54 protein-coding genes (2 of these 54 cut by a window edge) are annotated in these 55,883 nt (G+C 73.1%); 38 read left to right on the forward strand and 16 right to left on the reverse strand.

Annotation, left to right across the window (positions count from 1 at the left end; genetic code table 11):
• The 4 genes from ACLQ2R_RS32450 to ACLQ2R_RS32465 all read left to right on the forward strand — a co-directional run.
• Positions 1–346: the 3' end of a class I SAM-dependent RNA methyltransferase gene (locus tag ACLQ2R_RS32450; protein ID WP_425965086.1), read on the forward strand. 902 nt of this gene lie to the left of the window's left edge; 346 of the gene's 1,248 nt are visible here — the last part of the coding sequence; the start codon falls outside the window, past its left edge; the stop codon is at positions 344–346.
• A 73-nt stretch (positions 347–419) separates the two neighbouring features.
• Positions 420–827 (forward strand): ArsR/SmtB family transcription factor, encoded by a 408-nt coding sequence (locus ACLQ2R_RS32455; protein WP_425965088.1) that lies wholly within the window; start codon positions 420–422, stop codon positions 825–827.
• A gap of 1 nt (position 828) precedes the next feature.
• Positions 829–1,473: an SRPBCC family protein gene (locus tag ACLQ2R_RS32460; RefSeq protein WP_425965090.1), complete on the forward strand. Its 645-nt coding sequence runs from the start codon at positions 829–831 to the stop codon at positions 1,471–1,473.
• 91 nt (positions 1,474–1,564) lie between these two features.
• The gene (locus ACLQ2R_RS32465) at positions 1,565–2,056 is read left to right on the forward strand and encodes an SRPBCC family protein (RefSeq protein ID WP_425965092.1); all 492 of its coding nucleotides are present in this window, start codon (positions 1,565–1,567) and stop codon (positions 2,054–2,056) included.
• Positions 2,057–2,070: 14 nt separating this feature from the next.
• Here the strand turns inward: ACLQ2R_RS32465 and ACLQ2R_RS32470 are convergent, their stop codons facing one another.
• Complete coding sequence (locus tag ACLQ2R_RS32470) at positions 2,071–2,739, reverse strand: TetR/AcrR family transcriptional regulator (RefSeq protein WP_425965094.1); 669 nt, start codon at positions 2,737–2,739, stop codon at positions 2,071–2,073.
• A 36-nt stretch (positions 2,740–2,775) separates the two neighbouring features.
• Between ACLQ2R_RS32470 and ACLQ2R_RS32475 the strand changes: the two genes are divergently transcribed.
• From ACLQ2R_RS32475 to ACLQ2R_RS32490, 4 genes are all read left to right on the forward strand, one after another.
• Positions 2,776–3,183: a PPOX class F420-dependent oxidoreductase gene (locus tag ACLQ2R_RS32475; protein ID WP_386248142.1), complete on the forward strand. Its 408-nt coding sequence runs from the start codon at positions 2,776–2,778 to the stop codon at positions 3,181–3,183.
• Between the two features lie 365 nt (positions 3,184–3,548).
• Entirely contained in the window at positions 3,549–3,776 is a 228-nt protein-coding gene (locus ACLQ2R_RS32480) for an AbrB/MazE/SpoVT family DNA-binding domain-containing protein (protein ID WP_425965194.1), read from the forward strand.
• Complete coding sequence (locus tag ACLQ2R_RS32485; protein ID WP_425965096.1) at positions 3,773–4,702, forward strand: ABC transporter ATP-binding protein; 930 nt, start codon at positions 3,773–3,775, stop codon at positions 4,700–4,702. The genes ACLQ2R_RS32480 and ACLQ2R_RS32485 overlap by 4 nt, the downstream gene beginning before the upstream one ends.
• Positions 4,699–5,448: an ABC transporter permease gene (locus ACLQ2R_RS32490; protein ID WP_425965098.1), complete on the forward strand. Its 750-nt coding sequence runs from the start codon at positions 4,699–4,701 to the stop codon at positions 5,446–5,448. Before ACLQ2R_RS32485 ends, ACLQ2R_RS32490 begins: the two co-directional genes overlap by 4 nt.
• Before the next feature lie 282 nt (positions 5,449–5,730).
• Here the strand turns inward: ACLQ2R_RS32490 and ACLQ2R_RS32495 are convergent, their stop codons facing one another.
• From ACLQ2R_RS32495 to ACLQ2R_RS32525, 7 genes are all read right to left on the reverse strand, one after another.
• Positions 5,731–6,129, reverse strand: a complete 399-nt coding sequence (locus ACLQ2R_RS32495) for a type II toxin-antitoxin system VapC family toxin (protein ID WP_425965196.1) — start codon at positions 6,127–6,129, stop codon at positions 5,731–5,733.
• Positions 6,130–6,143: 14 nt separating this feature from the next.
• Entirely contained in the window at positions 6,144–6,395 is a 252-nt protein-coding gene (locus ACLQ2R_RS32500) for an AbrB/MazE/SpoVT family DNA-binding domain-containing protein (RefSeq protein ID WP_425965100.1), read from the reverse strand.
• Positions 6,396–6,783: 388 nt separating this feature from the next.
• Positions 6,784–7,215, reverse strand: coding sequence for a DNA-binding protein (locus tag ACLQ2R_RS32505; protein ID WP_425965102.1), 432 nt, complete (start codon positions 7,213–7,215; stop codon positions 6,784–6,786).
• A gap of 385 nt (positions 7,216–7,600) precedes the next feature.
• The gene (locus ACLQ2R_RS32510; RefSeq protein ID WP_425965104.1) at positions 7,601–7,873 is read right to left on the reverse strand and encodes a hypothetical protein; all 273 of its coding nucleotides are present in this window, start codon (positions 7,871–7,873) and stop codon (positions 7,601–7,603) included.
• Positions 7,874–7,905: 32 nt separating this feature from the next.
• Positions 7,906–8,103, reverse strand: coding sequence for a hypothetical protein (locus ACLQ2R_RS32515; protein WP_425965106.1), 198 nt, complete (start codon positions 8,101–8,103; stop codon positions 7,906–7,908).
• Positions 8,104–8,234: 131 nt separating this feature from the next.
• Positions 8,235–9,212 (reverse strand): Clp protease N-terminal domain-containing protein, encoded by a 978-nt coding sequence (locus tag ACLQ2R_RS32520; RefSeq protein ID WP_425965108.1) that lies wholly within the window; start codon positions 9,210–9,212, stop codon positions 8,235–8,237.
• A gap of 114 nt (positions 9,213–9,326) precedes the next feature.
• Positions 9,327–10,418 carry a hypothetical protein gene (locus tag ACLQ2R_RS32525; RefSeq protein ID WP_425965110.1) on the reverse strand — a complete coding sequence of 364 codons (1,092 nt, stop codon included), beginning with the start codon at positions 10,416–10,418 and terminating at the stop codon, positions 9,327–9,329.
• A 146-nt stretch (positions 10,419–10,564) separates the two neighbouring features.
• On the opposite strand from ACLQ2R_RS32525, the gene ACLQ2R_RS32530 reads away from it, so the two are divergent.
• The 5 genes from ACLQ2R_RS32530 to ACLQ2R_RS32550 all read left to right on the forward strand — a co-directional run bounded on the left by ACLQ2R_RS32530 (position 10,565) and on the right by ACLQ2R_RS32550 (position 18,332).
• The gene (locus ACLQ2R_RS32530; protein ID WP_425965112.1) at positions 10,565–11,488 is read left to right on the forward strand and encodes an LLM class F420-dependent oxidoreductase; all 924 of its coding nucleotides are present in this window, start codon (positions 10,565–10,567) and stop codon (positions 11,486–11,488) included.
• A gap of 64 nt (positions 11,489–11,552) precedes the next feature.
• The gene (locus tag ACLQ2R_RS32535) at positions 11,553–13,241 is read left to right on the forward strand and encodes a 3' terminal RNA ribose 2'-O-methyltransferase Hen1 (RefSeq protein ID WP_425965114.1); all 1,689 of its coding nucleotides are present in this window, start codon (positions 11,553–11,555) and stop codon (positions 13,239–13,241) included.
• Positions 13,234–15,732, forward strand: a complete 2,499-nt coding sequence (locus ACLQ2R_RS32540; RefSeq protein WP_425965116.1) for a polynucleotide kinase-phosphatase — start codon at positions 13,234–13,236, stop codon at positions 15,730–15,732. Before ACLQ2R_RS32535 ends, ACLQ2R_RS32540 begins: the two co-directional genes overlap by 8 nt.
• Before the next feature lie 203 nt (positions 15,733–15,935).
• Positions 15,936–17,345, forward strand: coding sequence for a sugar porter family MFS transporter (locus ACLQ2R_RS32545; protein WP_425965118.1), 1,410 nt, complete (start codon positions 15,936–15,938; stop codon positions 17,343–17,345).
• 60 nt (positions 17,346–17,405) lie between these two features.
• Positions 17,406–18,332 (forward strand): SMP-30/gluconolactonase/LRE family protein, encoded by a 927-nt coding sequence (locus ACLQ2R_RS32550; protein ID WP_425965120.1) that lies wholly within the window; start codon positions 17,406–17,408, stop codon positions 18,330–18,332.
• A gap of 3 nt (positions 18,333–18,335) precedes the next feature.
• Here the strand turns inward: ACLQ2R_RS32550 and ACLQ2R_RS32555 are convergent, their stop codons facing one another.
• The 3 genes from ACLQ2R_RS32555 to ACLQ2R_RS32565 all read right to left on the reverse strand — a co-directional run bounded on the left by ACLQ2R_RS32555 (position 18,336) and on the right by ACLQ2R_RS32565 (position 26,426).
• Entirely contained in the window at positions 18,336–21,542 is a 3,207-nt protein-coding gene (locus ACLQ2R_RS32555) for a GH92 family glycosyl hydrolase (RefSeq protein WP_425965122.1), read from the reverse strand.
• Positions 21,543–21,675: 133 nt separating this feature from the next.
• Positions 21,676–24,483: an AAA family ATPase gene (locus ACLQ2R_RS32560; RefSeq protein ID WP_425965124.1), complete on the reverse strand. Its 2,808-nt coding sequence runs from the start codon at positions 24,481–24,483 to the stop codon at positions 21,676–21,678.
• Between the two features lie 125 nt (positions 24,484–24,608).
• On the reverse strand, positions 24,609–26,426 hold the full coding sequence (locus tag ACLQ2R_RS32565) for a 2-isopropylmalate synthase (protein WP_425965126.1): 1,818 nt from the start codon (positions 26,424–26,426) through the stop codon (positions 24,609–24,611).
• Positions 26,427–26,709: 283 nt separating this feature from the next.
• Here ACLQ2R_RS32565 and ACLQ2R_RS32570 point away from each other — a divergent pair, with 283 nt between their 5' ends.
• The 3 genes from ACLQ2R_RS32570 to ACLQ2R_RS32580 all read left to right on the forward strand — a co-directional run bounded on the left by ACLQ2R_RS32570 (position 26,710) and on the right by ACLQ2R_RS32580 (position 29,449).
• Positions 26,710–27,645 (forward strand): UbiA family prenyltransferase, encoded by a 936-nt coding sequence (locus ACLQ2R_RS32570; protein ID WP_425965128.1) that lies wholly within the window; start codon positions 26,710–26,712, stop codon positions 27,643–27,645.
• A gap of 336 nt (positions 27,646–27,981) precedes the next feature.
• Entirely contained in the window at positions 27,982–28,818 is an 837-nt protein-coding gene (locus ACLQ2R_RS32575) for a sensor histidine kinase (protein ID WP_425965130.1), read from the forward strand.
• A complete protein-coding gene (locus ACLQ2R_RS32580; protein ID WP_425965132.1) occupies positions 28,808–29,449 on the forward strand; it encodes a response regulator in 642 nt (213 codons plus the stop codon). Before ACLQ2R_RS32575 ends, ACLQ2R_RS32580 begins: the two co-directional genes overlap by 11 nt.
• 45 nt (positions 29,450–29,494) lie before the next feature.
• On the opposite strand, the gene ACLQ2R_RS32585 is transcribed toward ACLQ2R_RS32580, so the two are convergent.
• The gene (locus tag ACLQ2R_RS32585) at positions 29,495–30,460 is read right to left on the reverse strand and encodes an aldo/keto reductase (protein WP_425965133.1); all 966 of its coding nucleotides are present in this window, start codon (positions 30,458–30,460) and stop codon (positions 29,495–29,497) included.
• A gap of 386 nt (positions 30,461–30,846) precedes the next feature.
• Here ACLQ2R_RS32585 and ACLQ2R_RS32590 point away from each other — a divergent pair, with 386 nt between their 5' ends.
• Entirely contained in the window at positions 30,847–31,686 is an 840-nt protein-coding gene (locus ACLQ2R_RS32590; RefSeq protein WP_425965135.1) for a TIGR03621 family F420-dependent LLM class oxidoreductase, read from the forward strand.
• A gap of 162 nt (positions 31,687–31,848) precedes the next feature.
• Here ACLQ2R_RS32590 and ACLQ2R_RS32595 read toward each other — a convergent pair whose 3' ends face one another.
• On the reverse strand, positions 31,849–33,306 hold the full coding sequence (locus tag ACLQ2R_RS32595; RefSeq protein ID WP_425965137.1) for an NDP-hexose 2,3-dehydratase family protein: 1,458 nt from the start codon (positions 33,304–33,306) through the stop codon (positions 31,849–31,851).
• Positions 33,307–33,421: 115 nt separating this feature from the next.
• Between ACLQ2R_RS32595 and ACLQ2R_RS32600 the strand changes: the two genes are divergently transcribed.
• From ACLQ2R_RS32600 to ACLQ2R_RS32610, 3 genes are read left to right on the forward strand one after another with little or no spacing between them, the layout of a single operon-like run.
• Positions 33,422–34,021 (forward strand): DUF1707 SHOCT-like domain-containing protein, encoded by a 600-nt coding sequence (locus ACLQ2R_RS32600; protein WP_425965138.1) that lies wholly within the window; start codon positions 33,422–33,424, stop codon positions 34,019–34,021.
• A 9-nt stretch (positions 34,022–34,030) separates the two neighbouring features.
• Complete coding sequence (locus ACLQ2R_RS32605) at positions 34,031–34,192, forward strand: hypothetical protein (protein ID WP_425965140.1); 162 nt, start codon at positions 34,031–34,033, stop codon at positions 34,190–34,192.
• Positions 34,193–34,196: 4 nt separating this feature from the next.
• Positions 34,197–34,793: a dTDP-4-dehydrorhamnose 3,5-epimerase family protein gene (locus ACLQ2R_RS32610; protein WP_425965141.1), complete on the forward strand. Its 597-nt coding sequence runs from the start codon at positions 34,197–34,199 to the stop codon at positions 34,791–34,793.
• A gap of 170 nt (positions 34,794–34,963) precedes the next feature.
• On the opposite strand, the gene ACLQ2R_RS32615 is transcribed toward ACLQ2R_RS32610, so the two are convergent.
• Complete coding sequence (locus ACLQ2R_RS32615; protein WP_425965142.1) at positions 34,964–36,064, reverse strand: DegT/DnrJ/EryC1/StrS family aminotransferase; 1,101 nt, start codon at positions 36,062–36,064, stop codon at positions 34,964–34,966.
• 189 nt (positions 36,065–36,253) lie between these two features.
• Between ACLQ2R_RS32615 and ACLQ2R_RS32620 the strand changes: the two genes are divergently transcribed.
• Together ACLQ2R_RS32620 and ACLQ2R_RS32625 are read left to right on the forward strand one after the other, a co-directional pair.
• On the forward strand, positions 36,254–37,417 hold the full coding sequence (locus ACLQ2R_RS32620; RefSeq protein WP_425965144.1) for a macrolide family glycosyltransferase: 1,164 nt from the start codon (positions 36,254–36,256) through the stop codon (positions 37,415–37,417).
• Entirely contained in the window at positions 37,417–38,853 is a 1,437-nt protein-coding gene (locus tag ACLQ2R_RS32625) for a BTAD domain-containing putative transcriptional regulator (protein WP_425965146.1), read from the forward strand. The genes ACLQ2R_RS32620 and ACLQ2R_RS32625 overlap by 1 nt, the downstream gene beginning before the upstream one ends.
• Before the next feature lie 116 nt (positions 38,854–38,969).
• On the opposite strand, the gene ACLQ2R_RS32630 is transcribed toward ACLQ2R_RS32625, so the two are convergent.
• Both ACLQ2R_RS32630 and ACLQ2R_RS32635 read right to left on the reverse strand, forming a co-directional pair.
• Positions 38,970–39,785 (reverse strand): phosphotransferase family protein, encoded by an 816-nt coding sequence (locus ACLQ2R_RS32630; protein WP_425965198.1) that lies wholly within the window; start codon positions 39,783–39,785, stop codon positions 38,970–38,972.
• Positions 39,786–40,151: 366 nt separating this feature from the next.
• Positions 40,152–41,963: an FAD-dependent oxidoreductase gene (locus ACLQ2R_RS32635; protein WP_425965148.1), complete on the reverse strand. Its 1,812-nt coding sequence runs from the start codon at positions 41,961–41,963 to the stop codon at positions 40,152–40,154.
• 137 nt (positions 41,964–42,100) lie between these two features.
• On the opposite strand from ACLQ2R_RS32635, the gene fabG reads away from it, so the two are divergent.
• The 16 genes in view from fabG to ACLQ2R_RS32715 are tightly spaced (at most 48 nt apart) and all read left to right on the forward strand, a layout consistent with a single transcriptional unit that may run on beyond the window.
• A complete protein-coding gene (gene fabG / locus ACLQ2R_RS32640) occupies positions 42,101–42,853 on the forward strand; it encodes a 3-oxoacyl-ACP reductase FabG (RefSeq protein ID WP_386248066.1) in 753 nt (250 codons plus the stop codon).
• A gap of 37 nt (positions 42,854–42,890) precedes the next feature.
• On the forward strand, positions 42,891–43,181 hold the full coding sequence (locus ACLQ2R_RS32645) for an acyl carrier protein (protein WP_386248064.1): 291 nt from the start codon (positions 42,891–42,893) through the stop codon (positions 43,179–43,181).
• Entirely contained in the window at positions 43,178–43,735 is a 558-nt protein-coding gene (gene fabZ, locus ACLQ2R_RS32650) for a 3-hydroxyacyl-ACP dehydratase FabZ (protein ID WP_425965150.1), read from the forward strand. The genes ACLQ2R_RS32645 and fabZ overlap by 4 nt, the downstream gene beginning before the upstream one ends.
• Positions 43,736–43,738: 3 nt before the next feature.
• The gene (locus tag ACLQ2R_RS32655) at positions 43,739–44,803 is read left to right on the forward strand and encodes an aminomethyltransferase family protein (protein WP_425965152.1); all 1,065 of its coding nucleotides are present in this window, start codon (positions 43,739–43,741) and stop codon (positions 44,801–44,803) included.
• A 31-nt stretch (positions 44,804–44,834) separates the two neighbouring features.
• Positions 44,835–47,219 (forward strand): beta-ketoacyl synthase N-terminal-like domain-containing protein, encoded by a 2,385-nt coding sequence (locus ACLQ2R_RS32660; RefSeq protein ID WP_425965154.1) that lies wholly within the window; start codon positions 44,835–44,837, stop codon positions 47,217–47,219.
• Positions 47,216–48,004: a nitroreductase family protein gene (locus tag ACLQ2R_RS32665; RefSeq protein ID WP_425965156.1), complete on the forward strand. Its 789-nt coding sequence runs from the start codon at positions 47,216–47,218 to the stop codon at positions 48,002–48,004. Before ACLQ2R_RS32660 ends, ACLQ2R_RS32665 begins: the two co-directional genes overlap by 4 nt.
• Positions 48,001–49,245 carry an FAD-dependent oxidoreductase gene (locus ACLQ2R_RS32670; RefSeq protein ID WP_425965157.1) on the forward strand — a complete coding sequence of 415 codons (1,245 nt, stop codon included), beginning with the start codon at positions 48,001–48,003 and terminating at the stop codon, positions 49,243–49,245. The genes ACLQ2R_RS32665 and ACLQ2R_RS32670 overlap by 4 nt, the downstream gene beginning before the upstream one ends.
• Positions 49,246–49,293: 48 nt before the next feature.
• Positions 49,294–50,163: an alpha/beta fold hydrolase gene (locus ACLQ2R_RS32675; protein ID WP_425965159.1), complete on the forward strand. Its 870-nt coding sequence runs from the start codon at positions 49,294–49,296 to the stop codon at positions 50,161–50,163.
• Positions 50,164–50,186: 23 nt separating this feature from the next.
• Positions 50,187–51,206 (forward strand): ACP S-malonyltransferase, encoded by a 1,020-nt coding sequence (locus ACLQ2R_RS32680; protein WP_425965160.1) that lies wholly within the window; start codon positions 50,187–50,189, stop codon positions 51,204–51,206.
• Positions 51,203–51,682 (forward strand): phosphopantetheinyl transferase, encoded by a 480-nt coding sequence (locus ACLQ2R_RS32685; protein WP_425965162.1) that lies wholly within the window; start codon positions 51,203–51,205, stop codon positions 51,680–51,682. The genes ACLQ2R_RS32680 and ACLQ2R_RS32685 overlap by 4 nt, the downstream gene beginning before the upstream one ends.
• Positions 51,682–52,530, forward strand: coding sequence for an ester cyclase (locus tag ACLQ2R_RS32690; protein WP_425965164.1), 849 nt, complete (start codon positions 51,682–51,684; stop codon positions 52,528–52,530). Before ACLQ2R_RS32685 ends, ACLQ2R_RS32690 begins: the two co-directional genes overlap by 1 nt.
• Positions 52,531–52,552: 22 nt before the next feature.
• The gene (locus ACLQ2R_RS32695; RefSeq protein WP_425965165.1) at positions 52,553–53,332 is read left to right on the forward strand and encodes an alpha/beta fold hydrolase; all 780 of its coding nucleotides are present in this window, start codon (positions 52,553–52,555) and stop codon (positions 53,330–53,332) included.
• Positions 53,329–53,856 (forward strand): 4'-phosphopantetheinyl transferase superfamily protein, encoded by a 528-nt coding sequence (locus ACLQ2R_RS32700; protein ID WP_425965167.1) that lies wholly within the window; start codon positions 53,329–53,331, stop codon positions 53,854–53,856. Before ACLQ2R_RS32695 ends, ACLQ2R_RS32700 begins: the two co-directional genes overlap by 4 nt.
• Positions 53,856–54,872, forward strand: coding sequence for a right-handed parallel beta-helix repeat-containing protein (locus ACLQ2R_RS32705; RefSeq protein WP_425965169.1), 1,017 nt, complete (start codon positions 53,856–53,858; stop codon positions 54,870–54,872). The genes ACLQ2R_RS32700 and ACLQ2R_RS32705 overlap by 1 nt, the downstream gene beginning before the upstream one ends.
• A complete protein-coding gene (locus tag ACLQ2R_RS32710; RefSeq protein WP_425965171.1) occupies positions 54,869–55,828 on the forward strand; it encodes an ABC transporter ATP-binding protein in 960 nt (319 codons plus the stop codon). The genes ACLQ2R_RS32705 and ACLQ2R_RS32710 overlap by 4 nt, the downstream gene beginning before the upstream one ends.
• A 14-nt stretch (positions 55,829–55,842) precedes the next feature.
• On the forward strand, positions 55,843–55,883 hold the 5' portion of the coding sequence (locus ACLQ2R_RS32715; RefSeq protein WP_425965173.1) for an ABC transporter permease. 1,126 nt of this gene lie beyond the right edge of the window; the window shows 41 of its 1,167 coding nt (coding positions 1–41); the start codon lies at positions 55,843–55,845; its stop codon lies off the right edge, out of view.

The following is a 55,883-nucleotide window of genomic DNA, read 5'->3' on the forward strand; positions in this document are numbered from 1 at the left end:
GTCGGTCGCCGTCCGCGACGCCGAGCGCAACCTGCGCGACCTGCCCCAGGCCCGCTTCGCCAGGGGCCGGGTGGAGAACGCCCTGGAGCGGTTCGGGATCGAGCGCGCCGACCTGGTCGTGGTCGACCCGCCCCGCGCGGGCCTCGGCCGCGACGTCGTCGCCGGCCTGGCCGGCCTGCGGGCCACCCGGATCGTGTACGTCTCCTGCGACCCGGCGACCCTCGCCAGGGACCTGGCCTGGTTCGCCGAGCGCGGCTACCCCCTCGCCGACCTGCGCGCCTTCGACGCCTTCCCGATGACCCACCACGTGGAGTGCGTGGCCCTGCTGACCGGAGAGCCGACCTAGGCCCGTCGCCGCCGGCGCGACGCCAAGATATCAGCCTTTACTTATATAAGTGCAGGCCGGTACGATCTCCGTCGTGCACGCGTTCGACATCCTCGGCGATCCCGTGCGCCGGCGCGTTCTGGAACTGCTCGCCGACGGCGAGCGGACCTCCGGGGCGATCACGGACGTCATCCGGGCCGAGTTCGCCGTCTCCCAACCGGCCGTCTCCCGGCATCTGCGCGTGCTGCGTGACAGCGGGTTCGCATCGGTGCGGGCCGAGGGCCCTCGACGGTTCTACGCCGTCGAGCCCGCGCCGCTGAGCGAGGTCGACGCGTGGCTGGACCGGTTCCGCCGGTCCTGGGAACAACGCCTCGACGCCCTGGGGACGGATCTGGCCCGGGGCGGGCGTGCACGCCCGCCCCGGGCCGGTGGGGAACCCACCCGGCAGGCCGGCTCCGGCACCGGTACGGGCAGAACCGAACCACCACCGAAGGAGGCATGACATGAGAGACGTACTGGACGAGCTGGCCGCCGTGCGCCGGGCGATGGGCAGCGGTACGGTGCCCGCCGGCGAGGCGTACACCGTGGAGCTGCGGCGTCGGTACGACGCGGAGATCGACGACGTCTGGGACGCCGTCACCGACCCCGAGCGGCTGAGCCGCTGGTTGAAGCCGGTCACCGGGGACCTTCGGCCCGGCGGGAAGTTCGAGCTGGACGGCGGTGAGCACGGCGACATCCTCCGGTGCGAGCCGCCGCGCCTGCTCAAGGTGTCCTGGCTCTACGGACCGGACGCCGACGCCTGGCCCGGCACGAGCGAGGTGGAGGTGCGCCTGGCCCCGGGCCCCGCCGGCGACACGGAGCTCGAACTGATCCACGCGGCGGTCGTCGGGGAGCCCTCCTTCCCCACCTTCGGCCCGGGCGCCGGCGGCGTCGGCTGGGACCTGGCTCTGCTCACCCTGGCCCGGTTCCTGGCCGACGGTGAGATCGCCGGCCACGAGGAGTTCGAGAAGTCACCCGAAGGACGCGAGTTCAGCCGGCGCAGCGCCGCGGCCTGGGGCCGGGCTCACGCGGCCGCCGGCGGCGAACCGGAGCACGTCGCGGCCGCGGTCGAGGCCACCACCAGGTTCTACGCACCCGACCCGGCCTGATGTCCCCGCCGCGGCGGGCCGACCGGCGCCCTCGGCGCTCGCGCCCACGACTCGCGCCCACGACGAGAACGAGGAAAGGAACGACGCGACCGTGAAGTACACCGTCTCCGTCGAGATCGCCCTGCCGCGGGAGAAGACGGTCCGGCTGCTCGCCGACCCGGAACACCTGCCGAAATGGCTGCGGGGCCTGGTGCTGCACGAGCCGCTGAGCGGCGAGCACGGGCGGCTCGGCACCACGTCGCGGGTCGTGATGCGGGCGGGTGGGCGGGAGATCGAGTGCGTCGAGACCATCACACGCCGGGAACCGGCAGACCCGCGCGAGATCCCGAGGACGAGCGTCGTCCGCTTCGACCGCGAGATCGTCGGCGAGGGCATGTGGAGCGCCGTGCGCGACCGGTTCACCGAGGCCGGCCCGGAAAGGACGCTCTGGGAGGTCGAGAACGAATACCGGTTCAGCGGTTTTGCGATGAAACTGGTGGGACTTCTGATGCCCGGCGCCTTCCGCAAGCAGTCGCGACAGCACCTGCAGGACTTCAAGGCGTTCGCCGAGCGGGGGAGGGACGTCCGCGAGGCGACGGATTGATCCGCCGCAACCGGTCAGGCCTCTGACGGTGTGACGTGTTGATCTTCCCCTCGTTCGTGGATGACCGCCGGTCCGTACGCGGCGAGGAAGACCCGTACCGCGCCCTCGACGTGGTGGTCCAGCTCCGGGGCGGTGGGAGCGCGGTCGTCACCGAGCAGCATCGCCTGGTTGACCGGCGCGGACATGACGAGCCAGTTGAACTGGGTCGCGGCGGTGACCGGGTCGGCGACCCGCAGCGCGCCCCGGGCGTCGAGGCCGGCGAACGCCTCGGCCAGCGCCGCGATCGTCCGCCCGGGACCGCGTTCGTGGAAGGCGCGGCCCAGCTCGGGGAAGCGGGAGGTCTCACCGATCACCAACCGGCGAAGCCGGACGACGCGCGGGCGCAGCACGAGCGCGAGCTGCCGCCGGGCCAGCTCGCGCAGCTCCGCCTCGACGTCTCGCGTGCCCTCCAGGCCGGACACCGCGTCCTGGACGGCCTGGCAGGCCTCGTCGACGACGGCGGCGACGATCTCCAGGAACAGCCGCCGCTTGTCGGTGAAGTGCTTGTAGACGGTCGGCTTCGACACCCCGGCGACCGCGGCCACCTCCTCCACGGTGGTGCCCAGGTAGCCGTTGCGCAGGAACACCTCCGTCGCGGCGTCGAGGATGGCGCGATGCTTGCGGTCGGAGCGGTTCTCACCCATCGCGCAAGACTAAACTGAACGGTGTAGTTTGTCGCAATGGCTTTCACCGACGAAGAGATCGCGTACCTGCGCTCGCAGCCGCTCGGACGGCTGGCGACCCTCGGCGAGGGCGGGCAGCCCGACGTCGTACCCGTGGCCGTCGAGTTCGACGGGACCTTCCTGTGGGTCGGCGGTGCCGGCACCGTGCGCGGCACCCGCAAGTTCCGCAACATCGCCTCCGGAAACCACAGGGTGGCACTGGTCTTCGACGACCTCGTGTCGCTCGAACCGTTCGTCGCCCGCGGCATCCGCGTGTACGGCGACGCCGAGCAGCCCTTCGAGCGGGTCGGCATGGTCGGCCCCGGCACCTACCTGCGCATCACGCCGACCGTGTCGTGGAGCTGGAACCTCGCGGGTGAGCCCGCCGGCGAGGAGTGGTACCCGTCGAACAGGACCGTGCACTGACCGCGCCCGCGGATCCCGTGGGGGAGGACGTCCACGACGACCGCTCGGCGCGTACGTGACGGCGGTGGTCCGGATCCGGTTCGGCGCGGTCGCGACGGATGTCCGGTGCGCCAGGTCACCGCCTGGCCGGAGAACCTCCTCGCGAGGTCGCGGGCCCCTTTCCGTCGCCTCCGTCTCCCGGCGACCCCGCCCACGTCGTGCGGTCGCGATCGTGCGGGCCGTTCTCGTTCCGCGGCGTGCCGAAGCCTGCCGCCGTGGTGGACTGGAAGGGATACTGGTTATACTTGTGGGAAAAGTATGATTGGTTGGAGTAGGCTGTGAGCCCAGAGGAGTTGCCGCCCGCCCCGGGGAAGTTCGCCGCCACGGTGAGAGTCGGGGAGAAGGGGCAAATCGTGATCCCCAAGGGAGCGCGGGACCTGTTCGGGATCCGGCCCGGGGACACGCTGCTGCTGCTCGCCGACGCTGAACAGGGGATCGCGATCGTGCGTCAGGACGTCTTCGACCGCTTCGTCGACCAGGCGATGCCTCAGGCCGCCGGGGCGCCGCCCGCCCCGAAGGAGGAGGACACCGAACGAGGAGGCCGGCAGTCATGAGCGTCGTCGAATGCGAGGACGTGGTGCGCCGGTTCGGCGACGTCACCGCCCTCGACGGTGTGTCGTTCCAGGTGGCCGAGGGCGAGGTCTTCGGCCTCATAGGACCCAACGGGGCGGGCAAGACCACGCTGCTGAACTGCGTCGAAGGACTGGACCGGCCGACGTCCGGGCGCATCAGCGTGCTCGGCCGTCACCCGATCGCCGACCGGCACGAGCTGACCCGGCTCACCGGTGCGCAACTGCAGAGCGCGGCGCTGCCCCCGCGCATCACCGTGGAGGAGGCGATGCGCCTGTTCTCGGCCCTCTACGACGACCCGGTCCCGTGGCGGGAGCTCCTGGCGACGCTGGGGATCGACGGCAAGCGGCGGACCAGGGTCGATCGCCTCTCCGGAGGTGAGCGCCAGCGGGTCTTCATCGCCCTGGCCCTGCTTCACGGGCCCAGGGTGGTGTTCCTCGACGAGCTGACCACCGCGCTGGACCCGCAGGCGCGCCTGGCGATGTGGGAGGTCGTCGAGGCGGTCAGGGATCGGGGGACCACCGTGGTGCTCACCACGCACTACATGGAGGAGGCCGAGCACCTGTGCGACCGGGTGGGCATCATCGACCACGGCCGGCTCATCGCGCTGGACACCGTGCCCGCGCTCATCCGTGAGCACGCGGGAGACGCCACGGCGCGCCTGGTCCTCACCCGGCAGGCCCCCGCGGGGCTGGAGCTGGAGCTGGAACGGATCGACACGGTCACCGCCGCGCAGCCGGACCGGAAGTATCTGACGGTGCAGGGCACCGGCGGCTTCCTGCAGGACGTCCTCGGCGATCTGACCGCCCGCGACATCCGGATAGCCGACCTGCGTGCCACCTCCCCGGGACTGGAGGACGTGTTCCTCAACCTCACGGGCCGCCACATGCGTACCGGGGCGCGGTCGTGAAGGGCTACGGGGCGCTCTCCGCCACCCTGCTCCGCTCGCTGCTGCGGGAACCGGTCGGCCTGTTCTTCGCCGTCGTCTTCGCCCCCGCCCTCGTGCTCATCCTCGGCTTCGTCTTCGACGACGGCCCCGACCCCGCCTTCGGCGGGCGCAGCTTCATCGAGGCCACCCTCCCGGCGTTCCCCTCCCTGGTGCTGGCGATCACCGGCGTGCTGCTGGTCCCGGTGAACCACCTGACCCTGCGCGAAAGCGGTGCCCTGCGCCGGCTGCGACTCACCCCACTGCGGCCGGTCACCTTCATCGCCGCGGACCTGACCGTGAACTTCGTGATCGGCATGATCAGCATGATCGCGGCGCTCGCCGTGGGATGGCTCGCCTTCGGTGTCGCCCCGTCCGACAACCTCGCCGCGGTGCTGACGGCCGCGGCCCTGGGACTGATCGCCTTCCTCGCGCTCGGCTACGCGCTCGCCGGAATCTATCCGTCCGCCGGAGCGGCCACCGGGATCGGCAACCTGCTCATGCTCGTGCTCATGATCTCCTCGGGGGCCTTCGTCCCCCTCGCGACCATGCCCGACGGCGTACAAAAGATCATGAACTTCTCCCCGGTCCGGCACTTCGCCGATCTCGTGAAGGGCCTGTGGGAGGGAGACGCGTGGTCGACCCTGCTGCTCCCGACCGGGGTGCTCGGCGCCATGATCGTCGTGTTCGGCGCCCTGGCGACGGTCTTCTTCCGCTGGGAACGAAACTGACCACCGCGACGGGGAGACCCGGCAGGCCCGGCCACCCACCCTCCGCCCCCCGTCGGCCACGTCCTCGCCGATCGGCCTGGATTCGGGAACCGGCGAGTCTGTCGTAGACCTTGGTCGTCCGCCTGGCTGAGCAGGTACGCCGTACGGCGCAATCGCTCATGGCTGTGACGCCGGGGTTGTGGAACGCCTCGAGCGCGAGCCGGTGGAGCATCCCGAGGCCGGACGTCCAGCCTCGGGTCCGGGACGCCTTCCCTGACCGGATCGACTCGGTCATCGGGGGTGTCAACTCGGTCGTAGCAGTTCGACGAGCTCTGGGGCGATTCCCGGGAATTTCCGGTCCGCGGTGAGCAGCGCGTCGGCCCTCATCTCGCGGGCGGTCGCGATGATGAGGGCGTCCGGCACGCGAATCGTCAGATCCGTGGCCCTGAGCAGGGCCGCGCTCTCGGCCGTCGCCTCGTCCACTCCGACGATCCGATCGATGACGGCGACCCGGAACGTTTCGAGCGTCCTCTCGGCCGCGACACCTTTGCGAACCACACCTACTCGCAGTTCACCCCAAGTGATCACGGAGATGGCGAACGAGGCCGCTTTGTCGTCCCAGCGACGGACGGCCTCACAGGCGCGGCCGTGCAGCACGTCATCGGGATCGAGCAGGCCGACGATGACATTGGTGTCGAGCATCACGGTCGGCACCGTCACCCCCAGCTCTCGCGACTCGCCTCGACGTCCACGTCCTGGCTGAAGCCCGGGATGGTGCCGATCACGTCGTCGAGACGGCTGCGGTGTCGCCGGATGATGATCTGGCCGCCCTCCTCGGCGATGTCGACCGGGTCTCCCGCGTGGAGACCGAGCTTGCGCAGCACCGCAGCCGGCAGGGTGACCTGGTTCTTGCTGGAGATGCGCGCCGGTCCTGCACGCCTGGCACGCGTCCTCCTACCGTGCTCCATGACCTTTACTTTGACCATCACGGGTAAAGGTTAAACGCGGTCACACATGGTGTGCGGGTGATTTCAGAAAGTTATCGCATGTCGTCGGTGCCGGTCGACCAGGATGGCCGGAGACGGCCGCGCCGGGACCGTTCCCGCGGGCGCGAGACCGGTATCGGCAACGATCGACATCGTTCTTGCCGCTGGGGCGGCCCCGTGCCCTCGGAAATACTCCGGTGTTCATGAGGTGCGTTCGGAGTGGCTGTCCGAACGGGTGGTCGGGTCCTTCGCGACCCCGGGCGAGACCGGCGGTCACGCGAATCCCTCATGGGCTTCGCATGCGCGGAGCAGAAAATCTACATTGTAAAGGACGGGGTTTCGGTTCAGACCGTGGAAGAAGGTTCAGGATCTAGGACGTGGCGGGGTCGGGTACGGAGCGCGTCTCCAGGCGTTCGTACCGCTGCCGGGCGGCCTGAGGTGTGCTCAGTCCCAGGCTGAACGCGATGTCCTGCCATGTCATCCCGCGGCCACGCGCGATCTTCAGCAGGGCGAGTTCCGTCGCGTCGAGCTCCGCCCGTGCCTGCGGCACGAGGGTCAGCGCGGCCGTCAGGTCGGTGGTGTCGATCTCCGGCTCGCCGGGCTCGGCGGGGGCCGCGCCGCCCGCCATGGCGGCGACCAGCCGCACCACCTCGTGGGGGGACGGCACCGCCGGGTGAACCTGCCGGGCCCGGCGTTCGGGGGTGTCCGCGTGCCGGTCGGCGAGGCGCATCAGGGCGGCGTAGGTGCGCTTCGAACGCTGTGCCGCCGGGTCGGGAGGGGTGAAGAGGTTCTCGTCGGACATGAATGCATCATTGCGGGAAAACAGTTTGTTTTCAACTTTTTGTTCAAACGCGTGTGGGCGTCCCGCGTGTGAGTGCTCGGGGTGGACTCCCGGAAGGGCCTGGGGAGGCCGCGAGGGCTCCGGATCTCTACGGCTCCAGGGCTCCGGGGCCTCGGGGCCTCGGGGCTTCGGGACCTGAGGGGGCGGGCTTCGGAGGGTCCAAGGGGTCGCGAGCCCGGGGAATCGGAGGGCCGGGGGTCCAAGGGCTCCGGGGGCTCCGGGCTTCGGGGTGAAGTGCTGGTGGCGGCTCACCGAGTGGTTGTGGTGCTGGGGCGGGGATGTCGGCCACGCGTGCACCGGTCGCCGACGCGAAGAGTGCGTACCGCCCGCGAGAGCCGCCGCATCGTCAGTCCTTGTGGCCGAGGAACCGGGCGCCCAGTCGGACGGAGTGCCCTTTTCCATTACAGGTACGGCATTTGCCGAACGCCCCCTTGAAGGTCGTAGAATTCGACTCTTTTGATTTGTTGCAGGCCTTGCAGCGCATATACGGGTGAAACTTGCAGGAGATGAGATAAAGGATCGTCAGGATGACGGCGATGGCCAGGACGGGGTTGACCGCCAGGTCGGTCGCCCCCTGCTGCGCCAGGGGGGCGACAGGGAGAGGTGAGATGGAATGCACGCGACCAGATTTACACGGGAGAGAATGGGGCGTCAGATGTTTTCCCGTGCTGCCTTTTTGATATGGCGCGTTCTGCGCTGATATGTCGATATGCAGACGCCCGCGCCGACGCCCACGGCCATCCCGGCCAGCAGGCCCGCCGGTGCTCCCGAGCCCATGCCGACCAGGATTCCCCCGGCCAGGCCCGCCGCCAGGCGCGCGAGCACGCCCGTGACCGGATGCGCCGTCACGTGTGTACGGGAGCCGTGGATCCGCGCACCGCCCGGAGCGGCGACGGGTAGAGGGACGTCGCGCTCCGGGCTGGGGACCTCTCGCCGAGGCGGGACCTGTCCGGCCGGCGTGGCCCGGGGAGAGGTCCCGTTCACGGGCGGTCCTCCTCCTGCACGCCGAGGCGCTCCTCCAGTCGCTCGAGCCTTACCAGGACGGGGCGGAGCTCCTCGCGGATGGCCGCCGACATGGCGCTCGCCGCACCGGCGGGCAGGACGGGAGCCGTGGGAGGCGTCCCCGGGGACTGCGCGCGCAGGTGGACGTACCCGGCGAGGGCGGCCGAGACCGCGTGCCGGGTCAGGCGGTGCTCGGCACCCAGTTCCCGGAGCGCCTGTCCTGCGGCTCCGTCGGGCTCGGCGATCAGCCCGAGCAGCAGGTGCTCGCAGCCGACGTAGTTGTGGCCGAGAGAGGTGGCCTCGGTGACGGTCATCTCCAGCGCGGCCGCCGCCGCCGCGCTGAAGGCCAGCCCTGCTCCTGCGGAACCTGCGGAACCTGCGAAGCCGGAGAACTCGGCGGAGCCGGGGGAGCCGGGAGAACCTGCGGAACCGGAGGACTCGGGGGATCGGGGGCCTCCCGTGGCGTCCGGGACGGCCCCGGTGTCCGGAACCCCGACCGCGTCCGGGGCCGCGCCGGTCTCGGAGGCCGGGGTGGGCCCGGAAGAGGCGGGGCTCCCGGACGGGGAGGACGCGCCCCGGGGGGAGGAGGTCAGCCGGTCGAGTCTGCGCCGTACCTCCACCGGGTCGATCTCCAGGGCGCCGAGAACGTGGAGGGCCAGGTTGCTCCCCTCGGAGAGCATTCCGCCCAGCAGGTGCTCGGTGCCGACCTCGGTCACGCCCAGCGCCCGTGCCTGGTCCACCGCCAGTTTGATCACGGTCCTGGTGCGGGGGGTGAAGTTGGGCAGCCGCGCCGCCAGGTCGTCGAGGTCGGGGCCGCTGAGCGTGGTCTCCCGGATGGCGGTCACCCGCCGTACCGCCTGCTCCAGGGCGCGCTGGCAGACGGCCGAGACCGGCACGCCCGCCTTCTTCACGGCCTCGGCGAGCTCGTCGGGAAGGTAGACGTTGATCTTCGGCATAGTGCCCCCTATAGGGTTAGGGAAGGGTTATACCCCATTCATAACCCCATAGGGGGGTGAGTGTCCAGCACTCCCAGAGAATGAAGGGAAGGAGCTTCGGGGTGAGGGACCCGGCTAGCGCGTCGCGCCGGTGAGGAGGCGGGTGACCTCGGGGGTGAGCGCGACACCCCGGGTGGAGAGCCAGGCCAGCCGGTTGCGGCTGGTGAAGGCGGCGAGCCTGCGCGCGTCGAGCCTCGTGAGGCCGCCGGAACCGGTCAGGACCGGGGTCAGCGCGATCCGGCTCCAGGCCGTGCTCCGGCCGAGGGAGCGGGCCACCTGCGGGTGCGCGGCGCGGACGGCCGAGGCGACCGGACGCAGACGGGCCCCGGCCGCCGGGGCGCCGACGGGGGCGAGGAGGTTGACGGTGGCGATCTCCACCCCTTCCGCCCGGGTGACACGGAGCATCTCCTGGTCGTCGCGGGACAGGCCCGCCCCGGTGACCGGCACGGTGAAGCTCACCGTGAGGGGACGGTCCCCGCGGACGGCCTCCCGCTGCAGGACGGCGATCGCCCGCGCGCGCCGCCGCACGGCCCCCGGCTCCGAGGACGCGGCCGGGCCGTGGATCTCGAAGTCGACGTACGCGGCGCCGAAGGCGGTGATCGCCCGGCGGTAGGCGGCGGCGAGCCGGTCCGGATCGGTGCAGGCCGACGCGAGCTCACGCCCGGAGGGCCCGCCGAAGGCCAGGCCCGCGTTCCCGCCGGCGGCGCGCAGGCGGCCGAGCCGGTCGGCCACCGGGTCGCCGCCGCGTTCCCGGAACCCGTCCCAGACGGGGACGCAACTCTGCCGCCCGGCGGTGAGGTGGCCCAGGGTGAACCAGCGCACGTGGTCCCTCCGGACCGCCCTGGACAGGTTGAAGCGCGGATCGCGCGCGGTGTCCACGAACGTCACGAAGCCCGACGGGCGGGGGACGACCGGCTCGCCACCCCGGCCGGGCCTCGTGCCGGGGGTATCCGGTGACCGCGTTCCCGAGGGCGTGGCAGCGGCTCCCGGGCGGTCGCCGCGGGGTGCCCACTCGCCCGTCGCGCCGGAGGGCAGCAGCCAGATCGCGGTGCCGGTGCCCGCGGCGAGCACGATCGAGGCCAGCACCACCAGGGGGCGGGGCGGCGTGCCGGGCTCGCGGGCCCGGAGGGTGTCGCGGCGATCGGGGTGACTGGTCGCCACGGGCATGTGATCCCCTCCTCGACGGCGGGGGTGATCGCTGTCTGTGTCCGATCCGCTACCCGAAGGTGCGGAGGGCAGAACGTTAGCAAGTACGCACGCCACGGCGCGGGCTTTCTGCGGATGCCGTCCGGAGTGCCCGGATAATGGTCCGCATGAAGTTGAGAATCTTCACTGAACCGCAGCAGGGCGCCACCTACGACGAGCTGCTCGCGGTCGCGCTGACCGCGGAGCGGCTGGGGTTCGACGCGTTCTTCCGCTCCGACCACTACATGCGGATCGGGAAGGGGGACCCCGGTCCGGGTCCCACCGATTCCTGGATAACCCTTGCCGGCCTGGCCCGGGAGACCACCACGATCCGTCTCGGCACGCTGGTCACCCCGGCCACCTTCCGGCTTCCCGGGCCGCTGGCGATCAGCGTCGCCCAGGTCGACCGGATGAGCGGGGGGCGGGTCGAGCTGGGGCTGGGAACCGGCTGGTTCGACGCCGAGCACACCGCGTACGGCATCCCGTTCCCGCCGATCGGCGAGCGTTTCGGCAGGTTCGAGGAGCAGCTGGAGATCCTGGTCGGGCTCTGGACCACGCCGGTGGGGGAGACGTTCTCCTTCGAGGGGGCCCACTACCGGCTGGCCGACTCCCCGGCGCTGCCCAAGCCCGCGCAGAGCCCCAAGCCGCCCATCATCATCGGCGGTGTCGGCGCCAACCGGACCCCGCGCCTGGTCGCGAAGTTCGCCGACGAGTACAACGTGCCGTTCCGCACCCTGGAGGACAGCGCCGAGGCCTTCGGCCGGATCAGGAGGGCCTGCGAGGCCGAGGGCCGGGAGCCGGTCACGCTCTCCGTCGCGCAGACCGTCTGCGTCGGCTCCAACGACGCCGAGGTCGCGCGGCGGGTCGAGGCCGCCGGGCAGGATCTCGCCGCGCTGCGGGCCGTCGGGCTGGCGGGCACCCCGGCCGAGGTGAGCGAGAAGATCGGCCGCTTCGCCGAGCTGGGCGTCGAGCGCGTCTACCTGCAGATCCTGGACCTGGTCGACCTCGACCACCTGGAGCTCATCGCGGAGGAGATCATGACCGACGCGTGATCCGGGCGACGGCGGGCCGGTTAAACCGTGGCCGTCCCGCCGGTCGTGCGGCACACTGAACCGGGTGTTGTTGACGATCTCCACCACCGTACGGCCCGCCACGGACCTGGGTTTCCTGCTGCACAAGCACCCCGGCCGCGTCCAGGAGTTCGACCGTTCCTACGGGGTGGCCCGCGTCCTGTATCCCGAGGCGGGCGAGGAACGCTGCACGGCCGCGCTGATGCTCGACGTGGACCCGGTCCGCCTGGTGCGCTCGCGGGACCGCGCCACGCCGGACCACACGCTGGGCCAGTACGTCAACGACCGGCCGTACGTGGCCTCGTCGCTGCTGGCCGTGGCGCTGGCCGACGTGTTCCGTACGGCGCGCACCGGGCGCTGTGCCGCCCGTCCCGACCTGGCGGCCGGGCCGATCCCGCTGGAGATCGTGTTGCCGGTGCTGCCCTGCAGGGGCGGGCCCGAGCTCGCGCACAGGCTCTTCGAGCCGCTGGGCTGGAGGGTCGAGGCGCGGGCCCTGCCGCTGGACGAGGCGTTCCCCGAGTGGGGTGACTCCCGTTATGTCCGGTTAGTGCTGCGCGGGGAGGTCCGCCTGGCCGACGCGCTCAACCAGCTCTACGTCCTGCTCCCGGTGCTCGACGACGCCAAGCACTACTGGGTCGCCCCCGACGAGGTGGACAAGCTGATCAGGGCGGGCGAGTCGTGGCTGGCCGCCCACCCGGAGCGCGGTCTGATCACCCGGCGCTATCTCGGCCGCCGCCTGGCACTGACCCGTGCGGCCTTCGCCCGGCTGGCCGAGATCGGCGACGACGTCGAGGAGGAGCTCGACCCGCCGATCCAGCCGACCCAGGAGGAGCTCGCCGCCCCGCCCCCGGATTCCGGCGCATCACCCGCGGACTCCGCCGTCCCGTGCCCGGATTCCGCCGCGTCGCCCGCGGACTCCGTCGCCCCCGCTCCGGGGCCCGGTGCGGGGCGGCCGTTGAACGTGCTGCGGCTGGAGGCCGTGCTCGCGACGCTGGAGCGGCTGGGCGCGAGCAGCGTCATCGACCTCGGGTGCGGTTCCGGCCGCCTGGTCGGAGCGCTGCTGGAGCGGCCCCGCTTCGCGCGGGTGGCCGGGACCGACGTGTCCTCGCAGGCCCTGGCGATCGCCGCCAGGCGCCTGCGTCTCGATCGGATGCCCGAACGGCGCAGGGAGCGGCTGGAGCTGTTCCAGGGCGCGCTGACCTACACCGACGACAGGTTCGCCGGGTACGACGCCGCGGTGCTGATGGAGGTCGTCGAGCACGTCGACCTGGCGCGCCTGGGGGCTCTGGAGCGGGTCGTCTTCGGAACCGCCCGGCCGGGACACGTGATCGTCACGACCCCGAACGTCGAGTACAACGTCCGCTACGCGTTCCTGCGGGGCGAGCGTCACCCCGACCACCGCTTCGAGTGGACCCGCGCCGAGTTCCGGGCGTGGGCGGGGAGGGTGTGCGACGAGTACGGCTACCGCGCCGGGTTCCTGCCGGTGGGGGACGACGATCCGCAGGTGGGCCCGCCCACCCAGATGGCCGTGTTCGGCCTGGCGGGAGCGGGCGGTGCCGGGAACGGCGCCAAGGACGGCGCCAGGGACGGCGCCAGGGACGGCGCCGAGGACGGCGTGCAGGATCGCGCCAGGGGTGCGGAAGGCGCCGGGAGCGCTGTCGCGGGTTCGGGCGTCGGCGTGCGCGAAGGCGCTGCCGCGGGCGTGGAGGGTGTCGCGGGAGGTGGAGATGTCTGAGATCGTCGTACCGGAGATGTCGCTGGTCGTGCTCGTGGGGGTGTCGGGGAGCGGGAAGTCGACCTTCGCGCGCACGCACTTCGGGCCGACCCAGGTGATCTCCTCCGACTTCTGCCGCGGACTGGTCTCCGACGACGAGAACGACCAGACCGCCACGGCCGACGCCTTCGACGTGCTGAACTACATCGTCGGCACCCGCCTGCGGCGCGGGCTGCTGACGGTCGTGGACGCCACGAACGTGCAGCAGGAGGCCCGCGGGAAGCTGGTCGAGCTCGCCAAGGCGCACGACGTGCTGGTCGACGCGATCGTCCTGGAGGTGCCCGAGGAGCTCGCGGTCGCGCGCAACGAGAGCCGGCCCGACCGGGACTTCGGTGCGCGCGTGATCACCCGCCAGCGCAAGGACCTGCGCCGTTCCATGACCAGGATGTCGCGCGAGGGGTTCCGCCGGGTCCACGTGCTGCGCGGGCCCGAGGAGATCGAGGCCGCCACGGTCGTCACGGAGAGGGCGTGGAACGACCGGCGCGAGCTGACCGGCCCGTTCGACGTCATCGGCGACGTGCACGGCTGCCGCTCCGAGCTGGAGACGCTGCTGCGCGAGCTGGGCTGGGAGATCGAGCCCGGCGCCGCCGGCGCGGTCCACCCGGACGGCAGGACCGCGGTGTTCGTCGGCGACCTGGTGGACCGCGGGCCCGACTCGCCGGGCGTGCTGCGGCTGGTCATGGGCATGGTCGCGGCGGGGACCGCCCTGTGCGTGTCGGGCAACCACGAGCAGAAGCTGGCCCGCGCGCTGGGCGGCCGCAAGGTCAGGGTGGCCCACGGCCTGAAGGAGTCGCTGGAGCAGCTCGACGCCGAGCCCGAGGAGTTCCGGCGGGACGCGCTGGCCTTCATGGACGGGCTGGTCAGCCACTACCGGCTCGACGGCGGCGCGCTCGTCGTCGCCCACGCCGGGCTCAAGGAGTCCTACCACGGCCGCGCCTCGGGCCGGGTGCGCGCCTTCGCGCTGTACGGCGACACCACCGGCGAGACCGACGAGTACGGCCTGCCGGTGCGCTACCCGTGGGCCAGGGAGTACCGGGGCCGGGCCATGGTCGTCTACGGCCACACCCCGGTCCCGGAGCCCGAGTGGATCAACAACACGATCTGCCTGGACACCGGCGCCGTCTTCGGCGGGAGGCTCACCGCGCTGCGCTACCCCGAGCGGGAGCTCGTCTCGGTCCCGGCCGAGCGCACGTGGTACGAGCCGGTGCGGCCGCTGACCGCCCCCGGCCACCGCGAGCCCGGCGTGCTCTCGGTCGAGGACGTGCGGGGCACCCGGCACGTCGAGGTGCGCCACGGCGGCGGCGCCATCAAGGTCCGCGAGGAGAACACGGCCGCCGCCCTGGAGATCATGAGCCGGTTCGCGGTCGACCCGCGCTGGCTGGTGTACCTGCCGCCGACGATGGCGCCCGCGGAGACCTCGCGCCTGGAGGGCTACCTGGAGCACCCGGCCGAGGCGTTCGCCGAGTTCGCCGCCGCCGGGGTGAGCCGGGTGGTGTGCGAGGAGAAGCACATGGGCTCGCGGGCGGTGGCGGTGCTGGCGGCCGGCCCCGAGGCGGCGGAGGCGCGGTTCGGCGTCACCGACGGCACCTGCGGGGCGGTCTACACCCGCACCGGCAGGCCGTTCCTCGCCGACACCGGCGCGCTGGTCGACCGGCTCAGGCGGGTGTGCGCGCCGCTGATGGAGGAGCTGGGGACGGACTGGCTGGTGCTCGACTGCGAGCTGCTGCCCTGGTCGGCCAAGGCCGAGGGGCTGATCCGCGAGCAGTACGCGTCGGTGGGGGCCGCGGCCCGCACGGCGCTGCCCGAGGCGATCGCCGTGCTGGAAGCGGCGGCCGGGCGCGGATTGGATGTGGGCGATCTGTTGGACCGCACCCGCCGCCGCTCCGACAACGCTGCCCGTTTCAGCCGGGCATATGCGCGTTACTGCTGGCCTGTCTCCGGGCTGGACGGCATCCGGCTGGCCCCGTTCCAGATCCTCGCCTGCGAGGGGCGGGCGACCGCGGCCACCGAGCCGCACACCTGGCACCTGGAGACGCTGTCGCGGCTCGACGACCCGCTGATCACGCCGACCCGGCACGTGTTCGCCGACCCGTCCTCGCCGGAGTCGGTCCAGGCGGCCACCGCCTGGTGGGAGGCGCTGACCGCCGAGGGTGGCGAGGGCATGGTGGTCAAACCGGTCGAGACGCAGGACGGGCGCAGCCGGGTGCAGCCGGGCGTCAAGGTGCGCGGCCGGGAGTACCTGCGGATCGTCTACGGGCCCGACTACACCGAGAGCCTGGACGTGCTGCGCCGCAGGTTCCTGGGACGCAAGCGCTCCCTGGCGCTGCGCGAGCACGCGCTGGGCCTGGAGGCGCTCTTCCGGCTGGCCGGGAACGAGCCGCTGTGGCGGGTGCACGAGGCGGTCTTCGCCGTCCTGGCGCTGGAGTCCGAGCCGGTCGACCCCCGGCTGTGACGTCCGGCCCCCGTCCGTGATTTTTTGACAGAGCCGGATGAAGAAGGAGACATCTCCCGTGGTGTGACGATCGTCGTGTCCGCCCTGGTCCCTAGGCTTCCGAACACGCCGGCGGGGCCGGGGCGGGGCGCCGGTGGGCGGGCGGCCGCCCACGGGGGCCGGAGTTCGATGTCTCAAGCCCTTTTCCCGGGGAAAGGACTCTCATGGCCGGCACTGCCCCTGCGGGGAACTCCAGTGAGAACATCGGGCACGTCGTCTTCATCACCGCCGCCGCGGCGATCGGCGGCTTCCTCTTCGGGTACGACAGCGCCGTCATCAACGGCGCCGTCACCGGGATCGAGAAGTACTTCAAGGTCGACGCGGTGCAGACCGGCTTCGTCGTGGCGATCGCGCTGCTGGGGTCGGCCCTGGGCGCGTGGGTCGCCGGGGGACTGGCCGACCGCTGGGGCAGGACCAGGACGATGCAGGTGGCCGCGATCCTGTTCGCGATCAGCTCCGTCGGCCAGGCGCTGCCCTTCGCCGTGTGGGACCTGGCCCTGTGGCGGGTGCTGGCCGGCGTGGGCATCGGCATGGCCTCGGTGATCGGCCCCGCCTACATCGCGGAGGTCGCCCCGCCCGCCTACCGGGGGCGCCTGGGCTCCTTCCAGCAGCTCGCCATCGTGCTGGGCATCGCCGTCTCCCAGCTCGTCAACTACGCCATCGCGGAGCGGGCCGGCGGCGACGTCAACAACGAGCTGCTCGGGCTGCAGGCCTGGCAGTGGATGCTGGGCGCCTGCCTGGTCCCCGCGCTGCTCTACCTGATCTTCGCGACGATCATCCCGGAGTCGCCGCGCTTCCTGGTCGCGGCCGGCAGGTCGGCCGAGGCGCGCAAGGTGCTCGGCGAGGTCGAGGGCGAGGACAGCGACCTGGACGCCCGGGTCACCGAGATCGAGAACTCGCTGCGCAGCGAGCACCGGCCCCGCCTGCGCGACCTGCGCGGCTCCCGGCTGGGCCTGCTGCCGATCGTCTGGATCGGCATCCTGCTGTCGGTGTTCCAGCAGTTCGTCGGTATCAACGTCATCTTCTACTACTCGGCGTCGCTGTGGCAGTCGGTGGGCATCAACCAGTCGGACTCGCTGCTGATCAGCTTCTCCACCTCGATCATCAACATCGTCGGCACGTTCATCGCCATCGCCCTGGTCGACCGGATCGGCCGCAGGCCGCTGCTGCTGATCGGCTCGGCGGGCATGGCGGTGGCGCTCGCCGTGGCCGCGTGGGCGTTCAGCGCCGGCATCCCCAGCGGTGAGCAGGTCAGGCTGCCCGAGACGCAGGGCACGGTCGCGCTGGTCGCAGCCCACGTGTTCGTGCTGTTCTTCGCCCTGTCGTGGGGGGTGGTCGTCTGGGTGCTGCTGGGCGAGATGTTCCCCAACCGGATCAGGGCCGCCGCGCTGTCGGTGGCGGCCGCCGCCCAGTGGGTGGCCAACTGGCTCATCACCGTCTCGTTCCCGTCGCTGTCGGAGTGGAGCCTGGCGGGCGCCTACGTGGGGTACACGGCCTTCGCGGTGCTCTCGTTCTTCTTCGTGATGTTCAAGGTGAAGGAGACGAAGGGGCGGAAGCTGGAGGACATGGGATGACCCCGCCCTTGGCGGGGCGGGGTGGATGCTGGTAGAAGGTTGGCACCGAGGAGGTGCCCGGTGGATCTCATTCCCCTGGAGTTCGAAGCGTACGACCGCCGCATCGCGGGGGTCTCCGGCGACCGTAACGTCGAGCGGCTCCACCGGGGCACGCGCTGGGCCGAGGGGCCCGTCTACGTCCCCGCGGGCCGCTACCTGGTCTGGAGCGACATCCCGAACGACCGCATGCTGCGCTGGGACGAGCTGACCGGCCGGGTGGGGCCGTTCCGGCAGCCCGCCGGGTACGTCAACGGCAACACCCTCGACCGCGAGGGCAGGATCGTCTCCTGCGAGCACGGCGCGCGCCGGGTGACCCGGACCGAGCACGACGGCTCGGTCACCGTACTGGCCGACCGCTGGCGCGGCAGGCGGCTCAACAGCCCCAACGACGTGGTGGTGCGCTCCGACGGGTCGGTGTGGTTCACCGACCCGCCGTACGGCATCCTCAGCGACTACGAGGGGCACCGGGCCGAGCAGGAGATCGACGGCTGCAACGTCTACCGCGTCGACCCGGGCAGCGGCGAGGTGAGCGTGGTGGCGGACGACTTCGCCCGCCCCAACGGCCTGGCCTTCTCCCTCGACGAGCGCCTGCTCTACGTCGCCGACACCGAGCGCCGCCACGTGCGGGTCTTCGAGGTCGGCGACGACGGCGCCCTCGCGGGCGGCGAGGTGTTCGCCGCCCACGAGGGCGAGGGGAGCTACGACGGCATGCGCCTGGACGAGACCGGCCGCCTGTGGGCCGCCGTCGGCCCGGCGGTGCACGCCTACCACCCGGACGGGACGCTCCTCGGCAGGCTGTGCCTGCCGGAGAGCGCCTCCAACCTCGTCTTCGGCGGCCCCAAGCGCAACCGCGTCTTCATCACCGCCACGACGTCCCTGTACTCGATGATGCTGAGCGTCAGGGGCGCCGAGCCGGTGTGGGCGCGCAAGGGGGGCGCGCCCGGGTGACACCTACGAGAACGCCCAGGTGAACAGGTGCAGCCGCCCGTCCTCCGGGGTGGAGAACGTCAGGCTCCGCACCCTCTTGCCCGGGTCCAGGGCGATGGGCTGCGAGGCGTAGACGTGGGCCGGTACGGGCTGGAGCGCCCATGAGCCCCAGAACAGCCGGTGCGGGGTGCGGGCCACGACCTCGTTGCCGAAGCGGGGCTCGCCCGAGCCGAAGTCCAGGATCCAGTCGCTGAGGCCGAGCCGTCCCGTGCCGGTCGTGCCGTCGGTGTAGGTGACGGTGACGTCCGACTCGGGCCAGCCGTTCACGCCCGTGCCCAGGAAGGAGATTCCGGTGGCGCCGGCCGGCGCGGCCACCTCCAGCGGTCCCGTGCCGGTGCGGACGTTGTCCCACTCGCCGCGCTTCCTGTCCGGCCAGGTGAAGGTGAAGTCGCGCCACGTCACCCGCTTGCCCGGGGTGAGGCCGGCCTCGGCCAGGTCGTGCGACGAGAGGCTGAAGCCGGGCCCGTCGATGTTGGCCTCGCCCGGGGCGGTGATGTCGCCGATGCCGGCGTTGTTGTGGTGCCACTCCGGGGTGCCGCGACCGGCCACGTTGAGCCGTACCGAGGCGGTGAGGTCGCCCACGGCGACCGGCACCGTCAGCATGCCGCGCGCCGTGCCGCCGGACACCGAGATCCTGACCTCCTGACGGGCCTGCCCGCCGGCGGTCAGGGTGAGCGTGCCGCGCGCGGGCGACACGGTGACGCCGGCCGGGGGCCTGGCCTCCCAGGTGAGCGTGGTGGCCCGGCCCAGCGACCGGACCGCGAGCTCGGTGGTGAGCGTGCCGCCCGGCTCGACCGGGCCGCTGCCGCGGCTGAAGCCCGCGAGGTAGGGCCTCGTCCCGGTGCCGAACGACGGGGGCGCGTCCTCGGGGGCGGCGCCGAAGGTCCGGTTCGGGGACGTGCCGCGGACGAACTCCAGCCGCCCGCCGCCGGTCGCGAACGACTCCGGCAGCCACGCCCGGTTCGTCGCGGTGCCGTTCACCGCGAGCGAGCGGACGTAGGGCCCGGCGCCGCGGGCGTCCACCACGATGTCGCCGCCCGGCCGGTCGATCGTGACCCGCTCGAACAGCGGGGTGTTGACGATCAGCTCGGCGCGGCCGGGGACGGCGGGGAAGATCCCCATGGCCGACCAGACGTACCACGAGCCCATCGCGCCCAGGTCGTCGTTGCCGACCAGGCCGTCCGGTCCCGACCTGTACAGCTCCTGCTGCACGCGCCGCACCAGCGCCTGCGTCTTGTAGGGCTGGCCGGCCCACGCGTACAGCCACGGCGACGTCATCGCCACCTCGTTGCCCAGGTAGGCGTACGGCTCGGCGGGGCCGGCGTTGAGCTTGGTGAAGTAGGTGTCGAGCCGGGGGACGACCTCGCGGGGGCCGCCCATCGCGGTGAACAGGCCGCCCGGGTTGTGCGGCACCAGCCAGTGGTACTGCGCGCCGTTGCCCTCCATGTAGACGTCCGGGTGGGCCGGGTCGAACGGCGCGGTGAACGCCCCGTCGCCCTGGCGCGGCTGGACCCAGCCGTTGCCCGGGTTGTAGAGGTGCTGCCAGGCCTGCGAGCGTCCCATGAACTCCGTGGCCGTGGCCCGGTCGCCGAGCCGGGAGGCGAGCTGGGCGATGCCGAAGTCGGCCACGCCGTACTCCAGGGTCGCCGACGGGTCGTTGGGGACGTACCCCTGGCGCATGAACGCGGCGTTGCCCGGCCGCTCGTCGTACTGCAGCAGCGGGTGCCCGATGTCGCGGGGGCCGGTGCGCCTGGCCGCCTCGGCCATCGCCCGCAGCGCCTCCCGCGCGTCGAAGTCGCGCGCGCCGAACGCGTACACGCTGGCCAGGATCGAGTGGTACGGGTCGCCGACCATGACGCCGGTGACCGCGGTCTGGTGCGACCAGCGGTCCCACACGTTGCCGAGGGTGCGGGCGTTGTCGTACATCGACTGCGCGATGTCGGCGGCCACGTCCGGCGCCAGCAGCGCCAGGAGCTGCACCTGGCTGCGGTAGATGTCCCAGCCGGAGAAGGTCGCGTAGTGGTGGTGGCCCGGTTTCACCTGGTGCGGCTCGTAGTCGCTCCCGGCGTAGGTGCCGTCCACGTCGTCGGAGACGTGCGGTTGCAGCAGCGTGTGGTAGAGGTTGCTGTAGAAGGTGCGCTGCTGGTCCTCGGTGCCGCCGGCGACCCGTACCTTGCTCAGGCGCTCACGCCACACGCCGGCCGCCTCGCGGGCCACCTGGTCCACGCCCTTGGCGGCGATCTCGGTCTGCAGGTTGCGCCGCGCGCCCTCGAGGCCGACGTAGGACAGCCCGACCCGCATCTGCACCGGCTGCTCCGGGGCGAACTGCAGGTACGCCCCCGAACCCGGTCCGTTGACGATCACGTCCTCGCGGGTGACCAGGTCCCCCTTGACCCTGGCGGGGCCCGCGTTGGCGACCGTGCTCCCGCCGGGGCGCACCTCGCCGTCCTTCCAGGTGCCGAACGCGGTGACCGGCCGGTCGAACGTGGCGTGGAAGTAGATCTTGTAGCGGGTCGGCGGGCCGCAGAACCCTCCGGTCTGCACCCAGCCCTCGACGGTGTTGCCGCTGATCCTGGTCTCGCCGTCGTCGACGCCGTTGACCGAGCCGCTGGTGTTCAGCAGCACCGTGCCCGGCTTGCCCCTGGGGAAGGTGAAGCGGGCCACGCCCGTCCGCATGCCGGTGGTGAGCTCGGCCTTGACCCCGCTGTCGAGGGTGGTGCCGTAGAAGCCGGGCGAGGCCCGCTCGTTGTCGTGCGAGAACGTCTGCACGTAGTCGTCGCCGTGGGTGGCGGGCGAGCGGCCGATCGCCCCCGAGAACGGGATCACCGGGAAGTCCTGCGCGCCGGTGCAGCCGGGCCCGGAGATGTGCGTCATGGAGAAGCCGCGCAGCCGGTCGTCCTCCCAGCGGTAGCCGCCGCCGGCGTCGGACACCGTGTCGGGGCTCCACTGCATCATCCCGAACGGCAGGACGGCGCCGGGGAAGGTCATGCCCCCGCCCCCGCCGTGGTCGAAGTCGGGTGCCGCCTCCTTGGTCCCGTGGAAGACGTTGACCAGGGACACGGGGTCGCGTTCGCCGGGCGCGCCCGGCGGGGCGCCGAGTGGCAGGGCGGTGGCCGCGAGCAGGGCGGTGACGACCGGCACGGACCAGTGGGGCAGGGACCAGAAAGACACGTCAGTCCTCCAGAGGTGGGGTCCGCCGTATCGAACCCCGGTCCCGATCGGCCGGTCAACGGACGGTAACGACGGCCACAACCGGCCACGGCACACCCGCGAACAGGGGTTGACGTCCTCGCGGGCCGGACCGTCACAGTCGCTGCCCGACCAGGGTCTCGGGAAGGTCGGCGCGTCGCGTCACGCTGAGCTTGCGGTAGACGCGCGTCAGGTGCTGCTCCACCGTGCTCACCGTGATGAACAGCTTGGCGGCGACCTCACGGTTGGAGTAGCCGTCGGCCGCCAGCGCCGCCACCCGCCGCTCGGCGTCGCTGAGCACCGGCCGCGCGCCGGGCTCCTCACCGCCCCACGCGCCGTCCCCGTCGCCGGGCAGCGCCCGGCTCAGGGCGCCGGCCCGGCACTCCTGGGCCAGGGTACGGGCCCGGCGGGCCAGCACCGCGGCCCGGCGGAACTCGCCGACCGCGTGGTAGGCCTCGGTGAGGCCGGTCAGCGACCTGGCGAGCTCGTACCTGTCGCCGCCGTCCTGCAGCAGCTCGGCCGACTGGCGCAGCAGCATCACGCGGTGGCGCCGCTCGGCGGTGGCGGCCAGCACGCGCAGCGCCATGCCCCGGACGCGCCTGGAGCCGCCGGAGCGCGTGAGCTGCTCCTCCGCGAGGAGGCGGGCCTCCTGCGTCTCGCCGAGGGCGATCAGGGCCTGCGCCGCGTCCAGCCGCCAGGCGATGAACTCGGCGCTGTCGAGCCCCCACCGGCCCATGAGCTCGCCGCACAGCCGCAGGTCGCGCAGCGCCCGCCGGGCCTGGCCCGCCGCCAGGTGGAAGCGGCCCTTGCCGTGGAGGTACTGCAGCCCGAACCGGGTCTCCAGCATGGCCTCGGGCACCGGCCGGGTGACGACCGGCAGGAACTCCTCCTGCCGGCCCATCGCCGCGCCGGCCAGCAGCAGGCTGCCCAGGGGCCCGCCGACGGCGACCCCCCAGCTGTCCGGCGGGATGAGCTCCAGGGCGCGCTGGGCATGGGCCGCCGCAGAGGCCGCCTCGCCCCGGCGCAGGCCGATCTCGGCGCGGATGGCCGACAGGCGGGCCTGCCGGCTCGGGGCCCGGCGCGAGGCCGCCTCGGCGATGAAGGAGTCGCACCAGGGCGCCGCCAGGTCGGCCCTGCCGGTGTACGTCAGGGCCAGCAGCGCGCTCTCCACCGTGTCCATCGACATCTCGTCCAGCCGCGAGCCGCGCAGGATGCGCTCCGCCGTCACCGCCGTCTCCGGGAGCGGGCCCCCCGTCAGCGCGCGTACCAGCGCGTCCGCCGACTCGGTCCTGCGGTCCGCGCTGAGGGAGTGGGCGGCGCCGCCCGCCTGCTCGTCGGTCAGCTCGGGCAGGTGCGGCAGGAACGAGGGGAAGCTGCTGCGGAACCAGGCGTGCGCCGCGGCCAGCTCCGCCACCGCGTCCCGGTCCAGCCCGTCCAGCCTCCTCAGGTGCGCCAGGACGTCCCTGGCGTCCTCGGCGTGGCCGTGCCACAGCAGCGCCTTGGCCAGCACCACTGCGTCGCCGCCGGTCAGGTGGCCGCGGCGCAGCGCCTCGGTCAGCTCGGCCAGGTGCCCGGCCGGGGTGCCGGGGTCGATCCGCCACTTGGCCCGTACCAGGACGGTGGCGATCCTGGCGCGCCGGCGATCGTCGGAGCAGGACCGCAGGGCCAGCAGGAGGTACTCGATCGCGGCCTCCACGCCGTCGTGGCGCAGCGCCCGCGCCGCCGCCTCCTCCAGGATCGCCGGCGCCCACGGCTGGCTCGCGTGACCGGCCCGCAGCAGGTGCCCGGCCACCACCGCCACCGGCGCGCCGTCGTGGTAGGTCAGCTCGGCGGCCCCGCGGTACAGGTCGACGCGCTCGTGGTCGTCCAGCCCGGCCAGTACGGCGGACCTGGCGGCCTCGTCGCGGAACCGGCCGCCCTCCAGCAGCCCGGCGCCGGTCAGCTCGCGCACCGCCCTGACGGTGGCCGTATCGTTCTCGCCGAGCAGCCGGGGGACGGGCCCGGCCTCGCCGAGCACGGCCAGCGCCCGCGCCACCCGGGGGGTGCCGTCCCCGGCGCGGTGCAGGCAGGCGAGCACGGCCTCGGCGTACCGCTCGCCCCGGCCGTCGCCGGCTCGGTGGTCCTCCAGCAGGGCGTCCACCAGCAGCCGGTTCCCGCCGGTCAGCGCGTGCCAGCGCGCCGGCGCGGCAGCGGCACCGGCATCGGCGCCGGGGGCTCCGGCGGCTCGGGCGTCGGCGGGTGTGAGGCGCGTCACCTCCGCCGGGGACAGGTGCCCGAGACGGATCGCGCGGCAGTGCGGCTGTCGCCGCATCTCCGTGTGCAGGCTGCCCAGGGTGTGCGCGTCCGGCACGCTGAAGACCAGCATGACCCTGGCGTAGGCGATCCTGCGGGCCAGGTGCGACAGGCAGAGCCGCGAGGCGGGGTCGGCGTGGTGCAGGTCGTCCACGACGACGATCAGCGGGCGCCGCTCCGACAGCTTCAGCAGCACGGCGCAGAGCGCGTCCACGACCAGCAGGTCCACCTGCTCGCCGGTCCGCTCCGCGGGGTCCTTCCCGTTCTGTTCCCCCTTCCGCCCACCGTTCTGTTCGCCGTCCCGTCCGGCCGCGGGGGCGCCCGCCGGGTGCGGGCGGGCGCCCCCGCGGAGCAGGGCGGTGGCGACGGCGCGGTCCGCCTCGGTCATCGACGCGCCGAGCACGAGCTGCGAGAGCACGCCGAGCGGGAGCGCGCTCTCGGCGGGCGAGCCGGTGGCGGCCAGCAGGAGGGCGTCATGGGCGAAGGCGTGCTCGCCGAGGCCGTACAGGAGCGCGCTCTTGCCGGTGGCGATCGCGCCGGTCACCATCGCGACGCGGCCCCTGCCGGACACCGCCTCGTCCAGGAGCTCCCGCAAGGTGGCCATCTCGTGCCGTTGGACGTCCTCGGCCATGACGGCCCTCCGTTCGATGAGAAGCAATCAACCGGCCGTCACAGGACGGCGCGGGCCTGTGGTCGATGAGAAGCGATCAACCGGCCGTCACAGGACGGCGCGGGCCTGTGGTCGATGAGAAGCGATCAACCGGCCGTCGCCAGGGGGCGCGGCTCGCGCAGGGGGTGGACCGGCAGCGGCCGGGGACGGCCCGCCAGACGGGTGGCCGCCGCGCGTACGGCGGAGAACGCGGCCGTGGCCACGTCGGTGCCGACGCCCACGCCCCACACCACCTTCGCCGCCCCGGCCCCGCCGGACGCGGCGCCGACAGGGGTGCCAGGGGTGCCGGGGGTGCCGGTCGCGGGGGCGGCCAGGGGGTCGCAGGGGGCGCACTCCGCGTAGACCACGATGTCGCGCGGGGAGCGGCGGGTGAGGGCGGGGCGCTCCGGCGCCATCCGGTGCTCCTCCAGCGCCGGGGCGGTCCTGTGCACGGCGCGCACGTCGATGCCCCAGGGGCCGAGTTCCGCGCGCAGGTCGCACGGCTCGCCGGGGGTGCGGCTGCCGTCGATCCAGAGCGTGACGCCGACCGGCCGGTCCCCGGGCACGCGGGGTTCGCTCCGCGTGTCGTGGTCCAGGTACTCGGCGCGGAACAGCTCGCCGATCCGGCTCGGGGACAGCTCGCCGCCCTCGGCGTCGGCCTGCGCCTGCACCCGGGCCGACAGGTCGGCCTGCAGGCCGCGGGGCAGGTCGAGCCCGTGCCAGGCGCTCATCACGTACGCGACGCCGCCCTTGCCGGACTGGCTGTTGACCCGCACGACCGCCTCGTAGGTGCGCCCCACGTCCCTGGGGTCCACCGGCAGGTACGGGGTCCGCCACGGCAGCTCGCCCGCGGGCACCCCGGCCTCGGCCGCGAGCCGCTCGTGCTCGTCGAACCCCTTCTTGATGGCGTCCTGGTGCGACCCCGAGAAGGCGGTGTAGACCAGCTCGCCCGCGTAGGGGTGGCGCGGGTGGACGGGCATCTGGTTGCACTCCTCCACGACGCTCCGCACGGCGTTGATGTCGGACAGGTCGACGCCCGGGTCGACGCCGTGCACGAAGAGGTTCATGCAGAGGGTGACCAGGCAGACGTTGCCGGCCCGCTCGCCGTTGCCGAACAGGCAGCCCTCGATCCGCTCGGCCCCGGCCAGCAGGGCCAGCTCGGCCGCGGCGACCCCGGTCCCGCGGTCGTTGTGCGGGTGGACGGACAGGCACACGTGCTCGCGGCGCGACAGGTTGCGGTCGAGCCACTCGATCTGGTCGGCGAAGACGTTGGGCAGCGACCGCTCCACCGTGGTCGGGAAGTTGAGGATGATCCCCCGGCCCGCCTCCGGCTGCCAGGCGTCCATGACCGCCTCGCACACCTCCAGGGCGAAGTCCGGCTCGGTCTCGTTGAACAGCTCGGGGGAGTACTGGTAGGACAGGTCGCAGTCGCCGAGCACGCGCCCGGCCTGGTCCATCATGACCCGCGTGGCCCGTACCGCCATGTCGCGGCAGCCGGCGCGGTCGACGCCGAGCACCATCTCCCGGAACAGCGGCGACGTGGCGTTGTAGATGTGCACCATCGCGCGGGGCGCGCCGCGCAGGCAGTCCACGGTGGCCCTGACGAGCTCCTCGCGGGCCTGGGTGAGCACGGTGATGCGCACGTCGTCGGGGATGAGGTCGCCCTCGATGAGCAGCCGCACGAAGTCGTGGTCGTCGCGGCTGGCGACGGGGAAGCCGACCTCGATCTCGGTGAAGCCCATGTTCACCAGCAGGTCGAACATCATGAGCTTGCGCTCGGGGGACATCGGGCGGGCCAGCGACTGGTTGCCGTCCCGCAGGTCGGTGGAGAGCCACCGGGGGGCCGCGTCGATGCGCCTGCCCGGCCAGGTGCGGTCGGTCAGCTCGAGGGGAGTGAATCCGGTGTAGCGTCCGGCACCCTGCATGGTGGGTTTTCCTTTCGTGAACGGCCCTCGTTCTCCTGCAACGCTCGAAACAGGGGTTGGAAATCCGCGGCGCCGTTTTTAAGGTGAGGAACATCCATCCCGCGTTCGTCCACCGCTGTTATGGCCGGACGCTATAGGGGCTCCGGCGGCCGGGCAACAAGGGGATCGCGAGTTCTGCGGGAATGACCCCGGAAGGCTCACCCCGTATCGAAAGGAGTACCGCCCACTACAACTTTCGTATCACCCCCTACCGGTGGCGCCGCCCGCGATCACAATGCGAGTCATGGCAGCCTTCACCTCCCAGGCCCTCTCCTCCCGCGCCTTCTCCCTCCGCGCCTTCTCCCCCCGCGTCATCGTCCTCTGCGTCGCCGAGGCCCGTCCCGTGGTGCTGGCCGTCTCGGCCATGCGCTACCTGACCGGTGCCGCGCTCGCGCTGCCGGCCGTCACGGTCGCCGTCTCCCTCCCGCGGATCGCCCAGGGGGCGGCCGCCTGGGTGTTGTCGATTCTCGCGATCTACCTCTACAACGGCGTCACCGACGTTACGGAGGACCGGATAAACGGTTCCGGGCGGCCTATCGCCAGGGGTGATCTGCGGACGCGGACGGCCTCCGCCGTCGCCGTCGGCGCGGGCTGCCTGGCACTCCTGGCGACCTGGGGGCTGCCGGCGCCGATGTTCTGGATCGTCGCCGCCAACCTGGTGCTGGGCTACCTGTACTCGGGGCCGCCGGTGCCGCTGAAGGACAGCTCCGGCGGTACGGTCGCGGTGCTGTGCCTGTCCGGCCTGCTGTCCTACCTGGCGGGTTTCACCGTCGCGACGGGGGGCGGGGGCGCGGCCCTGCCTGCCGCGCTCGTGTTGTTCGCGGGCGTCGCCATCGGCTGGATGGTGTTCGTCGGCATGCCCGCCAAGGACCTCTCCGACATCGCCGGGGACGCGGCGGCGGGCCGGCGCACCCTGGGCGTGATGCTCGGCGAGCGCGCGTCGCGCCAGGTCATGGTGGGGGCCGCGGTCGTGCTCCTGGCGGGGTTCGCCGCGGCGGTCTCGCTGACGCAGGTGCGGCTCCCGGGCGTCGTGCCGGCACTGGCCGCCGGGGTCGTCGCGGTGGCGGTCGCGGCGTCGTGCTCCGGCGGCGACGGCCGCCGCGGCACCCGACGTCCGTACGGGGCGTTCATGGGGACGCAACATCTCCTTCACCTGACCGCATTTTTGTCCTGGATCTGACCGAAACATTGCATGTGTCTCCTGGCCGCGCGATAGTTTGGGGAACGCTTGTCGCGCGGCGGAGGGGAGACGCGGGAGGTGACTCACGGGGCCACGGGGGACCCGGCGGAATTAGTCGAATCGTGTCGTGAAGAAATCCTCGACGAATTCGAATCGGCCCTGTGCTCCGCCGGAAACGCCGTCTTCGCGGAACGAGGCGCTCGTGAGCAGGCGCTGCGTACCGCCCATCACGTACTCGACGACGTCACGGCCACGCTACGCGCCGGAAAGGTACAGGTAGGCGAGCTGTACCAATTCCAGGCCCGGGAGCTGGGAAGCGCGCGCGCGGCCGGGGGAGTGCACCCCAAGGCCTCCCTGGAGGCGGGCTCGCTGTTCTTCCGCGCGGCGCTGCGCCACCTGACGTGCCGGATCACGGAGGCGTACGAGTACCCGGCCGACGTCATCGTGCTGGCCATCGGCGGCATGGAGGAGAGCCTGTCCCAGCGCGTCCGGGAGTCCGCCGACGGCTACCACAGCTTCCTGCTCAACCAGGTCCAGGAGAAGCAGGAGGAGGAGCGCCGCCGCATCGCCCGTGATCTGCACGACCGCATCGGGCACGGCGTCAGCGTCGCCCACCAGCAGCTCGCGCTGTCGGAGGTCTACCGGCCCGTCGACGCGGCCCGCGCCGGCGCCAAGATCGGCCTCGCCCAGCAGGCCGTCAGGGAGACCATGGAGAACCTCCGGCAGATCACCTCCGAGCTGCACCCGCAGATCCCGGTCAGGAGCCTGGAGAAGTCCCTGCTGGGCTTCCTGGAGACCGTCGAGGACGAGGTGGTCTCCGTCAGGCTGGACGTGAACGGCGACGAGTCGTGGGCCCGGCCGCGCGTGCTCGACGAGGCGTTCCTCATCGTCCGCGAGGCCGTGCGCAACGCGCTCGGCCACGGCAGGCCGAAGGCCGTCCTCGTGCGGGTGAACATCGCGCCGCACGAGCTGTCGGCGTCGGTGCAGGACAACGGGCGCGGCTTCGACCCCGGCCGGCCGCGCGAGCACGGCGGCGTGGGCCTGACGTCCATGCGCGAGCGGGCCGAGCTGCTCGGCGGCCGGGTGCTCATCTCCAGCGGCCCCGGGAACGGGTGCCTGGTCGAGCTCTTCCTGCCCCTGCAGAGACGGGCCGGTGCCGAGCGTGGGGACTGAGGACGTGATCTCGGTGGTCCTGGTCGACGACCACGCCCTGTTCAGGGAGGGCCTGCGGGAGATCCTGGAGACCGCCGGAGGCATCGGCGTCGCGGGCGAGGCCGGCGACTCCGCCACCGCCGTGAAGGTGGTGGCCGAGACCCTGCCGGACGTGGTGCTGCTCGACGTGGAGATTCCCGGCGACGAGGTGACCGAGACCGTCGGCCGTATCCGCGAGCTCTCGCCGGAGAGCGGCATCATCATCCTCAGCATGTACGACGGGCCCCACCTGCTCGCCCGGCTGCTGTCGGCGGGCATCAGCGGCTACCTGCTCAAGAGTGTGCACCGCCACGAGCTGGTCTCGGCGGTGCGCAGCGTCCACGAGGAGCCCTCCCGCCTGGTGCTGGCCGTCTCCCGCAGCAGCCTGGCCCGGGTGGAGACCCCCTCGGCCGGGGTGCTGTCGGACAAGGAGCTGGAGGTGTTGCAGCTCGCGGCGCAGGCGCTGAGCAACAACCAGATCGCCCGTCGCCTCGGGCTGGCGGAGGCGACGGTCAAGCGCCACATGCGCAACATCTTCGTCAAGCTCAACGCCGCCTCCCGGATCGACGCGGTCAACAAGGCCCAGGCCGCCTCGCTGATCCCGCCTCGCTGATCCCGCCCCGCCGTCCCGTCTCACCGTCCCGCCTCGTCGTCCGCCTCAGAGCAGGGGCGGCGGGGGCCGGTCCGCGACCCGGGGGGTGAAGAGTCCCGACAGCGCCTCGCGGGTGCCGTCCGGCAGCTCGACCGACGAGGCGGAGAGGTTCATCTCCAGGTGGACCGGGTCACGCGTGCTCGGGACGGGCACGACGTGGCCGTCCTGGGCCAGGAGCCAGCTCAGCGCGAGCCGCCCGGCGCCCACGTCGAGCCGCGCCGCCATGGCCTCCAGCGCCTTGAACCGGGACGCCTCCGCGTGCCGCGCCGCCGGGTCGAAACGGGGGTCGGCGCGCCGCCAGTCGCCGGGTTCGAGGTCCGCGTGCGGCCCGATCCGGCCGGTGAGGAAGCCCCGGCCCAGCGGGCGGGCGGCGACCACGGCGATGCCCAGCTCGCGCGCGGTGGCCAGCAGGCCGGGCGCGGGCCGGCGGCCCCACAGGGAGTACTCCACGGCCAGCGCCGTGATCGGGTGCACGGCGTGCGCCCGGCGCACCTGCCGGGGGGTGCCGCCGGTCAGCCCCAGGCGGCCGATCTTCCCCGCCGCCACCAGCTCCGACAGCCGTGCCACGCTCGGCTCGACGGCCGCGTGCTCGTCCTGGCAGTCCAGGTAGAACAGGTCGATGCGGCCGGTGCCCAGGCGTCGCAGCGAGGCGTCGCAGTCCCGGTCCAGTGATTCGGGCCGCCCGTCGGGCTCCTCGGTCCCCCGGGGGCCGTGGCGGCGTACCCCGCCGCGGGTGGTCACCGTCACCTCCTGGCGCCGCCCGGCGACGGCCCTGCCGATCAGGCTCTCCACCCGGCCCCCGGCGTAGAAGCCGGCCGTGTCGAACAGGGTCACCCCCGCGTCGAGGGCCGAACGGATCAGCCGGTCCGCACCGGCGGTCCCGGAACGCCCGTAGACGCCCGTGAGGGCGAGCGAGCCGAGCCCGACACTGGAGATAACCGGCCCCGACGGGCCGAGCCTCGTGTACCGCACGAATCACCTTTCATTCCGCCGATTTCCGGTGCGTCTCCCCAGTTAAAAGGAGGAGCAAATACAAGGGCAACCGGTACTTCGCAAATAGCGGGATTCGATCGCCGACCCGTTGGATCTTTGCGCATGATAGGGGATCGCAGGCGTGCGCGGTGAAGTCGAAACCCCTATTTTTACCCTGAAATGCCGACGCCACCCATAAAGATGATTGCGCTTCCTTTCGGGGGACGCGAGCGGTGGCTAATGTGCCGGTTATCGGGGTCCGAGGAGGTTCACGTGATCGAGCAGATCCTGCCCGTGACGGTCAAGGCCGTCGACACCCTCACCGACCCGTCCGGCTCCGTCCCGCGTCCCGCCCGGTTCGCCCGCACGCTGGAAGGAGACCCGACGTGACCAGGTTCGGGGTCGTGCTCATCGCCGAGGACTGTTCCAGGAACGAGTGGGCGGCCAGGTGCCGGCGCGCCGAGGCGCTCGGCTACGACGTGATCGCCGTGCCCGACCACCTGAACCTGCTCGCGCCGTTCCCCACCGCGCTGCTGGCCGCCGAGGTCACCGAGCGGGCCATGATCGGCACCTACGTGCTCAACGCCTCCTTCCACCGGCCGGCCCTGCTCGCCAGGGACGTCGTCACCCTCGACCGGCTCATGGACGGGCGCCTGGAGCTCGGGCTCGGCACCGGCTACGTGCGGGCCGAGTTCGAGGCGGCCGCCCTGCCCTTCGGCGCCGGGGTCCGCACCCGCACGCTGGAGAGGCTCGTCGCCGAGCTCGACCGGCTGCTGGAGCACAAGCGCCCGCCCCTCATGATCGGCGGGCACGGCGACCGGGTGCTGAACCTCGCCGCACGCAACGCCGAGATCGTCAGCTTCACCGGCGCGCCGTTCCGGCCGGAGTACGGCAGGACCGCGCTCGTCGACGCGGCGACGCTGCTCGGGCGCGTCGCGCACGTGCGCGCGGCGGCGGGCGCGCGCTCGGCACAGCCGGAGCTCAACGTGCTGTCCAAGGGCACGGTGCTGACGCGCGACCGCCGCGCCGGGGTACGGAGCCTGAGCCGCTACGCCCCCGACCTCACCGTCGAGCAGCTCCTGGAGGTGCCGACGCTCTTCAGCGGCACCCCCGCGCAGATCGCCGAGCAGGTCCGCAGGGACGGGGAACGCTACGGGTTCACCTACGTCACCGTGATGGACTCGGCCATGGAGGACTTCGGCAGGGTCATCGAACACCTCCGGTGACGGGCCGCCGGCGCGCGCCCGCCGCGTCCGTCGTGTTCGTCGCGCCGTGGTCTTGGCCCGCTCATGACACCGGGACCCCGCCCTGGTCATCGCGCTCGTCGCGTCGTGGCCCCCGGCGTGTTCGCCGCGCCGGGGACCCGCGCCGTGGTCATCGGGCCGTGGTCATCGGGCCGTGGCCGCCGCCGTGCTCGCCGTCCTCGCCCCGCCGGCCAGGCCGTGCAGGCAGGCGATCAGGGTGCGCGCCTGGATGTTCAGGTAGTAGCTGTGCCGCAGCAGCTCGTCGAGCTGGTGCAGGGCGAGCCAGCGGAAGGACGGGTGGCCGGGCAGCGGGTCCTCGTCGGTCTCGACCACCAGGTAGCGGTTGCGCGCGTGGTAGAAACGGCCGCCCTCCTCCGACAGGACGGTGTCGAAGCGCACCCGCTCCTGCGGGGCGCCCAGCACGTGTTCCAGCAGCGCCGGCCGGGCCGTCGCCGGCAGGTGGTCGTAGTTGCCCGGCGTGCACTGCACGGTCGGGGCCAGCTCCACCACGTCGGTGTAGCCGGGCTCGACGCGGGCGTGCACCAGCGCGTGCAGCACCCCGCGCACCGGCCTGACCAGGAAGGCGACGAGCCCGGTGCCGACCGGCTCGATCATCGGCTGGGTCCACCGGTTCACCTCGCGGCCGTGCGCCTCCACGCGCACGCCGACGACGTCGAAGAACCTGCCAGTCTCGTGCGAGATGCGCCCGCCGGAGCGGTGCCAGCCGCGCAGCCGGTTGAGCGGCAGCGACCTGGCCTGGACGTCGACCGTGGAGCGGATGCCGCTGAGCCAGCTCAGGATCTCCCGCACGCCGTGCGTGGCGTCCGCGCGCGGGTCGCGCGAGCGCTCCAGCAGGCCGCCGAACCCGTCGCCGAACCCGTCGCCGAACCCGCCGGATCCGTCGCCTGTCAGGCCGTCCCGCAGCGGCAGGCACGACAGCACCGTCCGGGCGTCCATGTTGACCAGGTCGGGCACCGACAGCAGGCCCCGCACGTCCCGCAGCGGCAGCCACCGGAACCCCTCGGCCGCCGCCACCTCCTCGCCGACCTCCACGACCATGTTGCGGTTGCGCTTGCGGTAGAACCAGGCGCCCTGCTCCGACTGGCGCACGTCGGCCAGCACCCGCCCGCGCGGCTCCCGGAAGAAGTCGAGGTAGGGCACCGGCCGCCCCCGGTGCACGCCGGTGTAGTTGCTCCTGGTCGCCTGCACGGTGGGCGAGAGCTGCGGCCCGTCGACGTTGCCCGGCTCGTTCTTGGCCTGCATCAGCAGGTGCGGCACCCCGCCGGAACGCTTGAGCAGGATGCCGAGGATGCCCGCCTCGGGCTGGTTGATGATCGGCTGGGTCCAGGCGGGCACCGCCCACCCCGGCCGGCGCACGTCGAGCCCCTCGACCGTGAAGAACCGGCCGCTGCGATGGCCGATGTCGCCCGTCTCGGGGTCCTCGTGCCAGCCGGCCAGCTCCTCCAGGGGCAGCCGGGTCACGCTCATGAACGTGTGGCCCGCCGTCTCGCGCAGCCACTCCTGGACGTCGGTGATGGCGAGCTCCTCACGGCGCGATCCGTCGGCGGCCCGCAGGCGGCCCGTCACCGGCGACGTTGCCACGGGCCGCCGCGGTCGCTCAACCCCTGCTAACGCGCCGACCCCTGTCCCGTACGGGAGCGGACGATAAGGGTTCTGCTCTGGGCCGTGCCGTTCCTACCCTTCTAGGGTGGACGCCATGACCGATCACCGGGAAGTGCGGGCCAGTGACCACGACCGCGACAGGGTCGCCGAGGTGCTGCGCGCCGCCGTCAGCGAGGGGCGCATCACCCTGGAGGAGCTCAACGAGCGTGTCGACCGCACCTACGCGGCCCGCACGCTGGGAGAGCTGGACGACGTCGTGGTCGACCTGCCGCTGCCCGGAGCCTCGTCGGGGATCGTGCCGCGCACCGCGGTGCTGCCCGTCCCGGTGGCCGGCGACGCGCTGCAGCTGCACACCACCAGCGGCCGGGTCGAGCAGGCGGGCCGCTGGAGCGTGCCCCCGTACCTGAGCGCCAAGGCCGGGCGGTGGGGCAAGGTGAAGATCGACTTCACCATGGCCGACTGCCCGCACCGGGAGGTGTCGCTCGACCTGGAGATCACCTCCTGGTTCGGCGACATCGTCGTGGTCGTGCCGCGCGGCTGGGTGGTCCGCGACGAGGAGGTCGTCCGCCGCTGGATGGGCGCCGTCTACAACCGCCCGCCGGTCCCGCTCGCGCCCGGCGGCGTCATCGTACGGCTCACCGGCTACGTCCAGACCGGCGATGTCTGGGTGAGGTACCGCAAGGCCACGACCTAGGAGGATCGCATGGCGTGCCGGATCTGTTCGGGCCGTCTCCACCGTTTCGCCGACCTCGGCCGCCGGTCCGTCTCCGACGCGTTCGTCCCGCCGGACGAGTCCGGCGGCACATGGCCCCCCGGCGCCCCCGGCGTCCTCGGCGTCCCCGGTGTTCCCGTGGCGCGGGGCTGACCGGGTGAAACGCCGTGAGCTGGCCGTGGCCGGCGCCTTCGTGTTCGACCCCGAGGTCCACCGCGACCCGCGCGGCAGCTTCGTCTCGCCGTACCAGGAGAGCGCGTTCGCGGCCGCGGTGGGCCGCCCGCTCTTCCCCGTCGCGCAGGCCAGCCGGAACGTCTCGCGGCGCGGCGTGGTGCGGGGCGTGCACTACACGCTGGCGCCGCCCGGCACCGCCAAGTACGTCTTCTGCACCGGCGGCCGGGCACTGGACATGGTCGTCGACCTGCGGGTGGGGTCGCCGACGTTCGGCCGCTGGGAGGCGGTGGAGCTGACCGCGGGCAACGGCCGCGCCGTCTACCTGCCGCCGGGCGCCGGGCACGCGTTCGCCGCGCTGGAGGACGACACCGTGATGTGCTACCTGCTGTCGGCCGAGTACCGCAAGGAGGACGACCTCACCCTGTCGGTCCTCGACGAGGACCTCGCGCTGCCGCTGCCGGGCGGGCAGCCGCCGGCGCTGTCGGAGCGCGACGCCGCCGCGCCCACCCTGGCCGAGGCGGCGGCGCGCGGGCTGCTGCCGGACTACAGGCCCGCCCCGGCGCCGTACGCGGTGCGCTGACGGCCCCCGCGGCACCTGCCGCGCCGCGACGACGGCGGTGACGACGGCAGTGATGACAGCGGCGGTGACGACGGCGGTGATAACGACGGTGACGACGGCACGCGGTGTCCCGCGCGGTGGGTGACCGCGCGGGACGATCCCCCTCGGGCGCCGTACGCGGCGCGGGACCCCTACAGGGCCTTGCGGAGCGCGGTGATGACCCGCTCCTGCGTCTCCACCGGCAGCGACGGGTACATCGGCAGGGAGAAGATCTCCCCGGCCAGCGCCTCGGTCACCGGCAGGCTGCCCGGCGCGTACCCCAGGTGGGCGAAGCCCGACATGGTGTGCACCGGCCACGGATAGCTGACGTTGAGGTGGATGTCGTGGGCGCGCAGCTCCTGGATGATCGCGTCCCGGCGCGGGTGGCGCACCACGTACAGGTAGTAGGCGTGCTCGTTGCCCCCGGCGGTCCGCGGCAGCACCAGGTCGGTGCCGGCCAGGCCCTCGTCGTAGCGGGCGGCCACCGCGCGGCGGGCGGCGACGTAGTGGTCGAGCCTGCCCAGCTTGCGGCGCAGGATCTCCGCCTGCACCTCGTCCAGCCGCGCGTTGTGGCCGGGCGTCTCGACCACGTAGTAGGTCTGTTCCATCCCGTAGTAGCGCAGCCGCCGCAGCGCGCCGTCCACCTTCTCGTCGGAGGTGATCGTCGCGCCCCCGTCGCCGTAGGCCCCCAGCACCTTGGTCGGGTAGAAGGAGAAGGCGGCCGCCTCGCCCATCGAGCCGGCCCTCCTGCCGTGGTGGCGGGCGCCGTGGGCCTGCGCGCAGTCCTCCAGGATCACCAGCCCGTACGCGGCGGCCAGCCGCTCCAGCGGCGCCATGTCCACGCACTGCCCGTACAGGTGGACCGGCAGCAGGCAGCGGGTGCGCGGCGTGATCGCCGCCTCCACCCACCCGGTGTCCATCAGGTACGTGTCCGCGCGCACGTCCACGAAGACCGGCGTGGCGCCGACGGCGTCGATGGCCACCACCGTCGGCGCGGCCGTGTTGGACACGGTGATCACCTCGTCGCCGGGGCCGACGCCCAGCGCCTGCAGGCCCAGCTTGACGGCGTTGGTGCCGTTGTCGACGCCGACACAGTGGCGCACGCCGTGATAGGCGGCGAACTCCTCCTCGAAGGAGCGCACGCTCTCGCCCAGGACGAGCTGCCCGGAGCGGAACACGGTCTCGACGGCGTCCAGGATGTCGGCTCGTTCGGATGAGTATTCGGGAAGATAATCCCATACGCGCGTGGCCATTCGTCCTCCTAGGGGCTCCGGCGGCCCCAGGATAAACACCCCGAGCCGGAGCCGGGGAACCCCTAGAACGGGCGCGAACATGAGGGGCACGGTAAGGGTGACCGTTGCTCGCCGCCGTCCATAGATTGGACATCGCACGTAATGCGCAAATCTTGCGGGAGGCTCCATATGACGGGGCGTTTTCTTTTCATGTGCCAACCCGACCACGGTCATGTCATTCCCAGTCTCGCCGTGGTCGCAGAACTGGTCCGCAGGGGGAACCAGGTCACCTATCTCACCTCGCCGGCCATGGCCGGGCCGGTGACGCAGGCCGGAGCCACCGTGCTCCCGTACGACTCGATCTACCAGGACGTGGAGCTGCGGAAGCTGGAGGACGATCCGCTCGGCCTGCTGTCGCTCTTCCTCGACGAGAGCGCGGCGATGCTCGCCGCGGCCGGCCCGGAGCACCGGCCGGACGTGATCGTCTACGACGTCTCGGTCCTGCACGCGGGACGGATCCTGGCCAGGAAGTGGGGGCTTCCGGCCACGCAGCTCATCCCGGTCTTCGCCTCCAACGCCCACTTCTCCTTCCTGTCGGCCATCTACGCCGAGGAGGAGGGCGGGGCCGTCCCCGAGTTCCCCGGCTGGGTGGACGGCATGCTCGCCAGGACCCGGGACCTGGCCGCCGCCCACGGCGTGGACGCCGATCCCGCCGAACTGTGGTGGGAGGTGCAGGACTCCAGCCTGGTCGCCCTGCCGCGCGCCTTCCAGTTCGCCGGCGACACCTTCGACGAGCGGTTCGCCTTCGTCGGCCCCTGCCTGGGCGAGCGCCGCTTCCTGGGCGGATGGGAGCCGCCGGGGGACGGGCTGCCGATCGCGCTGCTGTCCTTCGGCACCGTGCTCAGCAGCCGCCCGGAGCTGTTCCGCACCTGCGTGCGGGCCTTCGCCGACCTGCCCTGGCGGGCCGTGATCACGATGGGCGACGGCATGGACCCGGCCGACCTCGGCCCGCTGCCGCCCACCGTCGAGGTCCACCGCTGGGTGTCGCACCTGGACGTGCTGCGTCACGCGTCGGTGGCGGTCACCCACGCCGGCATGGGCACCGCCATGGAGACGCTCTACCGGGGCCGTCCCTCGGTCGTGCTCCCCGCCACCGCCATCGACCGGCTCAGCGCCCGCCGCATCGAGGAACTCGGGCTCGGCCGGGTGCTCGACCCCGCCGGTCTCACCCCCGAGCGCCTGGTGGAGGCGGTGCTCGCCGTCGCCTCCGACGAGGGACTGCGAGGGGCCGCGGACGGGATGCGGCGGGAGATCGAGGCGGCGGGCGGCACGTCCCGCGCCGCCGACGTGCTCGAACGCCGGCTGGGCGCCTGATGGAACGGCCCGCGCCCGGCCGGGCGCCCGCGTTCGAGTTCCACGTGCTGGGCCCGCTCACCGTGTTCAAGGACGGCGCCGAGCTGCCCATGAACGCCAACAGGGAACTGGTCATCCTGGCCAGCCTGCTGCTCAACGCCAACCGCGTGATGAGCGTGGAACGGCTGGTCGAGGCCGTGTGGGCCGGCTCGGCGCCGCCGAGCGCCTGGCGGCAGGTGGCCATCTGCGTCTCGCGGCTGCGCCGCACGCTCGGCGCGGGCCTGATCGAGACCTCCAGCCCCGGCTACCTGCTGCGCGCCACCCCGGCCAGCATCGACTGGCTCCGGTTCCGGGAGCTGGTGGCGCGCTCGCGCGGCCAGGCCGCCGCCGGGGAGCGGGAGGAGGCCGTCCTGCTGCTGCGCGACGCGCTGGCGCTCTGGCGCGGCCAGCCGTTCGAGGACATCCGCGGGCTGCGCTACGACGCGGCGCGGATGGCCGAGTCGCGGCTGGAGGCCCTGGAGACCTGCCTGGTGCTGGAGATCGAGCTCGGCCGCCACCACCAGGTGATCCCCGAACTGCTCGCCCTCGTGGCCGAGTCCCCCTTCCGGGAGGGGGTACGGGCGCAGCTCATGCTGGCGCAGTACCGGGCGGGCCGGCGCGCCGACGCGCTGCGCACCTACCAGGAGACCCGCCGCTACCTGCTGGAACAGATCGGCCTCGAACCCGGCCCGGCCCTGCGGCGGCTGCACGAGCAGATCCTGCGGGACGAGTCGGCCCTCATGCGCCCGCCCGCGTCACGGCCCGCCGCAGGCCGGCCGGTGCCCTCGCAGCTCCCGCCGCAGGTCCTGCCGTTCGTGGGCCGCGACGAGGAGCTGGCCACGCTGGACGCGATCCTGGGCTCCGCCCACGCGGCGGGCGCCATGGTGCTGTGCGGGACGGCGGGCGTCGGCAAGACCACGCTGGCCGTGCACTGGGCGCACCACCAGGCCGGCCGCTTCCCCGACGGGCAGCTGTACGCCGACATGGGCGGCACCGGACCCGCGCCGGTGATGGACCGGTTCCTGCGCGCGCTCGGGGTGCAGGACATGCCGGCCGACCCCGCCGAGAAGCTCGCCCTCTACCGGAGCTGCACGGCGCGCAGGCGGCTGCTGGTCGTGCTGGACGGCGCCGAACACGCCGACCAGGTGCTGCCGCTGCTGCCCGGCGGGCCGGACTGCCGCGTCATCGTCACCAGCGCCGACCCGCTCGACGACCTGGTGGCCCGGCAGGGGGCCGACCGGGCGTTCCTGCGTCCCCTGACCGACGACGCGGCCAGGCACCTGGCGGACCTGCTGGTCGGCGGTGCGCTCGGCCCCCAGGCGGTGTCGGACCTCGTGCGCACCTCGCGCGGCAACCCGCTGTCCCTGCGACTCGGCGCCGCCCGCCTGCGCTCCCGCACGGGCCAGCCCGCGGCCTGAAAACCGTCCGGACGCCGCCTGAGGGCGTCCGGCCGCCTCGACGGCGCCGACCACGAGCTCGGTGACGCCGTCGGCGGCGTCGGTGAGGAGCCGCCGCCCTGCCGCCAGGAGGTGGGTCATACGCTCACCCCGGCCTCGCGGGGCTTCGCCGAGCGTCTTTTCCCCCGGGCGGTTCGGTACTCCACCCACGCTCGCCCGGCCACCGCCGCCCGGGCCCGGGACGGCCGGATGCCGGCAGGGCCGTTGCGGGCCACGAACTCGCGGAACAGGACCCACACGGCGGCCAGACCGGTTACCGCGTCGGCGGGAGCGCTCTTCCACGCGGGTACCCGCTCGACCAGGCGCTCAGCCTGCTCAGGGGTGTGACCGGCCAGGATCAGCCGGGGAATCAGCAGGGCGATCTCCACCCAGGCGGCACCCTGGCAGGCGAGCCCCCAGTCGATGACCCGCACGCCGGCCGGACATGCGAGGAGGTTGCCCTCGTGAAGGTCGGCGTGCAGCAGCGTGGATCCGCCGAGCGCGTCCAGATCGAGCAGCCCGCGGCCGTGGCGGTAGGCGTCCGCCGCCGGCAGGTCGGAAGGTGGATCGGCCAGCAGCGCGTCGGCCCGGCGGACCAGGAACCGCACGTTGTCGACGACGGGCGGCACCTGGGCGCCCGGGTTCGGGCTGAGTGTCTCACCGAGCACCTGGACGACCTCCAGAACACCGTGAAGATCCGGGGAGCCGGGGCCGAGCTCGACCTCCCGCGCCGCGTCGACGTGCTCGATCAGGAGGGCGACCCACCCGGCGGTGTGCCCGCTCCACAGCAGTCGCGGAGCGGGCACCCCTTCAGGTAATACGGCGCCGACAAGGCGCTCACGCCGGTAGAGCGGCGCGGACGGCGAGTCGTCGGGCAGCGCCTTGAGGAACACCCGCCCGGCCGCCGTGTCCAGCCGTGCGGCGAGTCCTGCGGTGAGGCCCCCCCGGCAGCGGGGTCACGTCCAGGATGGGCCCGCACTCGGCGGTGATCGCTGCGTGCACCTCGGCGGGGAGGTCGTCCCATCGGCACCCGGTCATGCTCCGCACGCTACGCCTCTCCTACCGGGCAGGTGGCCTATTTGTTGCTGTCGGTGCAGCCCTGATGGCACTGGCTGCACTTGCCGGGCAACTCGAGGTGTGCTTCCACAGGCCGGCGACGACCTGCAGGCCGAGCTCACGCACAGTCGAGGCCGATCACGGGCTGTCTCACCCGTGTCGGAAGGAACGGTGAAGCAGGGCCCAGCGTGGGAGCCGCCCGGGAATCCTGGCGGTTCGGCGCTTCATCTCTTGGACAGGACCCGGTCGAGGGCCTCGACGAGCGCCCGTGTGGACACCGGGCCCTCCGGGGAGCGCCAGGCGACATGGCCGTCGGGGCGGACGAGGACGGCGCCGGCGGGGCCGAGTCCGTACTCCTTGGCCCAGGTGGGGGAGACGAGCGGGCCCCGCGTGCAGGCAGGGGAACGGGAAGCTGCGGCGGCGTCCGGGACATCGGTGTCCAGAACCTCGATGTCCGGGGCCTCGTTCCCCGAGACCTCGGTGTCGGAGATCTCCACGGCGGTGAGCGGGACGCCGGTGAGGGCGGCGGCCTCCGCGGCCACGTCGGGCCAGTCGGCGCCCGCGGGGGCGAGCAGGGTGAAGTGCGGGCCGCCGAGCAGGTCCAGCGTCGAGACGCGGCCCTCCGGGCCGTGGAGCCACACGTGCGGGGCCCGGTGCCCGGGCCGGGCGACGGGGACGTAGGTCCGGTAGGGGTCGGCGGGAGCGGGGGGCGCGGTGCCGTCGGGCAGCACGGCGCCGGAGTCGTAGGCGAACCCCAGCACCAGCCCCTCGGAGCTGCGCCGCCCGGCCTGCCGCTCGATCGCCTCCCGCATGGACAGCCGGCCCTCCATCATGGCGAAGGTGATCAGCGCGTTGTTCAGGCTCTCGTCCACCGTGCGCTCCGCGACGGGCCGCCGTTCGGCCTCGTAGGTGTCGAGCAGCTCCTCGCCCGCGGTGCCGCGCAGTACCGCGGCCAGCTTCCAGGCCAGGTTGTGGGCGTCCTGGATGCCGCAGTTCATGCCGAACCCGCCCTGCGGCGTCGCCACGTGCGCGGCGTCGCCCGCCAGGAAGACCGGGCCGGCCCGGAAGGCGGTGGCGACCATGGCCTGCTGCAGCCACGGCATCACGCCGAGGAGGGTGACGGGCAGGTCGGGCACGCCCACCGCGGCGCGCACGGCCGCCAGGCAGACCTCGTCGGTGAAGTCCGCCGCGCTGCCGCCCAGCTCGGGTTCGTAGCCGGTCTGGATCATCCAGCGCCGCTCGTGGTCCACCGCCTCCACGGCGCAGGGCGGGTCGCGCAGGAACGACAGCGCGGCCCGCCGCTCGGGGGGCAGGAAACCGAGGTCCGCCTCGAACATGATGCTGATCATGTGGCCGAGCGGCGGCGGTCCCTCGACGCCGATGCCGAGGTCCTCGCGCACGCCGCTGCGGCTGCCGTCGGCGGCGACCAGGTAGCGGCAGCGCACCATCGTCTCCTCGCCGGCGGTCGCGCTCGCGGCGGTCGTCGTCCCGTCACCGGCGTGCCCGGCGCCGGCCGTCCCGCCGTCGGCGGCGGCGCTCGTGGCGGGCGTGGGGGGCGTCGTCCCGTCGCCGGTGTGCCTGATGGTCGCGACCACGCCGTCCGCGGTGGCGCTCATGCCGGTCATCGTGGCGCCGAACCACACGCCGGCCTCCGGCCGGGACTCGGCCAGCCGCCGCAGGATCACCTCCAGGCGGTCCTGCGCGCACAGGAAGGTGTAGGTGGGGCTCTGCGGGGCGTCCCGTTCCAGCTCGGCGGCCGAGCGGACGAAGTCGTCGGCGGTCAGGGAGCTGCCGACGCCCACCGCCAGGTACTCCTCCCGGGGCATGCCGGTGCGCTCCACCTCGTCGTGGACGCCCCAGCCGCGCAGGAGCTCCATCGTCCTGGTGGTGATCAGCCGGGCCTTCGGGAAAGCCGACGTATCCGTACGCCTCTCCACCAGCAGCACCGATATCCCGTGGCGGGCCAGCTCAATGGCGGCACTGAGCCCGACGGGCCCGCCCCCGACGACCAGAACGTCTACGTCAACCTCATTCATAGATTCAGAGTCATATATCGCGAATATTCAGGTCAATGGCCAGATATCTGGGTGATACAGGCGTGATATCGGCTCTTAGTAGCTTATGCGTAAAGATCCAGATCAGTCGATCCGGCGATTATCGAATTCCTGGAGAGATGATGCTCTTTGCTCCCGGCTCTGTGGCCGTGGTGACGGGCGGGTCCCGTGGCATCGGCCGGGCCGTCGCGCTCGACCTGGCCAGGGAGGGCGCCCACGTCGTCGTCAACTATGCCCGTTCCGAGACCGACGCCAAGGAGGTGGCCGACCAGATCGCCCAGGAGGGCGGCAGCGCGAGCACCGTACAGGCCGACGTCACCGACGAGGACGCCGTCAAGCGCCTCTTCCGCACCGTGCGGGCCGACCACGGGCGGCTCGACGTGCTGGTGACCAGCGCCGGCGTCACCCGGGACCGCTACCTCATCGCGATGAGCCTGGAGCAGTTCCGCGCCCCGCTGGACACCAACCTCGTCGGCACCTTCCTCGCCTGCCGCGAGGCGCTGAAGCTGATGCAGCACCAGCGGAGCGGGTCCATCGTGACCATCTCCTCCTCCAGCGGGCTCGACGGCGGCTTTCCCGGCCAGACCAACTACGTGGCGTCCAAGGGCGCGATCATCGCCTTCACCCACGCGCTGTCCAACGAGGCGGCGCCGCACGGGGTACGCGCCAACGTCGTCGCCCCCGGCTTCGTCTCCACCGACATGACCCGTACGGTGCCCGCCGACATCAGGAAGCGCTACGAGTCGCGCATCCGCCTGGGCCGGATGGGCCGGCCGGAGGAGATCGCCTCCATCGTCAGCTTCCTCGCCTCGGACAAGGCCTCGTACATGTCCGGCTCGGTGGTCGTCGCGCACGGCGGCGGCCTCCAGTGACCCGCCCGATCCCCAGCCCGGCGCACAAGGAGAACCCATGACCATCGACGAACTGCGGGCGAAGGCCGCCCACCGGCAGCAGACCTGCAGCCAGATCAAGAAGATGATCGTGTCGCGGCTCGACCTGGAGATCGAGCCCGGCTGGATCACCGACGACCAGCCGCTGTTCGGCCGCGGCCTGGAGCTGGACAGCCTCGACGTGCTGGAGCTCTACGTCGCCATCGAGGCCGAGTTCGGCGTCGCGCTCTACGACAGCGACATGGCGGTGTTCGGCTCGGTGTCGCGGCTCGCCGACGAGGTCGACCCCGCGCTGAGGGCACCGGCATGACGGTGGCCCAGACGACGACCGAGACACCCGGGACACCCGGGACACCCGGGACGCCGGGGGCGCCGGGGGCGCCGCCCGGGACGGTGACGCGGCAGGCGCCGGCCGTCTCCGGGCTGACCCACGACCAGATCCGCGCCGTGCTGCCGCACCGCTGGCCGATGCTGCTGCTCGACCGGGTCGTCAAGGTGGTCCCGGGCGTCAAGGGGACGGCGACCAAGAACGTCGCCGGCACCGAGCTGTGGTTCCAGGGCCACTTCCCCGGCCAGGCGGTCCTGCCCGGCGTCGTGGTCATCGAGGCCATGGCCCAGCTCGCCGGCGTGGTCTTCGCCCTGGCGGGCGCCAGCGAGATCGGCTACCTGGCGGGTGTCAGGTCGATGCGCTTCCGCCGCCCGGTCGTCCCGGGCGACCAGCTCGTGCTCACGGCCGAGCAGACCGGCGGCGGCGCCGGATTCGCCGAGTACCGGGTCTCGGCCCGGGTGGACGGCCAGATCGCCGCCGAAGGAAACCTCACGATCGCCGACCCGGCGAACCAACGTCCCGCGCGAAAGGTGTGAACCATGGCCAACGTCCTCGCGACACGGCATCCGGAGGGAACCGTCTACGGTGACGTGGGCGACACCACCGTCCCCCTGCGCTTCTCCTCGCTCTCGCAGGAGTACCAGGTGCTCAGGGAGCGCGCGGCCGTGCTCGACCTCGAAGGGCACGGGCTCATCGAGATCACCGGCCCCTCCGCCGTGGACCTCGCCCAGCGGCTGCTGGCCCGCGACGTGGAGTACCTCACCTCCGACCGCTGCATGATGAGCCTCGTCCTGGACGAGTCCGGCCGGGTCGTGGACCAGGTCATCGCCTTCGGCAGGGAGGACGGGCTGCTGCTGGAGAGCTCCTGCGGCGCCGGCGCCCGCCTGCTGGACCACGTGCTGGCGCACGCCGGGGACGGCGTCGAGGTCGTCGACCGCTCCTCCGAGCTGACCGTCATCGGGCTGGAGGGCCCCTACGCGTGGGGCGTGGTCGGCCGGCTGATCGACGGCGAGCTCGCCTCGCTGCCGTTCGAGTCCGTCGTGGACACCGAATGGAACGGCGTGGAGATGATCTTCGCCAGGACCGGCTACACCGGCGAGTACGGCTACCAGATGATCGTCCCGCGCGAGGCCGCCGCCGAGCTGTGGGCCGGTGCGCTGGAGCACGCCCAGCCCGCCGGGCAGGAGGCGCTGGAGCTGGCGATGCTGGAGGTGCGCCAGCCGATCCCGCGCCACGAGATCACCCCGAACGTGTCGGTGATCGAGATCGGCGCCAACTGGCTGGTCGACATCACCAAGGCCGACTTCGTCGGACGCGACGCCGTGGTGGAGGCGTTCGAGTCCGGGGGCGGGCGGCGCACGATCGGGTTCACCGGCGGCGACGGCGTCCCCGCGCCGGGCACCCGCGTGCTCGCCGGCGGCCAGGACGTGGGCGAGGTCGTCCACGCCGTGCACAGCGCCGGTCTCGGCGCCACCCTCGGCCTGGCCCGGGTGGACCCCGAGCTGGCGGCGGCGGGCCTCGACCTCACCGTCGACGGCCTCGGCGTCACCACGCTGACCAGCCCGTACATCGTACCCAAGAGCTGGAGCATCCCGATCATCTGATCGGCCGGTCACGCTGAGAAGGAGGCAGAGCATGGCGCTGCGACCCGTCGTCGTCACCGGCCTGGGCATCATCTGCGCGGCCGGCAGGGACCCCGCGGAGTTCTGGACGCGGCTCACCACGGCCAGGGGCGGTCTCACCCCCATCGAGGACGAGGCGTTCGCCGTGTTCACGGCCCGGTACGCCGGACAGGTGCCCGACGCCTGGATCGACGACCAGCTCCCCGCCGCCGAGGCGGCCGGGGACCGCACCGCGCGGCTCGCGCTGGTCGCCGCCCGTCAGGCGATCGGGCAGATCGGGCAACAGGGGCAGGCCGGGCCGGTACGGGGGGCACCCGCCCCCGACCGGTTCGGCATCATCCTCGGCAAGTGCCAGGCCACCCCCGGCCCCGGGGGGAGTTACCAGCCCATGCACCACACCGCCGACGTGGTCGCCGAGCGGCTCGGACTGGGCGGGCCGCGCATCCTCGTCTCGACCGCCTGCGCGGCCGGCGGCAACGCGGTCGGCCTGGCCAGGGACAAGATCCTCGCCGGAGAGGCCGACGCGGTCCTGGCCGGGGGAGTCGACCCGCTGCTGTTCGGCACCTACGCGGGCTTCGCCGGGCTGCAGGCGCTCAGCACCGGCCCGTGCCGGCCCTACAGCCACTCCGACGGCCTCAACCTCGGCGAGGGCGCCGCGTTCCTGCTGCTGGAGCCGCTGGACCTGGCGCTCGCCCGGGGGGCCACGCCGCTGGCCGAGGTCGCCGGCTACGGATTGTCGGCCGACGCCTACCACGCCACCGCCCCCGACCCCACCGGGCGCGGCGGGGCCGGCGCCATGCGCCGCGCGCTGGCCGAGGCCGGGCTCACCCCCGACGACGTCCACTACGTCAGCGGCCACGGCACCGGCACCCCGGCCAACGACACCATGGAGGCCAAGGTCATGCGCCTGGTCTTCGGCGAGCGGGCCTCGCGGGTGCCCACCAGCAGCATCAAGTCCTTCGTCGGCCACACCCTCGGCGCGGCCGGCGCGGTCGAGGCCGTGGCCAGCGTGCTGGCCCTGCGCCACGGCATGGCGCCGCCCACGATCGGCTTCGACGACGACATCGACGACTCCGGCGGCGACTCCGGCGAGGGTGCCCGCGCCGACCTGGACTACGTGCCCAACCGGGCCAGGGAGATGACCGTCGACACGGTGGTCTCCAACAACTACGCCTTCGGCGGCAACAACGTCTCGCTCGTGCTGACCCGGCCCCGGGACCCGGCCCCGTACGGGCCGGCGCCCCGCAGGGAGGCGGTGATCACCGGGCTGGGGCCGGTCACCGGCGTCGGCACCGGCATCGCCGAGACGGCCGCGGCGATCACCGCGGGCCGCCGCGCCGACGGGCGCGACCCCTCCCTGGAGGGCCGGACGTTCGCGCCGCGCTCGTTGTGGCGGCACATGAACCGCCTGTCGCGCCTGGCGATCGCCGCCTCCCGCCTGGCCTGGGAGGACGCCGACCTCAAGCTGCCGCGCAAGGCGCTGGACGACGTCGCGCTGGTCTTCGCCACCGCCGCGGGATCGGCCGAGAGCACCGGCGGCTTCGACGACAGCATCGCCCTCAACCCGAACAAGCCGGCCGTGCTGAGTTTCTCCAACGTGGTGCTGAACGCCACCGGCGGCGCGGTCTGCCAGACGCTCGGGCTGCGCGGCCCCACCACGACCCTCTGCAACGGCGCGGCCTCGGCGTCCATCGCCCTGGACTGCGCGCTGGAGATGATCGACGCGGGCAAGGCCGAGGTGGTCCTGGTCGTCGCCGCCGACGAGACCGCCGCCCGGCACGCCCTGGTCTCCCTCGACGTCGACGGGGACGGGGACGCCGGGATACCGGGGTACGACGGGCCCGTCCCCTACGGGGAGCGGGCGACACCGGAAACGCAGGGCACGCCGGGGACGCAGGGGACGCATCCCGTCACCGCGTCGGGGGCCGTGGCCTTCGTCGTCGAGTCGGCCGAGCACTGCGCCGCGCGCGGCGGCAGGCCGTACGCCCGGGTGGCCGGCACCCGGCACGCGGCCGGGCGGGGAGCGGAGCCCGTGGCCCGCAGCCTCGCGCTGCCCGGCGCGGCACCCGGCCTGGTCATCGGCGCCGCCACCGGCGTGCCCCGCGACGGCGAGGAGGCGGCGGCCGTCCTGGCCCGCATGCCGGACGCGCTGATCACCGCCTCGGCGGCCCTGACCGGCGACTGCCAGGCCGCAACCGGCGCGATGAACATCGCCCTGGCCGCGCTCGCCGTCCGCGACGGTCTCGCCCCGGCGCTGGCCGGGCTCACCGGCCCGCTCGCCGGCGATCCGGGCTCGTACGTGACCCGTCCCGAGCTCGACGGGCCGGTGGCGAGCGCGCTGGCGCTGACCGCGGCGCACGACTCGGTCCGCGGCGCGGTCCTGCTGGAGGCGGTATGAACGCGACCCCCTCCGCCGCGCCCCCCGACACCCCCTTCGACACCCCCTTCGACACCTCCGACGCCCCTCCCTTCGACGTCGCCGAGACCGACCGGCTGCTGACCACCACCCGCTCGGTGCGCCGCAGGCTGGACCTGGACCGGCCCGTCCCCCGGGAGGTCGTGGAGCAGGCCCTGGAGGTCGCCGTCCAGGCGCCCACCGCCAACAACCACCAGAACTGGCGCTGGCTGGTCATCACCGAGGCGGATGTCAAGGAGAAGCTCGCCGAGATGATCCGCTCGTCGTGGGCCTTCCACCGCAACGACATGTGGACCAACGCCGGGCGGCGCCGCAACGACGCGCAGGCGCGCCGCAACTACGACTCCGCCCAGGCGCTCACCGAGACGATCGCGCGGGTGCCGGTGCTGGTCATCCCCTGCGTGCTCGGCCGGCCGCCGGACATCGCCGGCATCAACGCCCACTGGCGCGCGCGGATGTCCGACAAGGTCGACGAGGACCCCGGCCACCTCGTCCAGCACGGTGAGACGCGGGCCAGCATCTTCTACGGCTCCATCTTCCCCGCCGTCTGGTCCTTCCAGCTCGCCCTGCGCAGCCGGGGACTCGGCAGCACGATCACGTGCCTGCACGTGCCGCACGAACGCGAGACCGGGCGACTGCTCGGCATCCCGAGCGGGGTCACGCAGGTCTGCATGATCCCGGTCGCCTACACGCTGGGAACCGGCTTCCGGCCGGCCGAGCGCTACCGCGCCAAGGAACGGACCTACTGGGAGAGGTGGGGTCAGTGACCCGATCCGAGCAGCCCGACGTCGTCATCGTCGGCGGAGGCATCGCCGGCGCGTCCGCCGCCTGCAAGCTGACCGCCGGCGGGCTCTCCGTGGTGGTGCTGGAGAAGCAGGACACCTACCAGGACCTGGTCCGCGGCGAGTGGCTCGCGCCGTGGGGCATCAGGGAGGCACAGCGGCTGGGCGTCGACGACTGCTTCTCGGCGGGCGGCGCCTGGGAGATCCGCGAGTGGATGACCTGGGACGAGGCCGTCGCCGACGACGAGGTCGAGGCGGTGGACATGACCAGGTTCATCCCCGGCATCGGCGGCCCCATGTCGTTCCCGCACCACGCCGTGTGCGCGCTGATGGCCGAGCAGGCCGCGACCGGGGGCGCCCGCCTGGTGATGAACGCCTCCAAGATCAACGTCATCCCGGGCGAACGCCCCTCCGTCACCTACCTGACGCCCGAGGGCCCGGCCGAGCTGCGGCCCCGCCTCGTGATCGGCGCCACCGGCCGGGGCTGCACCGTCGGCCGCCAGGTCGGCATCACCATGCGCAACTCCATGCACCACTGGGGCGGCGGCATGATGGTCGAGGACATGGCCGGCTGGCCGCCCGACGTGCAGGCCATGGGCACCGAGGGCGACGTCATGTTCATGGTCTTCCCCCAGGGGTACGGCCGGGCGCGCCTCTACCTCAACTTCCCCACCGTCAACAAGCACCGCTACCGGGGGCCGGGCGGCGTCGAGCGCTTCCTGGCCGCGTTCGAGCTTCAGTGCCTGCCCGACCGGGGCAAGGCGGTCACCGAGTCGACGCCCGCGGGCCCGCTGTCGGTGTGGCCGTCGGTGTCCAGCGTCCCCGAGGGGCCCCCGCTGACCGAGGGCGTCGTGCTGATCGGCGACGAGGCCGGCAACGCCGACACCGTGCTCGGCACCGGCCTGTCGTGCGCCATGCGCGACTCCCGCACGGTCTGCGACATCCTGCTCGGCTCCTCCGACTGGTCGACCGGGGCGTTCGCGCCGTACGTGAGCGAGCGGGAGTCCCGCCTGGAGCGCCTGGCCTTCGGCGCCTCCATCATCAGCAGGCTGCACGTGGAGTTCGGCCCCGCCGCCGTCGAGCGCAGGCGCCGGGTGCGCAGGCTCATGGCGCGCAACTTCGCCGCGCAGGTCACCGGGCTGCTCAACATGGTCGCCCCGGAGGACGTGCCGGAGTTCGGCTTCAGCGAGTTCTTCGCGGAGCGGTTGTTCAGGGAGACGGCGTGACCGGGACCTCCGGGAGGACGGCATGACCGAGACGTTCAGGGAGACGGCATGACCGAGAAGAGAACCGTACACGTCAACGGCGTGGACCTCGCCTACGTGGACGAGGGCGAGGGCGACCCCGTGATCCTGCTGCACGGCTTCCCCGACTCCTCCTACCTGTGGCGCCACCAGATCCCGGCCCTCGTCGAGGGCGGGTTCCGGGTCATCGCGCCCGACCTGCGCGGCTTCGGCGACTCCGGCAAACCGCAGGAGGCCTCCGCGTACGGCATGCAGACCATCGTCAACGACATCGTGGCGCTGACGCTGCACCTGGGCATCAAGCGCCCGCACCTGGTCGGCCACGACTGGGGGGCGGCGATCGCCTGGATGTACGCGTTCCTGATGCCGCGCAGGCTCGACCACCTGGCCGTCCTGTCGGTCGGCCACCCCGGTGTCTTCGCCACGCCCTCGCTGGAGCAGCGCGCGGCCTCCTGGTACATGCTCTTCTACCAGTTCCCCGGGATCAGCGAGGAGCTGCTGCGGCGCAACGGCTGGCGGCTGTTCAAGGAGATCATGGGCCGCGAGGGCGACCACGACCGCTACCTGCGCGACCTGGCCAGGCCGGGTGCGCTCACCGCGGGGCTCAACTGGTACCGGGCCAACCGCTCGCCCGAGGCCGAGCTGCGCCCGGCCCGGCCGTTCCCGCCGGTGTACGCGCCGACGCTCGGCATCTGGGGCGCGGGCGACAAGGCGCTCCTGGAGGAGGGCATGTCCGCCTCCGGCAAGTACGTCAAGGGCCCCTGGCGCTACGAGCGCATCGAGGACGCGGGCCACTGGCTCCCGCTGGACGCCCCCGACGAGGTCAGCAAGCTGCTGCTCGGCTTCCTCGGCTCGGAGCAGCCCGCGCACGAGGAACGGCGCCCCAGGCGCCGGCTGTAGCAGGCCAGGACCGGCGGAGGCCGGTGAAGGGAGACGACGACATGCTGGGCTACCTCTTTCCCGGACAGGGAACGGTCCGCGTCGGCATGGGCGCCTGGCTGCACCGCAGCCCGGTGGCCCGGCGGCGACTGGACGAGGTCGACGCGCTGCTGGCCCGACCGATCTCGCCGCTGTGCGCCCGGGGGCCGCTCGAGCGGCTGGTCGCCACCGAGCACGCCCAGATCGCGGTCACGGCCTGCAACCTGGCGGCGCTGGCCGTCCTCGGCGAGGAGGGGTACGAGCCTGCCGTCGTGGCCGGGCACAGCGTGGGCGAGCTGAGCGCGCTGCACGCGGCCGGGGTGCTGGACCTGGCCGGCACGGTCCGGCTGGTGGAGCTGCGCGCCCGGCTCATGGCCGGCGTCGCCGTCTCCGGCGGGATGGCGGCGGTGATGGGCCTGGCGGTGGAGCGGGTCGAGGAGCTCGCCGAGGCGGCCTCCGCGCCCGGGGAGCCGCTCGTGGTGGGGCTGGAGAACGCGCCCGGCCACGTGGTGGTGTCGGGCTCGCGGGCCGCGCTCGACCGGCTCGCGGACCTCGCCGCCGACGCCGACAAGATCGTTCCTCTGAAGGTGGGCAACGCCTTCCACTCGCCGCTGATGGCCGGCGCCGAGCGCGCCTGGGCCGAGGCGGTCGCGCGGGTGCCCATGAGCGAGCCGCGCGTCGCCGTCGTCCCCAACGTCACCGGCGAGCCCACCCTCGACCTGGACGTCCTGCGCGGCGCGCTGGTGGCCCAGCTCACCGGCCGCGTCCGCTGGACCCGCACGATGGAGGCGATCGCCCCGGCCCCGCCGGTCCTCGCGCCGGCCGTCACGCCGGGCACGGCGGACGCCCCCTCGGACACGCCGGCCGTCGCGCCGGACGCGGTGCGGGTCTCCGGGCCGGTCTCCGTCGTCGAGGTGGGTGACAGCAAGGTGCTCACCGGGCTGGCCCGCCGCACCGGGGTGCGCTGCCTCAGCATGGCCGACCCGGCCACCCTCAGGCGGCTGGCGAAGGCGGTGGCGGCGTGAGGCGGTGGGGCAGCGCGATCGTCGGCCACGCCGGGCTCACCAGCCCCCGCGAGCTCGTCGGCGACATGCCGCTGGAGGTCGTCTACACGCGCGCCGAACGCCTCAGGTCCTCGGGCGGGCGCACCCTGCAGCGCTGGGCCGGACGGCTGGCCGCCAAGCGCGCCGTCCTGCGGCTGCTCGGCCTGCCGCCGACCCCCGAGCGGCTGGGCCAGGTGGAGATCCTGCCGCTTCCCACCGCGGCCTGCCGGGCGGACAGGGCCTGCCTGGGCGGGCACCCGCCCTCCGTACGCCTGCGCGGCGACCTGGCGGCGCTCCCGTCCGCCGACGGTCCCGACGGTCCCGCCGATCCGGCAGGTCCCGCCGGTCCCGCGGCGTCAGGCGCCGGGTGGATCCGGGTGTCGATCAGTCACACCGACGTCAGGGCGGTCGCCCTGGCGGTACGCACCCGGCGGCTGCCGGAAGACGGGGAGGGCTGATGGACGCCAGGAAGACGGCCGAGGCACACCTGGAGGCGTGGCGCGTCGGCGACGCCGAGGCGGTCGCGGCCACCGCCGGCACCTACACCGACCCCGACTGCCCCGCCCCGCTGGCCGGCGAGGCCCTGGCCGCGCACGCCGCCGCCACACTGGCCCGCTTCAGGAACCCGGCCTTCGAGATCGGCCACGTCAGCGGGGACGAGGACGCCGCCGCCGTGTCCTGGAGTTTCCGCGCCGACCACCGCGAGGCGTACCTGGGCATGCCCGCGACCGGGGCAGCCGTCACCGTGTCCGGCCTCGACCTGGTCACCGCCGGTCCCGGCGGCGTGCACGTGCGGCGCGTGTTCGACCGGCTCGCGGTCGCCGAGGCGCTCGGCTACACGGCGCGGTTCGTGCCCGCCGCCGACGAGAGCCGCGAGTTCGGCGTGAGCGCCAGGGCCGCCACCGGCCGCACCGAACGGCCCGGCGCGCTCGTCCTGACCTGGCTGGAGGTCCGCGACGACGCCGAGTCCGCCGACGTGGACCTGCTCAGCGTGGAGATCGTCAAGTCGCTGCGCGCCTCGCGCGGCTTCCTCGGCGTGACCACCTTCGACGTCGGCGGGCGCAAGTTCACGCTCAGCGCCTTCGACCGGCCCGAGTCGCTGCGCGCGGTCCACGCACGGCCGCACCAGCGCGCCATGCGCCGCTTCTTCAAGGGCGGGCTGTGCACGCGCGTCCACACCAGCGTCTGGTACCCCGCCACCGTGCGGGACTACGCGCGCTGCCCCGAATGCGAGCAGGTCGTGACGGCGGGCACGGGCGCGGCCTGCGGCTGCGGATGGACCCCCGACGACGCCTCGACGCTGTGAACGAGTGACTGGAGCCTTGACGATGAGGGAATTCACCACCGAGTACCGGCCCGGTGACCGAGCACCGGCCGTGGTGTTCATGTCCGCGCTGTTCGCCGGCGGCTGGATCTGGGACCACCCCTACGAGAGCCTGGCGCGGGCGGGCCGCACGGTGCTGCGCACCAACGAGGCGATCTGCGCCATGGAGCGCCAGACGGCCGGCTCCATCGAACGGCTCGGCGACGCGCTGCTGTCGGCCTGCGACGCCGCGGGCCTGGACGACATCGTCGTCTGCGCCAACTCCCTCGGCGGCCTGGTCGCCATCGACCTGGCCGGCCGCCACCCCGACCGGGTGCGCGGCATCGTGGTGAGCGGCGCGCCCGGCCTCACCGCCGACCCGGACGTCGGGCTGAGCTTCGACCGGCGCGGCAGCATCCGGCCGACCGGCGAGGACTTCGGCCGCCGCATGGTGGCGGCGCTCTTCCACGAGGGCTGCCACTTCTCGGCCGAGCGCATGGCCGAGGCGGGCGAGCTGATCAACCGCCCCGACTCGATGGTGTCCATGGCCCGCAGCCTCAAGGCCACCCGCGCCTACCGCGTCGGCCCCGCCCTGGACAAGGTCGCCTGCCCCGCCCTGTACGTGTGGGGCAGGCACGACCGGATGACGCCGGTGACCCCCTGGCTGGAGATCCTCGACGGCCGGGAGGGGCACGAGACGCTCGTCATCGAGGAGAGCGGCCACATCCCGATGGTGGAACGCGCCGAGGAGTACACCGCGGCGCTCGGGCCGTTCGTCACCCGCTGCGCCGGAGCGCTCGCGTGAGCACCCCCGCCGTCCTGGTGGGCGTGGACATCGTGGAGACCGGCCGGATGGCCAGGGCCACCGGCAGGGGAGGGGAGACCCTCGCCCGCCACGTCGCCACCGCGGCCGAGCGGAGCCTGGAGGCGGGCGACGTCGCCTTCACGGTCAAGGAGAGCCTCATCAAGGCCGTCGGCGGGCGCGCGCCCGGCTTCACCTGGCACGACTTCGAGGCCGTGACCGCGCCCCCGGCCCCGTGGACCTGGCCGCTGCTGGACGAGGCCGCCGGCGAGCTGGCCGCCTCCACCGGGCTGCCGCTGACCGCCGGGACGGCGTACGCGGTCCGCGGCGCCAGCGCCGGAGCGGCGCTGGCACGGCTGAGTCCCGGCACGCCGGGAACGGTCGCGGCCGTCGCCCGCTGGGGCGAGGGCGGCGGGGTGCTCGTGTCGGTCGCCATCGTCTACGCCGGCCCGCCCGCCTCGCGGGGGAGATCGCACGAGAACGCGCACGAGAACCCGCACGGGAACCCGCAGGGGGAGGAGAGCTGATGTCCGCGACGAGAACGGTCCACCCGGGGGAGTCGATCCAGCGGGCGCTGGACGAGAGCGGCCCCGGCGCCCGGATCGTGCTGCTGGAGGGGACGTACGCGCAGAGCGTGTGGATCAGGCATCCCGGCGTGACGCTGACCGGCGCCGGGGCCGGGCGAACGGAGCTGGTGCCGGGTGACGGCGGGCCGCCCGACGTGCCCCGGCTGCACGACGCCGCCGAGGACGTCGTCAGCGGCGTCACCGTGCACGGCGACGGCGTGGGCGACGTGCGCGTGGAGGCGCTGACGGTGCGGGGCTTCTCCGGCGCCGGCGTCTACGCCCACTCGGCCGCCGGGGTGGCCGTGCACGAGGTGGAGGCGCGCGACAACGCCGTCTGGGGCATCTACCTGCGCGAGTCCACCGGCTGCGCCGTGACGCGCTGCCGCGCCTCGGGCAGCCAGTACGGCGGCGTCGCCCTGAGCTTCTGCCCCCGCTCCGCCGCCGAGATCACCGGCAACGAGTGCTCCGCCAACGCGTTCGGCGTCTTCGTGGACAACTCCTCCGAGGTCACGCTGCGCGGCAACGCCTGCCACGGCAACGCGATCGGCGTGCTGATGCTCAACCAGATCTACGAGGGCGAGCCCGAGGGCGGCGTGCGCGACTGCCTGGTCTCCGGCAACGACCTGTACGGCAACACGCTGGCCGCCGGGGCCGAACCCGACGGCCTGGGCGCGGCCGGCCCGCCGATCTCCGGCGTCGGCCTCGCCCTGATCGGCACCCACCGCGTCGTCGTCGTCGACAACCACATCCACGACAACCACCCCGGCGGCGAGTCGGTCATGGGCGCCGGGTTCGTCATGGGCTCCTCCGCCGACTTCGGCGGCGACGACGTCCTCGACTGCCACGTGCTGTGGAACCGCGTCACCGGCAACACGCCGCTGGACTACCAGCTCGGCGCCGACCTCGCCCGGCAGGTGTTCGCCGCCAACACCGCCGCCAAGGGCGATCCGCCGGAAGCACCGGGGTGGCGGCGATGACGGCCGCGACGGCCGCGACGACCGCCGCCCTGTCCTGCCGGGGCCTCGGCAAGCGCTACGGCGACCTGGTCGCCGTGCACGACGTCGGCTTCTCCATCGCCCCCGGCCAGGCGTACGGCCTGCTCGGCCCCAACGGCGCGGGCAAGACCACCACGATCTCCATGCTGGTGGGGCTGCTGCGGCCGGACACGGGCGCCGTGACGGTCGGCGGCCTCGACCTGGCCCGCGAGCCGCTGCGCGCCAGGTCCAGGATCGGCTACGTACCGCAGGAGATCGCGCTCTACCCCGAGCTGACCGGCCGGGAGAACCTGCGCTTCTTCGGCAGGCTCTTCGGCCTGCGCCGCCACGCCCTCGCCGCGCGCATCACCGAGGTGCTCGACCTGGTCGGCCTCGCCGACCGGGCCGACACCAGGCTCGACACCTACTCGGGCGGCATGAAGCGGCGCATCAACATCGGCGCCGCCCTGCTGCACCGTCCCGAGGTGCTCATCCTCGACGAGCCCACCGTGGGCGTGGACCCCCAGAGCCGCAAGGCCATCCTCGACGGCCTGGAACAACTGGTCGCCGACGGCATGGCGCTGCTGTACACCTCCCACTACATGGAGGAGGTCGAGCGGGTCTGCGACCGGGTGGCGATCATCGACCGCGGCCGCATCGTCGCCGACGGCACCCGCCGCGAGCTGGTCGCCCTGGTCGGCGGCGCCGACACCGTCGAGCTCGTGCTCGACGGCGACGTCGAGACCGCCTTCGCCAAGCTGCGCGCCGTGGAGGGCGTCACCGAGGCCGCCAGGACCGGCACCTCCTCCGTACGCCTGATGGCGGACGGCGGCAGGTACCTGCTGCCGTCGCTCATCACCGCCGTGGAGGGGCACGCCGTCGTGACGGCCGCCCAGGTCGTCGAACCCGACCTGGAGGCGACCTTCCTCCACCTGACCGGCACCACCCTCCGGGACTGACCATGTGGCGAGCCATGCTCACGGTGAGCGCACTCGAACTGCGCACCCGGCTGCG

This window comes from Streptosporangium sp. DT93, assembly GCF_049844535.1.
Classification (GTDB): domain Bacteria; phylum Actinomycetota; class Actinomycetes; order Streptosporangiales; family Streptosporangiaceae; genus Streptosporangium.

What these genes read in the sequence shown, in the direction of transcription:
- ACLQ2R_RS32460 (WP_425965090.1), top strand. Translation starts at nt 829, where the DNA reads ATGAGAGACGTACTGGACGAGCTGGCCGCCGTGCGCCGGGCGATGGGC.
- ACLQ2R_RS32470 (WP_425965094.1), bottom strand. Translation starts at nt 2,739, where the DNA reads ATGGGTGAGAACCGCTCCGACCGCAAGCATCGCGCCATCCTCGACGCC.
- ACLQ2R_RS32475 (WP_386248142.1), top strand. Translation starts at nt 2,776, where the DNA reads ATGGCTTTCACCGACGAAGAGATCGCGTACCTGCGCTCGCAGCCGCTC.
- ACLQ2R_RS32485 (WP_425965096.1), top strand. Translation starts at nt 3,773, where the DNA reads ATGAGCGTCGTCGAATGCGAGGACGTGGTGCGCCGGTTCGGCGACGTC.
- ACLQ2R_RS32495 (WP_425965196.1), bottom strand. Translation starts at nt 6,129, where the DNA reads ATGCTCGACACCAATGTCATCGTCGGCCTGCTCGATCCCGATGACGTG.
- ACLQ2R_RS32500 (WP_425965100.1), bottom strand. Translation starts at nt 6,395, where the DNA reads ATGGAGCACGGTAGGAGGACGCGTGCCAGGCGTGCAGGACCGGCGCGC.
- ACLQ2R_RS32505 (WP_425965102.1), bottom strand. Translation starts at nt 7,215, where the DNA reads ATGTCCGACGAGAACCTCTTCACCCCTCCCGACCCGGCGGCACAGCGT.
- ACLQ2R_RS32520 (WP_425965108.1), bottom strand. Translation starts at nt 9,212, where the DNA reads ATGCCGAAGATCAACGTCTACCTTCCCGACGAGCTCGCCGAGGCCGTG.
- ACLQ2R_RS32525 (WP_425965110.1), bottom strand. Translation starts at nt 10,418, where the DNA reads ATGCCCGTGGCGACCAGTCACCCCGATCGCCGCGACACCCTCCGGGCC.
- ACLQ2R_RS32530 (WP_425965112.1), top strand. Translation starts at nt 10,565, where the DNA reads ATGAAGTTGAGAATCTTCACTGAACCGCAGCAGGGCGCCACCTACGAC.
- ACLQ2R_RS32540 (WP_425965116.1), top strand. Translation starts at nt 13,234, where the DNA reads ATGTCTGAGATCGTCGTACCGGAGATGTCGCTGGTCGTGCTCGTGGGG.
- ACLQ2R_RS32545 (WP_425965118.1), top strand. Translation starts at nt 15,936, where the DNA reads ATGGCCGGCACTGCCCCTGCGGGGAACTCCAGTGAGAACATCGGGCAC.
- ACLQ2R_RS32560 (WP_425965124.1), bottom strand. Translation starts at nt 24,483, where the DNA reads ATGGCCGAGGACGTCCAACGGCACGAGATGGCCACCTTGCGGGAGCTC.
- ACLQ2R_RS32565 (WP_425965126.1), bottom strand. Translation starts at nt 26,426, where the DNA reads ATGCAGGGTGCCGGACGCTACACCGGATTCACTCCCCTCGAGCTGACC.
- ACLQ2R_RS32570 (WP_425965128.1), top strand. Translation starts at nt 26,710, where the DNA reads ATGGCAGCCTTCACCTCCCAGGCCCTCTCCTCCCGCGCCTTCTCCCTC.
- ACLQ2R_RS32600 (WP_425965138.1), top strand. Translation starts at nt 33,422, where the DNA reads ATGACCGATCACCGGGAAGTGCGGGCCAGTGACCACGACCGCGACAGG.
- ACLQ2R_RS32605 (WP_425965140.1), top strand. Translation starts at nt 34,031, where the DNA reads ATGGCGTGCCGGATCTGTTCGGGCCGTCTCCACCGTTTCGCCGACCTC.
- ACLQ2R_RS32615 (WP_425965142.1), bottom strand. Translation starts at nt 36,064, where the DNA reads ATGGCCACGCGCGTATGGGATTATCTTCCCGAATACTCATCCGAACGA.
- ACLQ2R_RS32620 (WP_425965144.1), top strand. Translation starts at nt 36,254, where the DNA reads ATGTGCCAACCCGACCACGGTCATGTCATTCCCAGTCTCGCCGTGGTC.
- ACLQ2R_RS32625 (WP_425965146.1), top strand. Translation starts at nt 37,417, where the DNA reads ATGGAACGGCCCGCGCCCGGCCGGGCGCCCGCGTTCGAGTTCCACGTG.
- ACLQ2R_RS32635 (WP_425965148.1), bottom strand. Translation starts at nt 41,963, where the DNA reads ATGAATGAGGTTGACGTAGACGTTCTGGTCGTCGGGGGCGGGCCCGTC.
- fabG (WP_386248066.1), top strand. Translation starts at nt 42,101, where the DNA reads ATGATGCTCTTTGCTCCCGGCTCTGTGGCCGTGGTGACGGGCGGGTCC.
- ACLQ2R_RS32645 (WP_386248064.1), top strand. Translation starts at nt 42,891, where the DNA reads ATGACCATCGACGAACTGCGGGCGAAGGCCGCCCACCGGCAGCAGACC.
- fabZ (WP_425965150.1), top strand. Translation starts at nt 43,178, where the DNA reads ATGACGGTGGCCCAGACGACGACCGAGACACCCGGGACACCCGGGACA.
- ACLQ2R_RS32655 (WP_425965152.1), top strand. Translation starts at nt 43,739, where the DNA reads ATGGCCAACGTCCTCGCGACACGGCATCCGGAGGGAACCGTCTACGGT.
- ACLQ2R_RS32660 (WP_425965154.1), top strand. Translation starts at nt 44,835, where the DNA reads ATGGCGCTGCGACCCGTCGTCGTCACCGGCCTGGGCATCATCTGCGCG.
- ACLQ2R_RS32665 (WP_425965156.1), top strand. Translation starts at nt 47,216, where the DNA reads ATGAACGCGACCCCCTCCGCCGCGCCCCCCGACACCCCCTTCGACACC.
- ACLQ2R_RS32675 (WP_425965159.1), top strand. Translation starts at nt 49,294, where the DNA reads ATGACCGAGAAGAGAACCGTACACGTCAACGGCGTGGACCTCGCCTAC.
- ACLQ2R_RS32690 (WP_425965164.1), top strand. Translation starts at nt 51,682, where the DNA reads ATGGACGCCAGGAAGACGGCCGAGGCACACCTGGAGGCGTGGCGCGTC.
- ACLQ2R_RS32695 (WP_425965165.1), top strand. Translation starts at nt 52,553, where the DNA reads ATGAGGGAATTCACCACCGAGTACCGGCCCGGTGACCGAGCACCGGCC.
- ACLQ2R_RS32705 (WP_425965169.1), top strand. Translation starts at nt 53,856, where the DNA reads ATGTCCGCGACGAGAACGGTCCACCCGGGGGAGTCGATCCAGCGGGCG.
- ACLQ2R_RS32710 (WP_425965171.1), top strand. Translation starts at nt 54,869, where the DNA reads ATGACGGCCGCGACGGCCGCGACGACCGCCGCCCTGTCCTGCCGGGGC.